The sequence below is a fragment of the Novosphingobium fluoreni genome (genome assembly GCF_014196615.1).
In the GTDB taxonomy this organism is placed as follows: Bacteria; Pseudomonadota; Alphaproteobacteria; order Sphingomonadales; family Sphingomonadaceae; genus Novosphingobium; species Novosphingobium fluoreni.
In genome coordinates, this window is the sequence record NZ_JACIDY010000002.1 from 344,781 (window position 1) to 400,756 (window position 55,976).

At 63.3% G+C, this 55,976-nt stretch carries 56 protein-coding genes (1 of these 56 only partly in view); 32 read left to right on the plus strand and 24 right to left on the minus strand.

What is annotated here, in order from left to right:
• Positions 1–23 precede the first annotated feature (23 nt).
• The 6 genes from GGR39_RS05285 to GGR39_RS05310 all read left to right on the plus strand — a co-directional run bounded on the left by GGR39_RS05285 (position 24) and on the right by GGR39_RS05310 (position 6,698).
• Positions 24–443 (plus strand): VOC family protein, encoded by a 420-nt coding sequence (locus GGR39_RS05285; RefSeq protein WP_183616188.1) that lies wholly within the window; start codon positions 24–26, stop codon positions 441–443.
• Between the two features lie 108 nt (positions 444–551).
• Positions 552–1,952 (plus strand): glycosyl transferase family protein, encoded by a 1,401-nt coding sequence (locus GGR39_RS05290; protein WP_183616189.1) that lies wholly within the window; start codon positions 552–554, stop codon positions 1,950–1,952.
• Entirely contained in the window at positions 1,949–3,193 is a 1,245-nt protein-coding gene (locus GGR39_RS05295; protein WP_183616190.1) for a hypothetical protein, read from the plus strand. The genes GGR39_RS05290 and GGR39_RS05295 overlap by 4 nt, the downstream gene beginning before the upstream one ends.
• Positions 3,194–3,275: 82 nt before the next feature.
• Positions 3,276–4,190, plus strand: coding sequence for a sulfite exporter TauE/SafE family protein (locus tag GGR39_RS05300; RefSeq protein WP_058735093.1), 915 nt, complete (start codon positions 3,276–3,278; stop codon positions 4,188–4,190).
• Positions 4,187–4,939, plus strand: a complete 753-nt coding sequence (locus tag GGR39_RS05305) for a TIGR02186 family protein (RefSeq protein WP_058735092.1) — start codon at positions 4,187–4,189, stop codon at positions 4,937–4,939. Before GGR39_RS05300 ends, GGR39_RS05305 begins: the two co-directional genes overlap by 4 nt.
• A gap of 82 nt (positions 4,940–5,021) precedes the next feature.
• A complete protein-coding gene (locus GGR39_RS05310) occupies positions 5,022–6,698 on the plus strand; it encodes an ATP-binding protein (RefSeq protein ID WP_246388346.1) in 1,677 nt (558 codons plus the stop codon).
• Between the two features lie 4 nt (positions 6,699–6,702).
• Here GGR39_RS05310 and GGR39_RS05315 read toward each other — a convergent pair whose 3' ends face one another.
• The 3 genes from GGR39_RS05315 to GGR39_RS05325 form a co-directional block, all read right to left on the minus strand.
• Complete coding sequence (locus GGR39_RS05315; protein WP_183616192.1) at positions 6,703–8,184, minus strand: MATE family efflux transporter; 1,482 nt, start codon at positions 8,182–8,184, stop codon at positions 6,703–6,705.
• Positions 8,181–8,912: a 7-carboxy-7-deazaguanine synthase QueE gene (locus GGR39_RS05320; protein WP_183616193.1), complete on the minus strand. Its 732-nt coding sequence runs from the start codon at positions 8,910–8,912 to the stop codon at positions 8,181–8,183. The genes GGR39_RS05315 and GGR39_RS05320 overlap by 4 nt, the downstream gene beginning before the upstream one ends.
• 234 nt (positions 8,913–9,146) lie before the next feature.
• A complete protein-coding gene (locus GGR39_RS05325) occupies positions 9,147–11,810 on the minus strand; it encodes a valine--tRNA ligase (protein ID WP_183616194.1) in 2,664 nt (887 codons plus the stop codon).
• A gap of 162 nt (positions 11,811–11,972) precedes the next feature.
• Between GGR39_RS05325 and GGR39_RS05330 the strand changes: the two genes are divergently transcribed.
• The 4 genes from GGR39_RS05330 (at position 11,973) to GGR39_RS05345 (ending at position 15,609) form a co-directional block, all read left to right on the plus strand.
• Complete coding sequence (locus GGR39_RS05330; RefSeq protein ID WP_183616195.1) at positions 11,973–13,088, plus strand: ABC transporter permease; 1,116 nt, start codon at positions 11,973–11,975, stop codon at positions 13,086–13,088.
• Positions 13,085–13,993 (plus strand): ABC transporter ATP-binding protein, encoded by a 909-nt coding sequence (locus tag GGR39_RS05335; RefSeq protein ID WP_183616196.1) that lies wholly within the window; start codon positions 13,085–13,087, stop codon positions 13,991–13,993. The genes GGR39_RS05330 and GGR39_RS05335 overlap by 4 nt, the downstream gene beginning before the upstream one ends.
• A 9-nt stretch (positions 13,994–14,002) precedes the next feature.
• Positions 14,003–14,941 carry an MlaD family protein gene (locus GGR39_RS05340; RefSeq protein ID WP_058737937.1) on the plus strand — a complete coding sequence of 313 codons (939 nt, stop codon included), beginning with the start codon at positions 14,003–14,005 and terminating at the stop codon, positions 14,939–14,941.
• Between the two features lie 62 nt (positions 14,942–15,003).
• A complete protein-coding gene (locus tag GGR39_RS05345) occupies positions 15,004–15,609 on the plus strand; it encodes an ABC-type transport auxiliary lipoprotein family protein (RefSeq protein WP_183616197.1) in 606 nt (201 codons plus the stop codon).
• A gap of 31 nt (positions 15,610–15,640) precedes the next feature.
• Here the strand turns inward: GGR39_RS05345 and GGR39_RS05350 are convergent, their stop codons facing one another.
• From GGR39_RS05350 to crcB, 5 genes are read right to left on the minus strand one after another with little or no spacing between them, the layout of a single operon-like run.
• Entirely contained in the window at positions 15,641–16,339 is a 699-nt protein-coding gene (locus tag GGR39_RS05350) for an ATP12 family protein (protein ID WP_183616198.1), read from the minus strand.
• Positions 16,336–16,551, minus strand: a complete 216-nt coding sequence (locus GGR39_RS05355) for a hypothetical protein (protein WP_058737940.1) — start codon at positions 16,549–16,551, stop codon at positions 16,336–16,338. Before GGR39_RS05355 ends, GGR39_RS05350 begins: the two co-directional genes overlap by 4 nt.
• Positions 16,548–17,198 carry an HAD-IA family hydrolase gene (locus tag GGR39_RS05360; RefSeq protein WP_183616199.1) on the minus strand — a complete coding sequence of 217 codons (651 nt, stop codon included), beginning with the start codon at positions 17,196–17,198 and terminating at the stop codon, positions 16,548–16,550. Before GGR39_RS05360 ends, GGR39_RS05355 begins: the two co-directional genes overlap by 4 nt.
• Before the next feature lie 16 nt (positions 17,199–17,214).
• Positions 17,215–18,615 (minus strand): RluA family pseudouridine synthase, encoded by a 1,401-nt coding sequence (locus tag GGR39_RS05365; protein ID WP_183616200.1) that lies wholly within the window; start codon positions 18,613–18,615, stop codon positions 17,215–17,217.
• Complete coding sequence (gene crcB / locus GGR39_RS05370) at positions 18,612–19,028, minus strand: fluoride efflux transporter CrcB (RefSeq protein WP_183616201.1); 417 nt, start codon at positions 19,026–19,028, stop codon at positions 18,612–18,614. The genes GGR39_RS05365 and crcB overlap by 4 nt, the downstream gene beginning before the upstream one ends.
• Before the next feature lie 261 nt (positions 19,029–19,289).
• Between crcB and rpsU the strand changes: the two genes are divergently transcribed.
• The 5 genes from rpsU (at position 19,290) to gatB (ending at position 23,602) form a co-directional block, all read left to right on the plus strand.
• Positions 19,290–19,496 carry a 30S ribosomal protein S21 gene (gene rpsU / locus GGR39_RS05375; RefSeq protein ID WP_058737943.1) on the plus strand — a complete coding sequence of 69 codons (207 nt, stop codon included), beginning with the start codon at positions 19,290–19,292 and terminating at the stop codon, positions 19,494–19,496.
• Between the two features lie 128 nt (positions 19,497–19,624).
• Entirely contained in the window at positions 19,625–20,170 is a 546-nt protein-coding gene (locus tag GGR39_RS05380; RefSeq protein ID WP_183616202.1) for an FKBP-type peptidyl-prolyl cis-trans isomerase, read from the plus strand.
• Between the two features lie 116 nt (positions 20,171–20,286).
• The gene (gene gatC / locus GGR39_RS05385) at positions 20,287–20,589 is read left to right on the plus strand and encodes an Asp-tRNA(Asn)/Glu-tRNA(Gln) amidotransferase subunit GatC (RefSeq protein ID WP_183616203.1); all 303 of its coding nucleotides are present in this window, start codon (positions 20,287–20,289) and stop codon (positions 20,587–20,589) included.
• A gap of 2 nt (positions 20,590–20,591) precedes the next feature.
• On the plus strand, positions 20,592–22,094 hold the full coding sequence (gatA, locus tag GGR39_RS05390) for an Asp-tRNA(Asn)/Glu-tRNA(Gln) amidotransferase subunit GatA (RefSeq protein ID WP_183616204.1): 1,503 nt from the start codon (positions 20,592–20,594) through the stop codon (positions 22,092–22,094).
• A 5-nt stretch (positions 22,095–22,099) separates the two neighbouring features.
• Positions 22,100–23,602 carry an Asp-tRNA(Asn)/Glu-tRNA(Gln) amidotransferase subunit GatB gene (gene gatB / locus GGR39_RS05395; protein WP_183616205.1) on the plus strand — a complete coding sequence of 501 codons (1,503 nt, stop codon included), beginning with the start codon at positions 22,100–22,102 and terminating at the stop codon, positions 23,600–23,602.
• Between the two features lie 30 nt (positions 23,603–23,632).
• Here the strand turns inward: gatB and GGR39_RS05400 are convergent, their stop codons facing one another.
• The gene (locus tag GGR39_RS05400) at positions 23,633–24,568 is read right to left on the minus strand and encodes an isopenicillin N synthase family dioxygenase (protein WP_183616206.1); all 936 of its coding nucleotides are present in this window, start codon (positions 24,566–24,568) and stop codon (positions 23,633–23,635) included.
• Positions 24,569–24,631: 63 nt separating this feature from the next.
• Between GGR39_RS05400 and GGR39_RS05405 the strand changes: the two genes are divergently transcribed.
• From GGR39_RS05405 to GGR39_RS05415, 3 genes are all read left to right on the plus strand, one after another.
• The gene (locus GGR39_RS05405; RefSeq protein WP_183616207.1) at positions 24,632–25,072 is read left to right on the plus strand and encodes an EVE domain-containing protein; all 441 of its coding nucleotides are present in this window, start codon (positions 24,632–24,634) and stop codon (positions 25,070–25,072) included.
• Positions 25,073–25,171: 99 nt separating this feature from the next.
• Positions 25,172–25,351 carry a CsbD family protein gene (locus GGR39_RS05410; protein ID WP_183616208.1) on the plus strand — a complete coding sequence of 60 codons (180 nt, stop codon included), beginning with the start codon at positions 25,172–25,174 and terminating at the stop codon, positions 25,349–25,351.
• 203 nt (positions 25,352–25,554) lie between these two features.
• Entirely contained in the window at positions 25,555–25,770 is a 216-nt protein-coding gene (locus tag GGR39_RS05415; protein ID WP_183616209.1) for a hypothetical protein, read from the plus strand.
• 13 nt (positions 25,771–25,783) lie between these two features.
• Here GGR39_RS05415 and GGR39_RS05420 read toward each other — a convergent pair whose 3' ends face one another.
• Positions 25,784–27,088 carry an MFS transporter gene (locus GGR39_RS05420; RefSeq protein ID WP_183616210.1) on the minus strand — a complete coding sequence of 435 codons (1,305 nt, stop codon included), beginning with the start codon at positions 27,086–27,088 and terminating at the stop codon, positions 25,784–25,786.
• A 152-nt stretch (positions 27,089–27,240) separates the two neighbouring features.
• On the opposite strand from GGR39_RS05420, the gene pgsA reads away from it, so the two are divergent.
• The gene (pgsA, locus tag GGR39_RS05425) at positions 27,241–27,834 is read left to right on the plus strand and encodes a CDP-diacylglycerol--glycerol-3-phosphate 3-phosphatidyltransferase (protein WP_183616211.1); all 594 of its coding nucleotides are present in this window, start codon (positions 27,241–27,243) and stop codon (positions 27,832–27,834) included.
• Positions 27,835–27,860: 26 nt separating this feature from the next.
• On the opposite strand, the gene GGR39_RS05430 is transcribed toward pgsA, so the two are convergent.
• The 3 genes from GGR39_RS05430 to GGR39_RS05440 form a co-directional block, all read right to left on the minus strand.
• A complete protein-coding gene (locus GGR39_RS05430) occupies positions 27,861–28,757 on the minus strand; it encodes a hydrogen peroxide-inducible genes activator (protein ID WP_183616212.1) in 897 nt (298 codons plus the stop codon).
• Positions 28,758–28,829: 72 nt separating this feature from the next.
• On the minus strand, positions 28,830–30,041 hold the full coding sequence (gene rnd, locus GGR39_RS05435) for a ribonuclease D (protein WP_183616213.1): 1,212 nt from the start codon (positions 30,039–30,041) through the stop codon (positions 28,830–28,832).
• A gap of 60 nt (positions 30,042–30,101) precedes the next feature.
• On the minus strand, positions 30,102–30,377 hold the full coding sequence (locus tag GGR39_RS05440; RefSeq protein ID WP_183616214.1) for a hypothetical protein: 276 nt from the start codon (positions 30,375–30,377) through the stop codon (positions 30,102–30,104).
• Between the two features lie 181 nt (positions 30,378–30,558).
• On the opposite strand from GGR39_RS05440, the gene aspS reads away from it, so the two are divergent.
• On the plus strand, positions 30,559–32,385 hold the full coding sequence (aspS, locus tag GGR39_RS05445; RefSeq protein ID WP_183616501.1) for an aspartate--tRNA ligase: 1,827 nt from the start codon (positions 30,559–30,561) through the stop codon (positions 32,383–32,385).
• A 134-nt stretch (positions 32,386–32,519) separates the two neighbouring features.
• On the opposite strand, the gene GGR39_RS05450 is transcribed toward aspS, so the two are convergent.
• Positions 32,520–33,338, minus strand: a complete 819-nt coding sequence (locus tag GGR39_RS05450; RefSeq protein WP_246388355.1) for an MBL fold metallo-hydrolase — start codon at positions 33,336–33,338, stop codon at positions 32,520–32,522.
• A gap of 301 nt (positions 33,339–33,639) precedes the next feature.
• On the opposite strand from GGR39_RS05450, the gene GGR39_RS05455 reads away from it, so the two are divergent.
• The 3 genes from GGR39_RS05455 (at position 33,640) to mltG (ending at position 36,327) form a co-directional block, all read left to right on the plus strand.
• Entirely contained in the window at positions 33,640–33,876 is a 237-nt protein-coding gene (locus GGR39_RS05455) for an acyl carrier protein (RefSeq protein ID WP_039282540.1), read from the plus strand.
• Positions 33,877–34,046: 170 nt separating this feature from the next.
• Complete coding sequence (gene fabF, locus GGR39_RS05460; RefSeq protein WP_058738111.1) at positions 34,047–35,309, plus strand: beta-ketoacyl-ACP synthase II; 1,263 nt, start codon at positions 34,047–34,049, stop codon at positions 35,307–35,309.
• Positions 35,310–35,352: 43 nt separating this feature from the next.
• Entirely contained in the window at positions 35,353–36,327 is a 975-nt protein-coding gene (mltG, locus tag GGR39_RS05465) for an endolytic transglycosylase MltG (protein WP_183616216.1), read from the plus strand.
• 22 nt (positions 36,328–36,349) lie between these two features.
• Here mltG and GGR39_RS05470 read toward each other — a convergent pair whose 3' ends face one another.
• Positions 36,350–37,165 carry an energy transducer TonB gene (locus tag GGR39_RS05470; protein WP_221225973.1) on the minus strand — a complete coding sequence of 272 codons (816 nt, stop codon included), beginning with the start codon at positions 37,163–37,165 and terminating at the stop codon, positions 36,350–36,352.
• Positions 37,166–37,570: 405 nt separating this feature from the next.
• Between GGR39_RS05470 and GGR39_RS05475 the strand changes: the two genes are divergently transcribed.
• The 3 genes from GGR39_RS05475 (at position 37,571) to GGR39_RS05485 (ending at position 39,068) form a co-directional block, all read left to right on the plus strand.
• A complete protein-coding gene (locus tag GGR39_RS05475) occupies positions 37,571–37,840 on the plus strand; it encodes a GlsB/YeaQ/YmgE family stress response membrane protein (protein WP_058738108.1) in 270 nt (89 codons plus the stop codon).
• Between the two features lie 51 nt (positions 37,841–37,891).
• Positions 37,892–38,176 (plus strand): hypothetical protein, encoded by a 285-nt coding sequence (locus tag GGR39_RS05480; protein WP_183616217.1) that lies wholly within the window; start codon positions 37,892–37,894, stop codon positions 38,174–38,176.
• A gap of 289 nt (positions 38,177–38,465) precedes the next feature.
• A complete protein-coding gene (locus GGR39_RS05485; RefSeq protein ID WP_183616218.1) occupies positions 38,466–39,068 on the plus strand; it encodes a superoxide dismutase in 603 nt (200 codons plus the stop codon).
• A 95-nt stretch (positions 39,069–39,163) separates the two neighbouring features.
• On the opposite strand, the gene GGR39_RS05490 is transcribed toward GGR39_RS05485, so the two are convergent.
• Positions 39,164–39,778: a sigma-70 family RNA polymerase sigma factor gene (locus GGR39_RS05490; RefSeq protein WP_183616219.1), complete on the minus strand. Its 615-nt coding sequence runs from the start codon at positions 39,776–39,778 to the stop codon at positions 39,164–39,166.
• A complete protein-coding gene (locus GGR39_RS05495) occupies positions 39,768–39,956 on the minus strand; it encodes a NepR family anti-sigma factor (protein WP_082668143.1) in 189 nt (62 codons plus the stop codon). Before GGR39_RS05495 ends, GGR39_RS05490 begins: the two co-directional genes overlap by 11 nt.
• A 206-nt stretch (positions 39,957–40,162) precedes the next feature.
• On the opposite strand from GGR39_RS05495, the gene GGR39_RS05500 reads away from it, so the two are divergent.
• The gene (locus tag GGR39_RS05500; RefSeq protein ID WP_183616220.1) at positions 40,163–41,842 is read left to right on the plus strand and encodes a CHASE domain-containing protein; all 1,680 of its coding nucleotides are present in this window, start codon (positions 40,163–40,165) and stop codon (positions 41,840–41,842) included.
• 89 nt (positions 41,843–41,931) lie between these two features.
• On the opposite strand, the gene GGR39_RS05505 is transcribed toward GGR39_RS05500, so the two are convergent.
• On the minus strand, positions 41,932–42,726 hold the full coding sequence (locus GGR39_RS05505) for a response regulator (RefSeq protein ID WP_183616221.1): 795 nt from the start codon (positions 42,724–42,726) through the stop codon (positions 41,932–41,934).
• Positions 42,727–43,238: 512 nt separating this feature from the next.
• On the opposite strand from GGR39_RS05505, the gene GGR39_RS05510 reads away from it, so the two are divergent.
• Both GGR39_RS05510 and GGR39_RS05515 read left to right on the plus strand, forming a co-directional pair.
• A complete protein-coding gene (locus GGR39_RS05510; protein WP_183616222.1) occupies positions 43,239–43,877 on the plus strand; it encodes a sigma-70 family RNA polymerase sigma factor in 639 nt (212 codons plus the stop codon).
• A gap of 31 nt (positions 43,878–43,908) precedes the next feature.
• Positions 43,909–44,328, plus strand: a complete 420-nt coding sequence (locus GGR39_RS05515; RefSeq protein WP_183616223.1) for a response regulator — start codon at positions 43,909–43,911, stop codon at positions 44,326–44,328.
• Between the two features lie 88 nt (positions 44,329–44,416).
• On the opposite strand, the gene GGR39_RS05520 is transcribed toward GGR39_RS05515, so the two are convergent.
• The 4 genes from GGR39_RS05520 to GGR39_RS05535 form a co-directional block, all read right to left on the minus strand.
• Positions 44,417–44,881, minus strand: coding sequence for a pyridoxamine 5'-phosphate oxidase family protein (locus tag GGR39_RS05520; protein WP_183616224.1), 465 nt, complete (start codon positions 44,879–44,881; stop codon positions 44,417–44,419).
• A gap of 99 nt (positions 44,882–44,980) precedes the next feature.
• Entirely contained in the window at positions 44,981–46,396 is a 1,416-nt protein-coding gene (locus tag GGR39_RS05525; protein ID WP_183616225.1) for a UdgX family uracil-DNA binding protein, read from the minus strand.
• A gap of 19 nt (positions 46,397–46,415) precedes the next feature.
• A complete protein-coding gene (locus tag GGR39_RS05530; protein WP_058737567.1) occupies positions 46,416–46,892 on the minus strand; it encodes a hemerythrin domain-containing protein in 477 nt (158 codons plus the stop codon).
• A gap of 63 nt (positions 46,893–46,955) precedes the next feature.
• A complete protein-coding gene (locus tag GGR39_RS05535; protein ID WP_183616226.1) occupies positions 46,956–48,194 on the minus strand; it encodes a putative DNA modification/repair radical SAM protein in 1,239 nt (412 codons plus the stop codon).
• A 115-nt stretch (positions 48,195–48,309) separates the two neighbouring features.
• Here GGR39_RS05535 and GGR39_RS05540 point away from each other — a divergent pair, with 115 nt between their 5' ends.
• Positions 48,310–49,323 (plus strand): DNA topoisomerase IB, encoded by a 1,014-nt coding sequence (locus tag GGR39_RS05540; protein ID WP_425490583.1) that lies wholly within the window; start codon positions 48,310–48,312, stop codon positions 49,321–49,323.
• A 36-nt stretch (positions 49,324–49,359) separates the two neighbouring features.
• On the opposite strand, the gene GGR39_RS05545 is transcribed toward GGR39_RS05540, so the two are convergent.
• Both GGR39_RS05545 and GGR39_RS05550 read right to left on the minus strand, forming a co-directional pair.
• Positions 49,360–51,921, minus strand: coding sequence for an HWE histidine kinase domain-containing protein (locus tag GGR39_RS05545; protein WP_183616227.1), 2,562 nt, complete (start codon positions 51,919–51,921; stop codon positions 49,360–49,362).
• Between the two features lie 2 nt (positions 51,922–51,923).
• Entirely contained in the window at positions 51,924–52,496 is a 573-nt protein-coding gene (locus GGR39_RS05550; protein WP_343055786.1) for a biliverdin-producing heme oxygenase, read from the minus strand.
• Positions 52,497–52,523: 27 nt separating this feature from the next.
• Between GGR39_RS05550 and GGR39_RS05555 the strand changes: the two genes are divergently transcribed.
• Positions 52,524–53,423: a Crp/Fnr family transcriptional regulator gene (locus GGR39_RS05555; RefSeq protein ID WP_246388360.1), complete on the plus strand. Its 900-nt coding sequence runs from the start codon at positions 52,524–52,526 to the stop codon at positions 53,421–53,423.
• A gap of 108 nt (positions 53,424–53,531) precedes the next feature.
• On the plus strand, positions 53,532–55,976 hold the 5' portion of the coding sequence (locus tag GGR39_RS05560; protein ID WP_183616229.1) for a PhoX family protein. 24 nt of this gene lie beyond the right edge of the window; 2,445 of the gene's 2,469 nt are visible here — the first part of the coding sequence; it begins with the start codon at positions 53,532–53,534; its stop codon lies beyond the right edge, outside the window.

The window sequence follows — 55,976 nt, forward strand, 5'->3', positions numbered from 1 at the left end:
AGTCCTGTGAAGGCACCCTGACCATGACCAAATATCTGCATACCATGATCCGCGTCACCGATCCGGACGCGACCGTTCGCTTCTTCAGCCTGATCGGATTGGAAGAAGTGCGCCGTTTCGACAACGAGCAGGGGCGCTTCACGCTGATCTTCCTCGCGGCGCCCGGGCAGGACGGGGTCGCGGAGGTGGAACTGACGTACAACTGGGACCCGCAGGAGTACTCAGGCGGTCGCAACTTCGGTCACTTGGCGTATCGGGTCGATAACATCTACGAGACGTGCCAGCGCCTGATGGACGCAGGCGTGCCGATCAACCGCCCTCCGCGCGACGGACACATGGCGTTCGTGCGCTCGCCTGACGGAATTTCCGTGGAACTGCTGCAGGATGGCAAGCTTCCGGTGCAGGAGCCTTGGGCGAGCATGTCCAACATCGGCAGTTGGTGAGGCAGAGGCCTGTGCCGGCCTGACACCCGGACGAGCAGGGTTACAGAATTGTAAATAGCGGGCCCGCCCCCGGCAGCTTACCGATCGCCGCCGGGGGCTTGAAATCTCATGTCGGACGATCCGCTGCTGGGGGGCATCGCGCTGTTGCGGATGCTCGAACAGGAACTGCTGTACTTTGCCGCATTCTGGTTCGTTCTGGGCGCGCTGGACGAATTTGCGGTAGACTGCCTGTGGATCGGGCAGCGGCTATGGCGCTGGTGGCAGCCTCCCATCGATGAATCGGCCCATGCGACCCAAGCAGCGGGGCCGCTCGCGATCTTCGTGCCGGCCTGGAAGGAAGCGCGGGTGATCGGCCCGATGGTCAGCTACGCCCTTCGCGTCTGGCCGCAGCGTGATATCCGGCTCTACGTGGGCTGCTACGGCAATGATCCGGCGACGGTAGCCGCGGCCATGGCGGCAGCCGCTGGCGATGCGCGCCTGCGGATCGTGATCCATGACCGGCCGGGACCGACGACCAAGGCCGATTGCCTGAACCGGGTCTATCGCGCGATGTGCGCCGACGAGCGGGCGAGCGGTCGCCGTTTTGCGGGCGTGGTGATGCATGATGCAGAGGATATGGTGCATCCCCAGGCCCTGGCTGCCATCGGCAGAGGCCTGGCGACGGCGGACTTCGTTCAGCTTCCGGTCCTGCCGGAGCCGCAGCGGCATTCGCCCTGGATCGCCGGCCACTATTCGGACGAATTCGCCGAAGCACATACCAAGACGCTGACCGTTCGCGATGCCTTGCGTGCGCCGATCCCGGCCGCAGGAGTGGGTTGTGGGTTTGCAAGGTCCGGGCTTGAGGTGCTCGCCCACGCTCGCCGTGTTGAGGGCGGAGACGGTCCGTTCGCGTCCGAATGCCTCACCGAGGATTACGAACTGGGGTTCCTCTTCTCCGACACGGGGCGCCGCTCACGCTTCGTGCGAGAGCGCGCCGCCGATGGCAGCCTGATCGCCACCCGCGCGTATTTTCCGTCCACGCTGGAAACGGCGGTGCGGCAGAAGACCCGCTGGATCCACGGCATCGCCTTGCAGGGATGGGACCGTCTGGGTTGGTCGCGCCGCCCGCTCGATGCGTGGATGCGCCTGAGAGATCGCAAGGGGCCGCTGATGGCGCTGGTGCTGGCCGTCGCGTACGTCTGGCTGTGCATTAGCGGTATCTTGTTCCTAGCCGAACTGGCGGGGCTGAGCGGTGCGATCGTCACCGGATCGGGCTTGAGGGGGATGTTGCTCGTCTGCCTCGCCAGCATGATCTGGCGCGCGGGGATGCGTTTCGCCTTCACCGCGCACGCTTACGGCATGGCTGAAGGGTTGCGATCGATCCCGCGTATGTTTGTGGCGAATGTGATCGCGATCATGGCGGGTCGCCGCGCGATCGTCGCCTATGCCCGCACACTGCGCGGCGCGCCGGTGGTGTGGGACAAGACCGAGCATGATCATCACCCCGCCTTTGCCGGAGCCGTGGCATGAGCGGCCCGCGCAAGCGGGGGCAGCCGCTGGTGGTGCTGGCCGCTCTTCTACTGGGGTGGGTTGGAGCCAGGGTATCCACCATCGGCGGCGCCGAGGCGAGCAGCCTGCCCACCGTGTCCCGCATGGTTGCCACGTCGCCTTCCGCAAATATCGCTGCGGCGCGGGTCGATCACGGCAACGCCCGCGAGCATATCGGCCTGCAATCGTATCCCATGGCTGTGGATAGCGCACTCTATCCCGAGCCAGCCTACGGCGCGGGCTATCCGACGGTCGTCTACTACCTGCCGGCACCCGGTGGTTACTCGTCCGCCAGGCCTTCCCCTGCGATGCGATACACCACGCAGACCGATCGATTGGCCGGTCTCCCGCAGGAGCAGCGCGACCGGGACGCGGACACCTCCAGGATGTACGTGACGGCAGACTATCCCGGCCAACCGATCGGCCGGATGGCGCTGGAGGATGGCGGTACGCTCCCGCTTGGCTTCACCGGAGCCCCGCAGGCCAGGCCCGGCTTGCAAGTGCCGCAATATGGTAAGCCCAATGCTTTGCTTGGTTCAAAGATCGGCCGCTTGATCGGTGACAAGCGGCGCTGGTCGATGGACGCGTGGACCCTCCTGCGCAAAAGCGGGGGCAGGGTTCCGCGCGCAGGCACGCTGCCAGCGACATATGGTGCCAGCCAGGCCGGAGCCGTGTTGCGATACCGTATTGCGATGGACGATCCGCGCCGGCCGACGGCATACTTGCGCACCACGTCCAGCGTCGGCGCGATCAACGAGACGACGGCGGCGCTGGGGCTTTCTGCGCGCCCGATTCCCCGCCTGCCCGTGGTCGCGGCGCTGGAGGGGCGGGTCACCGCCCAAGGCGGATCGCGCAGGGTCCAGCCGGTGGCGATGGCGGTGACGGAACTGCCGCCGATCCCGTTACCGGGGGCCTTGCGCGCCGAAGCCTATGGCCAGGCCGGCTACGTCGCAGGCCGATACGCCACGCCCTTCGCCGACGGGCAGCTGCGCGTTGATCGCTCGCTGCTGACGGTAGGCCGGGTGGAGGCGCGCGCCGGCGGCGGTGTCTGGGGCGGCATCCAGAAAGGCGCATCGCGAGTCGACGCAGGGCCGGGGGCGACCGTCTCGATGCCGCTGACCTCCAAGGTCTTCGGCAGGCTGGCGGTGGATTGGCGGTTCCGCGTGGCCGGGAACGCGGAGCCCGGCTCAGGCCCAGCCGTGACGGTCGCCGCTGGGTTCTGACCGAACGGCGACAGCGGAAAAGACGGGCTTTTTCGCGGCCTGCCTTTCTTCCGCCATCCGGGTAGGCTAGCGAAGACGGACCGTGGACGTCTACCTGCCCATCGCCAATCTGTCGGTCAACGGCCTGATCATCGTCGCACTCGGCGCGTTGACCGGGCTACTGTCGGGCATGTTCGGTGTCGGCGGCGGGTTCCTGACGACGCCGCTGATGATCTTCTACGGCATTCCGCCCACGGTGGCCGCCGCCTCCGCCGCCAGCCAGGTCACCGGCGCCAGTGTTTCGGGCGCATTCGCGCATTCGCGGCGCGGCGGGGTCGACTATCAGATGGGCGGCGTGCTGGTGGCGGGCGGCATCCTGGGGACCGGGATCGGCGCGGTGTTGTTCAACGTGCTCCAGCGCCTGGGTCAGATTGATACCGTCATCAACATCCTCTACGTGCTGCTGCTCGGCTCAATCGGCGGACTGATGGCCCGGGAGAGCATCCGCACCTTGCGGGCGGAACGCAGCGGCGTGCCGCTGCCCGCAGCCAAACGACGCCATCACCCGCTGGTCGCCAACCTGCCGATGCGCTGGCGGTTCTATCGCTCGGGCCTCTATATTTCTCCTCTGGCGCCGCTCCTGCTGGGCGTGGCGACGGGTATCCTGACGATGTTGATGGGCATCGGCGGCGGTTTCGTGCTGGTTCCGGCCATGCTCTATATCCTGGGCATGAGCGCGAATGTCGTGGTCGGCACCTCGCTGTTCCAGATCCTGTTCGTTACGATGGCGACCACGATGATGCACGCGCTGACTACGAAGGCGGTGGACATCGTGCTGGCCACGTTGCTGCTGGTGGGCTCGGTCACGGGTGCGCAGGTCGGCGCGAAATTTGCGCAAAAGGCCAGTCCGGTGAAACTGCGGCTGCTGTTGGCGGTGATCGTGCTGCTGGTGGCGCTGCGCATGGCGCTGGGCCTGGGTTATCGCCCGGACGACATTTACACGGTGGCCCCGCTTTGAGGGGGATTGTCGCTCTTTTCCTCCTGCTGCTGCTGGGCGCCGCGCGCGATCCGATCCTGGTGCCCGAAGTGTCGCAGCACGAAGTGCAACTGCGCCAGGGTTTCACCGGCACCGAACTGCTGCTGTTCGGCGCGGTGCTGAGCCCGGAAGGCACCCGCGCCGCGCAGGACTATGACATCATCGTGGTGCTGAAAGGCCCCACCCAGTCGATCGTGGTGCGCGAAAAACAAAAGGTCGCAGGCATCTGGATCAATGTCGACAGCACCGAACTGCGCTCGGCACCGTCATACTACGCGATCGCCTCGACCCGCCCGATCGCGCAGATCGTCGACGACAAGACCGCCGCGATCTACGAACTGGGGCTGAAGTGGCTGCAGCTTTCGCCGATCGGCTCGATCGATCCCGACGAACAAGCCCGCTTCGCCGCCGGCCTGGTCCAGCTCAATGTCGAGAAAGGACTCTATCGGCAGGAGGAAGGCGCGGTGAAGGTGAACGAGCAAGTGCTGTATCAGGCGCGGATCGGGTTGCCGTCTCGCGTGCCGATCGGGACGTACACGGCAGAGACTTTCGCGATTTCCAAAGGGCGTGTCGTCGCGTCGGCCAGCAGCACGGTCGATGTGCGAAAGATCGGTGTGGAGCGCGCGATCGCGGACTTTTCGGCGAATTACGGCCTGTTTTATGGCTTGCTGGCGGTGATCGTGTCGGTGGCGATGGGCTGGATCGCGGGGCGGCTGTTCGCCCTCACCTGATAGGTTAGCCTGATATTAACCGTGCCGCCCTAGCTGTAGGCCGCGTAACAATCGGGACGGCCAAGAGAAAATGACCATGCACATGGCGGCAGTCGAAGCATCAGGCCGCGTACAACTTGATGACCTGACGCATCTTGCCGGTGCCGTGCAGACCAATGCGCATGAACCGATCGGCATGGTCATCGAGATCGCCGGCTCCGGATCGCGCATCGTTCTGGACGTACCCCGGCTGACAGAGTGTTCCGGTGATCCGGATCCAGCCATCGCCTTGTCCGGCCAGGTCGGATGCCAGATCAAGCTGCGCGCCGGCAATCATTGGCTGCTCGCCAGCGTGCGCAGCCAGAAGCAGGACCCAGGCTCCGCTGAAGCTATCGTCGCCCAAATCGATTTCCTGGGCGAGGGCGAGATTTGCCCAGATACCGGGGTTATGCGCGCATTCCGCCGGGGCGTGACGGTCTATCCCATCCCCGGATCGCTGGTGTACCCCGTCACGACGGACGACCTTCGCCAGATCTACGCCAGTTCCGGCCACGCCGCCGTGATCGAGGCGGGCAACGTCTATCCCACGTCGGACATTCGCGCCGGGCTCTATGTCGATGCGCTGCTGGGCAAGCACTTCGCGCTGCTGGGATCGACCGGCACCGGCAAGTCCACCTCCGCCGCGCTGATCCTGCACCGTATCTGCGACGCGGCGCCGCAGGGCCATATCGTGATGATCGACCCCCATGGCGAATATGGCGCGGCGTTCCGCACCAACGGCGTGGTTCTGGACGTGGGCAATCTGCAGATGCCCTACTGGCTGATGAACTTTGAGGAACACTGCGAAGTGTTCATCACCGCGCGCGGGCATGAGCGGCTGGAGGATGCCGAAATCCTCAGCAAGTGCCTGCTGGAAGCGCGGATGCGCAACCGCCTGGCGCAAGAGCTGGGCCGGATCACCGTGGACGCGCCGATCCCCTACTTGCTGTCAGACCTCAGCAACATCCTCAACAACGAGATGGGCAAACTGGACAAGGGCCGCACCACCGCCGGCTACTTGCGGATCAAGAACAAGATCGACGAGATCAAGGCGGACCCACGCTATCAATTCATGTTCGCAGGCATGCTGGTGGGCGACGTGATGGCAGATTTCATCGGCAAGCTGTTCCGCCTGCCCTCCGACGGGCGGCCGATCTCGATCATCGATGTCTCGGGCGTGCCGTCCGAAATCACCTCCACCGTCGTCGCGGTGTTGAGCCGCCTGGTGTTCGATTTCGCGGTTTGGGCGCGGGAAGAACGGACCCAGCCGATCCTCCTGGTTTGCGAGGAGGCCCACCGCTACGTGCCCAGCGAGCGCAATGCCGATGGTTCCTCGGTAGGGCGCATCCTGTCGCGCATCGCCAAGGAGGGGCGCAAGTACGGCGTCTCCCTCGGCCTGATTACTCAGCGTCCGTCCGACCTGGCGGAGGGCGTGCTTTCGCAATGCGGCACGATCATCGCCATGCGGCTCAACAACGAGCGCGACCAGGCTTTCGTGCGCGCAGCCATGCCGGAGGGCGCGCGCGGGTTCCTCGATGCCATCCCCGCCTTGCGCAACCGCGAGTGCATCATCTGCGGAGAGGGCGTTTCCATCCCGATCCGCGTTGCTTTCGACAATCTGGAGGAGGATCGCAGGCCCGCCTCTGGGGACCCGTCCTTCAGCACCTTGTGGCGTCAGGTCGGGGGCGAAGAGCAGATGGTCGTTCGCACCGTCCAGCGCTGGCGCGCGGGCGGGCGCTGATCGCTCAGGAGGCGGGTGGGCCCACCTCCGGCAGCACGTTGATGCGCCGCCAATTGCCCTTGAGGTAGTACAACACGCTCAACCCCGCTGCCGCGAACGAGCCCACCGGATAAGCCCACAAGACCGCGTCGCTGCCGATCATGGGATAGACCAGGTAATAGAAGCCCATCCGGGAAGGGTAGAGTGAAATTCCCAGGATCACCAAGGGCGCCAGCACCGCGCCGTAAGCCCGCATGGTGCCGAAAAGGATCATCGTCACGCACATGATCACGTAGGAGGCGGTGCACAGCAGTTGCATATGTTGCGCCACGGGCAGGGCCGGACTGGTCGAGCCCAGGAACAGCGCCAGCAGCGGCCGATCCGCCAGCACGATGATCGCGGCCATCACCGTGGACATCGTCAGCGTGGCGGTTAGTCCCACGCGGGTTACTTTGCCCACGCGCGCATGCTTTCCGGCGCCGATCGCTTGCGCGACCATGGCGCTGACCGCAGAGCTTACGGCGAAGGCCGGCATCTGCAGATAATTCCACAATTGCAAAGACGCGCCGTAGGCGGCGGAAAATTCCAGCCCTTCGCGATTGACGAAGCCGATCATCACCACCCCGGCCGAGGATGAGAGCAGCATCGAGGCCCCCATCGGGATGCCCTTCACCACGATATAGCGTAGCGCCGCGCCCCGGGGGATAAGGTACGCCAGTTCCGGGCCGCGCAGGCGCAGCGGCAGATCCCGGCCGTAGATGCGCCACAGCATGAAGCACAGGCCGGCAAGGTTGGCGAACGCCGTCGCCATGGCGGACCCGGCGATCCCCAGCGCGGGCAGCGGGCCGGGGCCGATGATCAGTACCGGGTTCGCCACGATGTCGATCGCGGCGGTCAGGATCATGGCGTAGAGCGGCGTCTTGGAATCCCCCGCGCCGCGCAGGCCCATTGATACCATCATCAGCACCACGCCGAACGGCAGGGTGATGAAAACCACCTGAAGGTACTGGAAGGCCAGATCTGCACTGGCCGCGGGCGTGTTCAGCGCCGCCAGGATGTCGCGGGTGAAGAACCACCCCAACAGCCCGGTCACGATCGACACTACCACGCAAAATCCTATTCCGGTGCCGAAGTTGCGCCGCGCGCCGGCGATATCCCGCGCGCCGAAGAACTGCCCGACCCGCACCGTGGTGGCGGTGCCAAAGCCGATGATCAGGGCGATCATCATGAACATCACGAGATTGGCGTTCGCCGTTGCCGCCAGCGCCGTTTCGCCCAGCAGCCGCCCCACCCAGATCGCGTTGATCGAGCCGTTCAGCGTCTGCAGCACCGAACTGATCAGCATCGGCATCGAGAATGCCAGCAGCGTCTTCAGGATCGGCCCCTGCGTCAGGTCGCCCTTGGGGTTGCCCGATCGGTCCACCGGCGCGCTGGGTGGCGGACTTTGCGGCGCGAGTTGCACCTCCGCCACGTTTTCGCCGATGGGTATGGGGCTCGCCTCGTTCATGTGCCCCTCGTGTCGCCGTAGAGATGTATGTGCAAGCGGTCGGTGAAGCGCAGGCCGTGATCCAGGCAAAGCTGCGCCAGCCAGCGATTGTGCGCCGCCAGTTCGGCCGGGGTGCGCCCTTCCGCCATCAGGAACACGCGATCGGCAGGAATCGCATAATCGTGCTGGAGGCCCAGCACCTGGGCCATATCTGTAGCTTGCGCGATCACGAACTTGAACACGGCGCGCGGGTCGGTGGCCCAGGCCTGCAGCCGCTCTGGCACCAGGGCAAGGTCTGCCGGATTGCCGCTATGCGCCAGCTTGGGGCTGACGTTGTACTGATGCACCAGTCCGTCCAGCGCCGGGTGCGGGGCGACCGTGCCATTGGTCTCGATCTCGACGTGCATCCCGGGCAGTAGCGCCAGCAGCCGGGCCAGCGCCGGGCCTTGCAGCAGGGGCTCCCCCCCCGTGACCACCAGGCGATCAGGGGAAAGCGCGGTGATGCGCGCGGCGACATCCTCTTCGCTCAGCGCCACCTGGTTCTGCGTGCGATCAAAGGCCAGCGCATCGCGGTGGGGGCGGTTATCTCCCTCGAACCGCCAGGTGTAGGCGGTGTCGCACCACTGGCACGCCAGATTGCAGCGAGAGAGCCGCACGAAAGTGCTGGGCCGCCCGAGCGAGAGGCCTTCGCCTTGCAGGGAGGCAAAGATTTCCGGTTCGCCGGGCGTCGTGGTGGCCAGGGTCAGCATGCGCGGTTGCCGCAGTTGCCGGTGTTCAGGCGTGTAAGTCGCCGGGGCTCTTGAAGGCCGAATTTCGGGCTTTGGGGGGAAGGGAGGCGGAACGCGGACATCGCGGCGGCCCATGCCAGATCATGCCGGAGTAGGAAAATGGATTCGGCCGGGGAGGAGGGGCAGGGCGGCGGGGCGGGGCTGGGAAAGGGGCTTGCCGCGCCGACGGCTCGGCCCCACACCCCAGCCTCGCCTTTATCCCAATCGCGCCAGCGCGGCCTGCAACCGCTCGGCTTCCGCCGAATGAGCGGCGTGATCGGCCTTGGCCTTGTCCACCGCTTCGGGCTTCGCCTTTTCCACGAAGGCCGGGTTCTCCAGACGCTTGCCCAGCGAGTCCCGTTCCTTAATCGAAGTGGCCAGCGCCTTTTCCAGCCGCGCTTTTTCGGATGCGAGATCGATCACGCCCTCCAGCGGGATCGCCAGCATTGCATCGCCCGCGCTGATCTGCATCGCCGCGCCGGCAGGGGCCGGTTCGAAGCGGATCGCGTCGAGCCGGGCCAGACGGTCGATCACGGTGCCGCTGTGCGAGATGATCGAGCGCGTCTGCTCGGAAGGATCGGCCAGGTAGGCGGTCAGCCGCGCTCCCGGTGCGATGCCCAGTTCAGCCTTGGCGGCGCGCAAGTTGCCGACGAGCGCGATCAGCCATTCGACCTCGGCCTTCGCCTGCGCATCGATCGGCGCTTGCGGCTCCGGCCACTTCGCCACGATCAACTCGTAGGGCCGCGCGCCCATCTTGGACCACAGTTCCTCGGTCACGAAAGGCATGAACGGGTGCAGCATCACCAGGATTTGGTCCAGCACCCAGCCTGCCACGGCCTTCGTCTCGTCGTCGAACTGGCCTTTGATCAGCTCGATGTACCAGTCGCAGAACTGGCTCCAGGCGAACTGGTAGATGGTGTTGGCCGCCGCATCGAAGCGCAAGTCGGCCATCGCCTTGTCCAACGCCGCGACCGTCTCGACCACTTCGCCGATGATCCAGCGGTTGACCGCCGACGTCGCCGCCGGAGCCGCGACCGACTGGCTCGCGCCGATGCCATTGCTCTGGCAGAACCGCGCCGCGTTCCACAGCTTGGTGGCGAAGTTGCGGTAACCCTCGACCCGCTTCTCATCCATCTTCACGTCGCGGCCCTGGCTTTCCATGGCCGCCATGAAGAAGCGCAAGGCATCCGCGCCGTACTGGTCGATCAGGCCCAGCGGATCGACCACGTTGCCCTTGGACTTGGACATCTTCTGCCCGTCCGCCGCGCGCACCAGCCCATGCAGGTAGAGCCGCTTCCACGGCACTCTTTCCGCCAAAGGCGACTCTGGCTTCATGAAATGAATGCCCTGCATCGCCATCCTGGCATCCCAGAAGAACAGGATGTCGAAACCGGAGATCAGCAGGTCGTTGGGATAGTGGCGGGAGAGGAGGGCGTTATCTTCCGGCCAGCCCAGCGTGGCGAAAGGCCAGAGTGCGCTGGAGAACCAGGTGTCTAGCACGTCCTCGTCACGCTTGACGGCTTTGTTGCCGGCCTGGGATTGCGCTTCTTCTTCCGTCTCGGCGACGTAGATCGAACCGTCATCCGCATACCAAGCCGGAATCCGATGCCCCCACCACAGCTGGCGGCTGACGCACCAGGGCTGGATGTTCTCCATCCAGTTGAAGAAGGTCTTCTCCCAGGTCTTGGGCACGATCTCGATCGCGCCGGAGCGCACGGCGTCCAGCGGTGCCTTGGCGAGGGTTTCGGCGTCCACATACCATTGGTCTGTCAACCAGGGTTCGATCACCACGCCGCCGCGGTCGCCGTAGGGCGTCTGGATCACGCGGTCCTCGATCTTGTCGAGCAGGCCGTCCGCATCCATCAGCTCGACCACGCGCTTTCGGGCGTCGAAGCGGTCGGTGCCGATGAACTCGGCGGGGATCAGCCCGTCAGAAGTCTGGCAGACCTTCGCCTCGGCATCGAGCATGTTGAGCATGTCGGCAGCCTTGATGCCTGCGCGCTTGCCCACTTCGAAGTCGTTGAAATCGTGCCCCGGCGTGATCTTCACCGCGCCCGAGCCCAGTTCCGGATCGGCGTGTTCGTCAAACACGATCGGGATTTCGCGCCCGGTGATCGGCAGGGTCACGGTGGCGCCGCGCGCGACCAAGGCCTGGTAGCGCTCATCCGACGGGTTCACCGCGACCGCCATGTCCGCCAGCATCGTTTCGGGCCGGGTGGTGGCGACCGAGATGTGGCCCGAGCCGTCCGACAGCGGATAGCGGAAGTGCCAGAACTTGCCGTCGATCTCGCGCGTCTCGACCTCAAGGTCGGAGATCGCGGTCTTCAGGCGCGGGTCCCAGTTCACCAGCCGCTTGTCACGGTAGATCAGGCCCTGCTTGTGCAGGTCGACGAAGACCTTCACCACCGCCTTGGTGAAGTGCGGGTCCATGGTGAATTGCTCACGGCTCCAGTCCATGGAGCAACCCAGGCGGCGCAGCTGGCCGGTGATGGTGCCGCCGCTTTCGGCCTTCCACTCCCAGACCTTTTCGATGAATTGCTCGCGCGTGTAGTTGGTGCGCTTGTCCTGACGCTGCTCCATCTGCCGCTCGACCACCATCTGCGTGGCGATGCCGGCGTGATCGGTACCGACGACCCACAGCGCATCCTTGCCGCGCAGCCGCTCGTAGCGGATCACCACGTCCTGCAACGTGTTGTCCAGCGCGTGGCCGACATGAAGGCTGCCGGTGACGTTGGGCGGCGGGTTGACGATGGTGAAGGGCGTGGCGTCCGGCCGCTCGGGACGGAACAGGCCGGCCGTCTCCCAATGGGCATACCACTTTGCCTCGATCGCGGCGGGATCGAAGGTCTTGTCGAGCATCTCTGCGCTGTCTTGCGTCATGCTCCGGGCCTTTGCCATCGTGCGCGGGCGGCGGCAAGGATGTGCTGGACAATCCTCGGCTGAAGGCATACCTGACAAAGAGAGTGAACGATCACTCACATATTTCGTCGCGCAGGTGGAACCTCTTGCCGCGCCAGTGATTATCCCTCATTACGAGGTACTATGCGGGAATGGGCTGACTTCAATCTTGCCGAGACGCAGGAGGGCGGCGTTCCCACGTTGGCGCTGAAGGGTGCCCTGCGCGTCCACTCGCTAGGCAATCTCGATACCAAGCTCGATACGATCTCCCACGATTTCAAGCAGATCGACATGGGCGGCGTCACCGATATCGACACCACCGGCGCCTGGCTGGTCAGCCGCTTCGCACGCAAGCACGACGCCCGGATCGTGGGTGAGAGTGAGCAGGCCCGACGTCTTTTCGCCGCCATCGGCGACTTGGACGACACGCCGCCCGCACCGCCGCCGCACGAAGGCCTGTTGCGCCGTACGCTGGCGGATGTGGGTGATATGATCATCCAGTGGGGCCACGGGCTGGTCCGTATCCTGGATTTCCTGGGGGCGATGCTGAAGACATCGGCCACGGTCATGCGCCATCCCTCGCGGCTGCGCGGCAAGGCCACCATCCACCACATGCAGTACATCGGCGTGAACTCGCTGTGGATCGTCGGGTTGATGAGCTTCCTGATCGGCATCGTCATCGCCCAGCAGGGCGCGGTGCAGCTGCAGCAGTTCGGTGCGGAGATCTACACGATCAATCTCACCGGCCGGCTCACCTTGCGCGAACTGGGCATCCTGATGACCGCGATCATGGTGGCGGGACGCTCCGGCTCTGCGTTCGCGGCGCAGATCGGGACGATGAAGCTGACCGAGGAGGTCGACGCCATGCGCACGATCGGCGTCTCGCCGATGGAGGCGCTGGTGATCCCGCGCGTGCTGGCCGCCGTGCTGATGATGCCTCTGCTGGGCTTTTATTCCTCGGTCGTGGCGATCATCGGCGGCGCGTTCATTTCGAACTTCGCGCTCGATATCCCGTTTCTCACCTTCCTGAAGCGCATCCAGGAAGTGGTGCCGATCACCGATGTTTGGATCGGCCTGATCAAGGCGCCGATCTTCGCCCTCATCGTAGCGCTGGCGGGGTGCTATCAGGGCATGCAGGTGAAATCGAACGCGGAAGAAGTGGGCCTTCGCACGACCCAGGCGGTGGTGACCGCGATTTTCACCGTGATCGTCCTGGATGCCTTCTTCGCGATCTTCTTTACCGAGATCGGCTGGAAATGAGCGACGACGTGCAAGAGGTGGCCCGGCCGCCGGTCGACAGTTCCGAAGCACCGATCGTGGTGCGCGGCCTGCGCAATGCGTTCGGCGAACACCTCATCCATGACGATCTCTCGTTGGAGGTCCGCAAGGGAGAAATCATCGGCGTCGTCGGCGGCTCTGGCACGGGCAAGTCGGTGCTGATGCGCTCCATCATCGGGCTGCAGCAGCCGGAAGCTGGCGAGGTCCACGTGCTGGGCCACGACATGACCCGGCCCAGCGAGGCGGACGAGATCGACGTTCGCTCACGCTGGGGCGTGTTGTTCCAGGGCGGTGCCCTGTTCTCCACGCTGACGGTGGGTGAGAACGTGGAAGTGCCGCTGAAGCAATTCTATCCGGACATGACCGATACGCTGCGTCAGGAGATCGCCCGGTTCAAGGTGCGGCTCTCCGGCTTGGCGGACGAGGCGGCGTTCAAGTACCCGTCGGAGCTGTCGGGCGGCATGCGCAAGCGCGCCGGTCTGGCACGGGCGCTGGCGCTCGATCCGGAGCTGCTGTTCCTGGACGAGCCGACCGCGGGCCTCGACCCGATCGGCGCGGCTGCTTTCGACCAGTTGACGCGCGAACTGAAGGAAACGCTGGGCCTTACCGTCTTCCTCATCACCCACGACCTCGATACGCTCTATGCGATTTGTGACCGGGTGGCGGTGCTGGCGGACAAGAAGGTGATCGCGGTGGGGACCATCCCCGAGCTGCTGGCGCTGGATCATCCATGGATCCAGGAATACTTCAACGGCCCGCGTGGCCGCTCCGCCCAAGCTGCAGAGCAAAAGGGGGCAGCGGAACAAAGCGAAGCGGCCAAATCGAACGGCGGCCGCAAGCCGCTGGCGAACGCGTCGGCCCCTGGGCCTGACGATAGAGAGATATAGGGCAAGGCGATGGAAACACGGGCAAATAACGTCTGGGTCGGCGCAGTCACCCTTGTCCTGCTGGCGTTGCTGGCGGCTTTCGTGATCTGGATCGCGCGGCTGAACCAGGGCGCGCAGAATGAATACGACATTTTCTTCAAGCAGTCGGTCGATGGCCTCGCAAAGGGCTCTGAGGTCGCTTACGCGGGCGTGCCGGCGGGTCAGGTCAGCCAGATCGAGCTGTGGCCTCAGGACCCCAGCTTCATTCGCGTTCGTATCCGCGTGGATGAGAAGGTGCCGATCACCGTGGGCACCACCGCCACGATCCAGGGCAGTTTCACCGGCGTGTCGGACATTCAGCTGGAGGGCGCGCAAAAGGGTGCGCCGCCGATCGTGGAGCCGGGGCCGGATGGGGTGCCCGTGATCCCCACGCGCCGGGGCGGCTTCGGCGAAATTCTCTCCAACGCGCCGCTGCTGCTGGAACGGCTGGCGACGCTGACCGAGAACCTCAACCTCATGCTGAACGAAGACAACCGCAAGTCGCTGTCCGGCATCCTGGAAAACACCAACAAGATGACGCGCGATATCTCGGCGGCGACGCCCGAATTTCGCGGGGCGATGGTGGAGCTGCAAAAGTCGCTGGCACAGGCGCGCCTGACGCTGCAATCCTTCCAGAACGTGGCCGACAAGGCGGATGGCGTGCTGGGCAGCGAGGGTAATTCGCTGGCGGTGCAGCTTCGCCGCACGCTGGGTTCGGCCGAGAGCGCGATGAACCAGCTGAACAAGACGCTGGAAACCGCGCAGCCCGCGTTCAACCAGGTTTCCACCTCGACGATCCCGGCGGCCGAGGCGGCGATCCGCGATCTCCGGGCGACCACCAAGGCGCTGCGCAACGTGACCGAGAAGATCGACGAACGCGGTGCCGGCGCGCTGCTGAGGGGGCAGTCGGTGCCGGACTACAAGCCATGACGAAGCAGCAGGCCATCACCGGTCCATCCGCTCCGTCCGCAAACAGGAAAAAGGCTACAGGCATGTCCGCATTCCGCCCGAAGATCGTCGCCGGTTCGGCTATTGCGCTGGCCGCCAGCCTCCTGCTGTCGAGCTGCCTTGGCCTGGGCGGCAAGGCGCCCAAGCAATTGATCAGCCTAGTGCCCACCTCCAGCGCACAAGCGGGGCCAGCCGTCACGGCGGATAGCAAAAACGCGATCGTCATCATGGACCCGGAGTCCGATCGCAGCCTGGAAATGCTGCGCGTTCCCGTCCGCGTGAACGCGGCGACCATCGCCTATCTCACCGACGTAGCGTGGATCGAAAAGCCCTCGCGCCAGTTCCGCGGCGTCCTGGCCGAAACGTTGCGCACGCGTACGCAGCGGCTGGTTGTTGAAGATGGCGATTTCGACGCGGTGGGCAGCACGATGCTGACCGGCCGCCTGCTCGCCATGGGCTACGACGCGCCGACGCAATCTGTCGTCGTCCGCATCGACATGCAGCGGCACGAAAAAGGCGGTGCGATCATCTCACGCCGGTTCGAGGCCGTGGTCCCCGGTATTCAGGCGAAAGCCGCCCCTGTGGCCGCGGCGCTCGGCACCGCCGTGAACGACGTCGCCGGGCAAGTCGCCGCGTGGGTGGTGGGCTGAGGATTTCAGGCTGACAGGTTGGGTAAAGCCTTTAGCCGCGTCGCGCCAGTTCGGCAAAGCGGGCGGCTAGCAGGAATGCCTCGCGCCGCTGGGCGCGGCGTTCTTCGGCCTCCCATTCACGCCCCCACAGATCGGCCTGCCACTCCTCTTCCAGATTGGCGGCCAGCCATAGCGAGTCCAGATCGGCATCTGGCGCGATTGCCAGCAGGCCGACCACGAACGAAGCCGACAAGCTGATCAGCATCCGCAGGGCGGCCAGCGTGAAGGCATCCTGCGCTGCCAGTTCGTGCCGCAGCCGGGCCAGCGTTTCGGCGGGTTGCGGCTTGTGGACGATGCCCGAGATGCGCGTGAAGTGAATGCCCAGCCGGGCTTCCGCCTCGCCCAGGATCGGCTCCCAGGTTTCCAGCTGGCGGCGGTGGAGGGGCTCGTCCGGATGGGCGCGATAGCACAGCGTATCGGTTTCCGCGTAAGGCAGTAGCCCGGTAACGGCATCCTCCGCGCCGCCGGCGATCGCATCGATGGCATAGTCCGCCAAATCGCGCAGCGGGAAGCGGGTGGGATCGATCGTCTCGCCTTGTGCCGACCACTCGGTCGCCAGCGCTTCGGCCAGAGCGCGCGTCGGCACGATTTGCGGCGCACCGGCCGCTGTTTTGATGCCGCGACCATCCAGCAGAACGCGCCAGCCACCGTCCGCCGCCATGGTGGTGACGGCTTGATAGAAGCGCTTCACCGGGGTGTCCTCCACTTGCGCGCGAGAGCCGTAGGAATGACGAAGACGCCGACGAGGCCGATGATCAGCAGCAGATAGCCCGCCCAGGTCGGCACCGCGCCATTCGCCAGCCGGCCGTTGCTCGCCAGCAGGCCCATCAGCACGCAGCCGACGCCGGCCAGCCGCACCAGCTGGATCAGGAAAAAGCGCCCGCGCGCCGGATCGTGGCTCACGCGAGCAGGACCTTCCCCAATTGCTCGGGTGTCTCCACCACGACTTCGGCTCCGGCGGCCAGCAGTTCACGCGGGAGATGATAGCCCCAATCGACGCCGATCGCCCGCACTCCGGCATCGCGCGCCATCTGCATGTCGAACGAGGTATCGCCGATCATCACTGCGTCCTGCTCACCCGCGCCGGCGTCTGCCAAGGCGGCCTGCAGCATCGCGGGATGGGGCTTGGAGGGGTGGCGGTCTGCCGTCTGCAGCGTCACGAACAGGTCGGCGATGCCGTTGTCCGCCAGGCAGTGCGCCAATCCGCGATCGGACATGCCGGTGGCGACGCCCAGCGTCCATCCGCTGTCCGCAAGGCGGCGCAGCAGCTCCGGGATGCCGGGGAATAGCGGTTGCGATACGCGCCCGTCGCTGCGGGCGGTGCGGAACGCCAGCTTGTAGCTCTCCGCCAGCGCTAGGTGCAACTCGTCCGCCTCATCCGGCAGCAGGCGGCGCATCGCCTGGGGGAGTGAAAGGCCCACGGCGCGGCGGATCGCCACGCGTGGAGGAGCAGGCAGGTTCTGGCGCGCGAACGCGGCCTCCATCGCCTCGCAGATGCTGGCCTGACCATCGACCAGCGTGCCATCGCAATCGAACACGGCAAGCTTCATTCAGCGCAGTCCGGCGTCAACGCTTGCCGCGCGGCGCAGGAGGCTTGCCGCCCGGTTTGCCCGATCCACCGGCAGGCTTGCCCGTGGACGGACGCGAGGGGCCGCTCCGGGCCCTATCGGCGCTCGGCTTTCCGGCGCCGAACTTGGCTCCGCCCGGTTTACCAGTGGTAGGTTTGCCAGCGTTGGGCTTGCCAGCGCCTGGCTTACCGGCGCCGGGCTTTGTGGTGTTCGGCCTGCCCGTGCCGGCCTTTGACGGTGCGGACCTGGCGGTCGTCGCGCTACCCGTGCTGCTGCGGGTGCGCCCGCCGGCGGGTGCGGGCCTGCCCGGAGCATCGCCACCGCGAGAGCGACGCTCTCCCCGGCGTTCCTTGCGAAACTGCTTGGCATGGGCCTTGGCGAGCCGCTTCTTGTCTTCGCGGGTATCTTCTGCGCGCGGTTCGGGAATGTCCGCGCCGTCCGCTTCCTCGAAGCCCAGCTGCTCCATGCCCATCGCGAAATGTTCGGGCAGGGGGGCGGTCACGTCGAGCGGGGCACCATCCGGATGGTCGATGATCAGCCGCCGCGCGTGGAGGTGCATCTTGCGGCTGATCGAGCCGGAAAGGAACGCGTCCTGCCCGCCATACTTGCCGTCACCCACGATCGGGTGGCCGATCGCCGCCATGTGCACGCGCAGCTGGTGGGTGCGCCCAGTCAGGGGGTGCAGTTCCACCCAGCAGGCGCGGTTGCCCGCCCGGTCGATCACGCGATAGCGGGTGCGCGCCGGTTGGCCGCCTTCCATGTCGACGTGCATCTTCTCGCCGCCGGTGCCCGGCTGCTTGGAGATCGGCAGTTCGATCATACCGTCCTCGATCGAGGGGACGCCGGTCACCAGCGCCCAGTAGATCTTGCGCGCGGTGCGGCCGGAAAAGCGCTTTGAAAAGAACGCCGCGCTGCCGGGCGTGCGCGCGATCAGCAGCACGCCGGACGTGTCCTTGTCCAGCCGATGGACCAGGCGGGGGCGGGGCCCTTCCGCGGCATAGGCGTCCAGCAGGCCATCGACATGGCTGGTCATGCCCTTGCCGCCTTGCGTGGCAAGGCCCGGCGGCTTGTTGAGCACGATGGCGGCGCGGTCCTGCGTCAGCACCATGCTGTCCGCCAATTCCAGCTCCTCCTCGGTCAGCGGGCGGCGCGGGGCCGGGCCGGCGGCCTTGGGATCACCCCCGGGCGGCACGCGCAGCAGCTGGCCCGCCGCCAGTCGGAAGTCCACGTCAGCGCGCTTGCCGTCGACCCGGATCTGCCCGGTCCGCGCCCAGCGCGAGACGGTGGCGAAGCCGACTTGCGGCAAGTGGCGCTTGAACCAGCGGTCCAGGCGCACGCCATCATCGTCCGCGCCCACCGTGAACTGGCGCACATTGTCGCTCGCGCCGGTCTTGCTCATACAGAAACTCGCATCATCATAAGGCCCAGCCACAGGCCGCCGAACCCGGCGAGCAGCGACACGGCAAGATAGGCCAGCGCCACTCCCGCCTGTCCGCGCTGCAGCAGCGATACGACCTCAAGGCTGAACGAAGAAAAAGTGGTGAAGCCGCCCAGCACGCCCACCGCCAGCAAGAGCCGCGTGGCCTCGCCCTGGGTGCCGAACCGCGCCAGCCAGCCGACGAGCAGGCCCATGGCGAGGCTGCCGACGATGTTGACGGTCAACGTGCCCCACGGAAACGCGCCCGCTCGCACCGGGCCGATCGCCATCACCCACAGGCGGCCAACGGTGAAGCGCAGCCACGACCCTACAGCGCCACCGCTGGCGACGAGCAGCGAAGCCGTCAGAAAGGAAGGTTGCACGGATTGCGGCATGGCGCGCGCCATAGACCGCGGCGGGCGGCAAGCCAAATCTTTCGTGGATACGGGGCTGGCAGTCAGCGCGCGCGGCCTTCCGACTATCGCGCGAAACCGGCTTTGGAGTTGCCATTCGCGCGCGACTCTGGTAGCGGCGCGCCGTTGACGCAGGTCTCGTACGGGATCGGCGGCGTTCGTCATTATTATTTTTATGGGCTGTCCTGCCTTGTAGGCGGAGCGGGACGGTCTGCTATCGTATTTGGTGAGGTTCTTCGTTTTATGCAAATCATGGTACGGGACAACAACGTCGATCAGGCCCTTCGCGCGCTCAAGAAGAAGCTGCAGCGCGAAGGCGTGTATCGTGAGATGAAGTTGCGCCGTCACTTCGAGAAGCCGTCGGAAAAGCGCGCCCGTGAAAAGGCCGCCGCTGTTCGCCGCGCCCGCAAGCTGGAGCGCAAGCGCCTGGAGCGTGACGGCGCGAAGTAGGTTTCACGCGCCATCGGCCGCGCATTGCGGTGCGGGTTGGCGCTTGAACCCTTCGCTTGCTTGAGCCATGAGGGCGCGGACGCAATCCGCGCCCTTTTGCATATCCTGTCCCAAGAGGCTTTGACTTCATGACCGAGATCACCCGCGTCCCGCTTCAGCCCATCGCCAAGGGCAGCCTGACCAAGCTGTGGGTCGGCATTGCGGCGGTCGCTCTGCTGGGTTGCGGCGTGGCCTGGGCGGCGATGCCCGCCTCGGTCGATGTCGATACGCTGGTGGCCGGCCAGGGTCCGTCGCCCACGCGCGATGACGTGGCGCTTGTGAACTACAAGGGCACTCTGCCTGACGGTAAGGTGTTCGACGAAGGCAAGCAGGCCGTGCTGCCGCTCGCCGAAGTCGTCCCCGGCTTCACCAAGGCTCTGGAGCAGATGCAGAAGGGCGGCAAGTACAAGGTCCATATCCCCAGCGCGCTGGCCTATGGTGACAAGGGCGCGGGCCCGATCCCGGCCAATACCGACCTCGACTTTGAGATCGAGCTGCTGGACTTCAAGAGCCGCGCCGAGATCGAGCAGCAACAACGCATCATGCAACAGCTGCAGCAGATGCAGATGGGCGGCGGCGCTCCGGCGGCGGGCATGCCGGGCGCTGGCCCGGCGGTACCCCCGCCCGCGCAATAAGGCCGGCGGCGCGCCGCCGCGCCCTGCTTGAAGCGCAACGGGGCGGGTGTTAGCTCTGCTGCCTCCCGCCAATTTTCCCGCCCGCCATCGCGGGCAGTCGGACATGAGGACGAACCATGTCGGTCGATACCGCAACCGTGGCGAAGATCGCCTCCCTCGCTCGCATCAAGCTGGGCGAGGGTGAGGCAGCGGCGATGGTGCCGGAACTGAACGGCATCCTCGCCTGGGTGGACCAGCTGGGCGAAGTCGACGTCACCGGCGTCGAGCCGATGACCGCCGTCATCCCCAACACCCTACGCCTGCGCGATGATGTGATCGATGCCGATCCGCTTACCGGCGGCGGCATCCGCGACAAGGTCCTCGCCAACGCGCCCGCGGCCGAACACGGCTTCTTCGGCGTGCCCAAGGTGATCGAATAAGCATGACAGATCTCAATTCCTCCGGCCTCACCGATCTCGGCGTCGCCGCCATCCGCTCGGGCGTCGCCTCGGGGGACTTCACCGCCGTCGAAGTGGCGGAGGCGTTCAACGCCAATGTCGCGGCGGCGCAGGACGCGCTGAACGCCTTCATCGTCGCCACGCCGGACAGGGCGATCGAGGCCGCGCAGGCCGTCGATGCCAAGCGCGCCAAGGGCGAAGCGCTGGGCAAGATGGCCGGCGTGCCGATCGGCATGAAGGACCTGTTCGCCACCGTGGGCGTGCAGACCACCGCGGCCAGCCACATTCTGGAAGGCTTCACGCCGCAGTACGAAAGCACCGTCAGCGCCAAGCTGTGGGATGCGGGCGCGGGCATGCTGGGCAAGCTGAACCTTGATCAGTTCGCGATGGGCTCGTCGAACGAGACCAGCTATTTCGGCAATGTGGTCTCGCCCTGGCGGCGCAACGACGGCGGCAACGCGCCGCTCGCGCCGGGCGGTTCCTCGGGCGGTTCCTCCGCCGCGATCGCCGCACGGCTGTGCCCGGCGGCCACCGGCACCGATACCGGCGGCTCGATCCGCCAGCCCGCCGCGTTCACCGGCATCACCGGCATCAAGCCGACGTATGGCCGTTGCTCGCGCTGGGGCGTGGTCGCGTTCGCCAGCTCGCTCGACCAGGCGGGCCCGATGGCGCGGGACGTCACCGATTGCGCGATCATGCTGGAGGCGATGGCCGGGTTCGATCCCAAGGATTCGACCAGCCTGAACCTGCCGGTGCCGGAGTGGGAGAAGGGCCTCAACGCCGATCTCAGCGGCAAGGGTGTGGGCATCCCGCGCGAATACCGGATGGACGGGATGGACGCCGACGTTGCGAAATCCTGGGACGACGGCATTGCCTGGCTGAAGGATGCCGGCGCCACCATCGTCGACGTGTCGCTGCCGCACACCAAATACGCGCTGCCCGCGTATTACATCATCGCTCCGGCCGAAGCCTCGTCCAACCTCGCGCGCTATGATGGCGTGCGCTATGGCCTGCGCGATCTTCCCGATGGCTCGAACCTGCAGGACATGTACGCCGCCACCCGCGCGGCTGGCTTCGGTGCGGAAGTGCGCCGCCGCATCCTGATCGGCACTTACGTGCTTTCGGCAGGCTTCTACGATGCGTACTACACGCAGGCGCAGAAAGTGCGGACCCTGATCGCGCGCGACTTCGCGCAGGCGTTCGAACAGTGTGACGTGATCCTGGCGCCCACCGCGCCCTCCGCTGCGTTTGCGCTGGGTGAGAACACCGAAGACCCGCTCAAGATGTACTTGAACGACGTTTTCGCGGTGCCCGCCAGCCTGGCCGGCCTTCCGGCGATGTCAGTCCCTGCGGGCCTCAACCGTGAGGGCCTGCCGCTCGGCCTGCAGATCATCGGCAAGGCTTTCGACGAGCAGGGCGTGCTCAACGCCGGCCTGGCGATCGAACAGCGCGCGAACTTTACCGCGCGGCCCGGCAAGTGGTGGTGACTGACATGACTGAAAGCACATACCGTATCCAGGGCGCTACCGGCGAGTGGGAGGTCGTGATCGGCCTGGAAGTCCACGCGCAGGTCACGTCGAATTCCAAGCTGTTCTCCGGTGCCGCCACCGAGTTCGGAGCCGAGCCCAATGCGCAGGTCAGCCTGGTCGACGCGGCGATGCCGGGAATGCTGCCGGTGCCCAATCGGGAGTGCATCCGCCAGGCGGTACGCACCGGCATGGCGATCGACGCGCAGATCAACAAATGGTCTCGGTTCGATCGCAAGAACTACTTCTACGCCGATCTGCCGCAGGGCTATCAGATCAGCCAGCTGTACCATCCGCTGGTCGGCGAAGGCTCGCTGACGATCGACGCGGACGAGAAGGCCGGGCTTCCCGAAGCCAAGGTGATCGGCATCGAGCGTATTCACGTCGAGCAGGACGCTGGCAAGCTGATGCATGATCAGCATCCGACGATGTCCTACGTCGATCTCAACCGCTCGGGCGTGGCGCTGATGGAAATCGTCAGCCGCCCGGACATGCGTTCTCCCGCCGAAGCAGGCGCTTACGTCGCCAAGCTGCGTCAGATCCTGCGTTATGTCGGTTCGTGCGATGGCAATATGGACCAGGGCTCCATGCGGTGCGACGTGAACGTCTCGGTCCGCAAGCCCGGTGATGAATTCGGCACGCGCACGGAAACCAAGAACGTCAACTCGGTCCGATTCGTGATGGCCACGATCGAGCATGAGGCCGCGCGCCAGGTCGACGTGCTGGAGAGCGGCGGCAAGATCGTGCAGGAAACCCGGCTGTTCGATCCCGGCACCGGCACCACGCGCTCCATGCGCTCGAAGGAAGATGCGCACGACTACCGCTACTTCCCCGATCCGGACCTGCTGCCGCTGGTGCTGGACGATGCCTTCCTGGAAGATTGCCGCAACTCGCTGCCCGAACTGCCGGACGCCAAGCGCGCGCGCTATGAAGGCGATCTGGGGCTCAGCACATACAATGCCAGCGTGCTGACCGCCGATGTGGAGACCGCGCGCTGGTTCGAGCGTCTGCTGGGCGAGACCGCCACGGCGCAGGGCAAGCAGCCCGCCGATGTCGCCAAGCAGGCGGCCAACTGGCTGATCTCCGAACTGTTCGGCGCGCTGAACAAGCTGGGCAAGTCGCTTGAAGAATCGCCGGTAAGCCCTGCTAGCGGCGCGGAATTGCTGGCACTGGTGGGCAAGGGCACGATCTCCGGCTCGATCGCCAAGCAGGTCCTGGAAAAGATGCTAGAAACCGGCGACGGCGCCAATGCGATCGTCGAGCGCGAGGGGCTGAAGCAGGAGAGCGACACCGGCGCGATCGAGGCCAAGGTTGAGGAGATCCTCGCCGCCAATGCCGACAAGGTCGAGCAGTATCGCGGTGGCAAGCAGGCGCTGTTCGGGTTCTTCGTCGGTCAGACGATGAAGGCCATGCAGGGCAAGGGCAACCCGCAGGTGGTGAACGAGATCCTGAAGACGAAGCTGGGATAAGCACCACGGCCCCGCCTGGGGCCGTTAGGACTACCCCTTCAAGCCGATTTCCCGAAGGCGCTCCTGCAGGTATTCGTCCGCAGTGATGGTGGCGGGGTAGCGGTCGGGACGATCGCTGCCGATGCACTCTGGCAGGGTTTCCAGGCGGAAGTCGCTGCGCGGGTGCAGGAAGAAGGGCATCGAATAGCGGCTGTACCCCGCGCGCTCCCCGGCGGGATTGCGCACCCGATGGGTGGTGGAGGGCAGGACGTGATTGGTCAGCCGCTGCAGCATGTCGCCGATGTTGACCACCAGCGCGCCCTCCGGCGGCGCGATCGAAAGCCAGCGTCCATCCTTGCCCAGTAGCTCCAGGCCCGCTTCCTCTGCACCCAGCAGCAGGGTGATGAGGTTGATATCCTCATGCGCGCCGGCCCGGATCGCGCCGCTGGCCTCGGCTTTGACCGGGGGATAATGCAGCAGACGCAGAACGGAATTGCCATCCTCGATCGCCGGATCGAACCAGTGCTCATCCAGACCCAGGTCGAGCGCAATGGCGGAGAGCAGGCGCGATCCGGCGCGATCGAATTCGGCGAACAGCGTCTCGAATACGGTCCGAAAGCCGGCGGGGCTTTCCGGCCAGATGTTGGGGAGCATCGTCGAGCGCAGCGGGTGATCGTCCGGCAGATCGCGGCCGACGTGCCAGAATTCCTTGAGGTCCTTCTCCGTTGCGCCCTTGGCGACTTCGGTGCGAAACGGCGTATATCCGCGCGCTCCGCCGGTGCCCGCCATGAAATATCGCATTTTTTCCTCGGTCGGCAGGGCGAAGAGTTCCGCTGTGAGCCGCCATGCCTCGGCGATCAGCGCGGGATCGATGCCGTGGTCGCGCACCAGGGCGAAGCCGAAGGTGCGAAAGCTGCGTCCGATATCGGACGCGATGCCGCGCGGCTCGTCGGCCAAGCTGAGTATGGGGATTTCGGCGATGTCCATGAGTGCGATCCGCGCTGAATTGGGCTAGTGGCGTCCGCTCTAGTCGATAACGCGAGGCGATGCATGTCCAAGAGCCACGGGGCAAAAAGCTATTGGCTGATGAAGTCCGAGCCCGATGCCTATAGCTGGGACGATCTTCTGGCCGAGGGAGAGGGCACCTGGGACGGCGTGCGCAACCACCGCGCGGCCAACAATCTGCGCGCGATGCAGGTGGGAGACGAGGCGTTCTTCTACCACTCCAACATCGGCAAGGAGATCGTCGGCGTGGTGCAGATCAGCGAGTCCGGCATCCCTGACCCGAGCGATCCCGAGGGCAAGTGGGCTGCGGTGAAGGTCAAGCCGGTCCGGAAGCTGGCTCGTCCGGTTACGCTCAAGGAGGTCAAGGCCGATCCGAAACTGGCCGAGATGGAGCTAGTGAAGCTCTCGCGCCTGTCCGTCGCCGTGGTTACCCCTGAGGAGTGGGCCTACATTCTGAAGCTGGCGGGTGAGGGCGGTAAAGATTGATCCGTGTCAAATTGTCGCAACTGCAACCGTTGGTTTTCCGCGACGTTTAAAGGATCAAAGACGGACACACGTCGCCGTCTTCATTCAAGGAGATAAGCCATGGGTGAACTGACCGACAAGGCCAAGGGCCTCGCCAACGAAGCGATCGGCAACGTCAAGCAGGCCGTCGCCGGCAAGAACAACCCCGATCTGGCAGCCGAGGGCAAGGCCCAGGAAACCAAGGGCGAAGCCCAGCAGGTCAAGGGTTCCGTGAAGGGCGCATTGGGCGACAAGGTCTGATCCCTTCTAATCCTGATTAAACGGAAAGGCCGCCTTCGGGCGGTCTTTTTTTGCGCTCGCCGCTCGTCTGCGAAGCGGTGGGCGATGCTCGCCTAGATAGAAATCGGTTCCAGCCGGGCCAAGGCGGATCTTCCACCGTGCCGTTTTAGGCCAGCGAAAAGCCTCTACTGGCGAACATGGTAACCATTTCTTAAGCATGTTCCATGTCATCGCTCAGCCATCGCCGCGCCTTGGTCCTCTCGGACGAGGGCGCTCGCCATCCCTTCCGCCGATCGCTGCCGCCGCATGTGTGCGCCACGCTGATCGCGCACGAGCCACCGGCCCCGCGTTCGATTCGCCGGATCATCAATGAGGATTGGCGTGGCTTTCTGGCCGCCTATTGCGCCACGTTCGTCGTGATCATCGTCTTCCTGGCCTGAAAGCCGGAAGCAATCAGGCGGTCAGCGCCGCGCGTTCGGCGCGCAGCAGAGCATACCCGAACCATGCAGGCAGCAAGCAGCAACCTGCCACCACCAGCAATTGCTTCACCACGGCCAGGCCCAGCATGCTGAGCAGCCCCGCAAACAGCGCGCCGACCACCATCGCGCCGGAATTGACGATGTTGTTCGCCGCGATCGTCCGCGCCGTCTGCGATTTTTCCACGAAGGTGGTGAGAAACGCATAGAGCGGCACCACGAACATGCCGCCCGACACCGCGATCCCCAGCAAGGTGAGCAGCAGCGTCGGGGCGAGGGGGTGGGCGATGAACGTGGGGACGTCCATCATCGCTCCGCCCGCCTGCCAATCGCTGCAGATCGATTCGAAAGCGATCAGGAAACCGCCCATCGCGATCACCGACATCGGCGAATATTTGGCGGAAACCGTGCCTTTCAATAGAGCATTGATCGACACCGACCCGATCGCCACGCCTACGGAGAAGATCACCAGGAACAGGCTGGCCACTTCCTTGCTGGCGCTCAGCACGTTCTTGGCCAGCGGCGTGAATTGCACGAACAGGATCGTGCAAATGGCCCAAAAGATACTGATCGCCACGATCGCCAGGAACACCCGGCGATCGTGAACGGTGTCCATGATCAGCTTGCGAGAGGCGCGAAAGACATTGAAATCCAGCGGCTCGATCGCGCCCAGCGGCGGGGCGGGCGGCACGAACTGGGATGAGGCAAAGCCCAGGCATGCCACCAGAACCACGGCGATCGCGGCCCAGTGCACCCCGATCCAGCCCGCCACGATCGTACCCGCCAGCACCGCCATGTATGTGCCGGCTTCGACCAGGCCGGTGCCGGCCAGCACTTCGCCTTGCTTCAGGTGCTGCGGCAGGATTGCGTACTTGATCGGGCCGAAAAACGTCGAATGGACGCCCATCGCGAACAGCGCCAGCAGCATCAGCGGGATGGACAAGGTGCCGATCCCCACGCCGCGCCACGCCAGCAGCAAGCCGGCGCCGCCCACCATCATGATCCCGATCTCACACGCCTTGACCACGCGGATGATCTGCGCCTTGTCCCGCATGTCCGCCAGCTGTCCGGCGAGCGCGGAGAGCAGGAAGAACGGTACCACGAACACCCCGGACGCGACCGCGCTGAACCACATCTCCGCCGTCTCGGAATTGTAGACCGAGTAGACGACGAAAAAGACCATCGCGTTTTTGAACAGGTTGTCGTTGAAGGCGCCCAGCAACTGGGTGACGAAGAGCGGCAGGAAGCGGCGCGCCCGGATCAGCTGGGTCGAAGTCGTCATGCGTCCTGTAATGCCAGCGCCACGAGTGGCGGCCAAATGCCTGCGGAACACTTAGTGGCAATGGGGCGGCGGGCAAGCCCCGTTGAGAAGCAGCCACTTCATTTTATTCGGCGGGTTCCACGCAGGCCCCACAGCGCCTAAGAGCCGAAAGGATGCTGACCCTGCCGAATCTGCTCACGCTCTCGCGCATCTTCGCGGTGCCGCTGCTGGCCTTTCTGTTGTGGTGGCCCCGATGGGAGGCCGGCTACGGCCTGGCCTTCGCGCTTTACAGCCTGATGGGTATCACCGACTACTTCGATGGCTACATCGCGCGCTCCAGCGGCGCGGTCTCTCGCCTCGGTGTGTTCCTCGATCCCATCGCGGACAAGATCATGGTCGCCGCCGTGATTCTGGTGCTGACCGCGCAAGGCGTTCTGACAGGCCCCTACGTGGGCGACGCGCACGTTATCGCCGGGCTCATTATCCTGGTCCGGGAAATCGCGGTTTCCGGCCTGCGCGAGTTTCTGGGCGGCATCCAGGTCTCGGTTCCCGTCAGTCGCCTGGCGAAATGGAAGACGACGTTCCAGCTGGTTTCCTTGGGCGCCTTGATCCTGGGCCATGCGATGCCGTGGTGGAACCTCGATCTGGGGGCAATCACCTTCAACGTGCCCCATACGGTCGGCCTGACGACCCTGTGGGCCGCAGCGGTTCTGACGCTAATTACGGGCTGGGATTACTTGCGAGTCGGCCTCAAGCACATGGATTGACGAGGCCCGCGATCAGGCCGTCCGCGTCACCCCGCCCGTAGTTCGTCGGCGAGCATGCGGAATTCGTCGGAGCGGGGCGAGTTACGGCGCCATACCAGGGCGATTTCGCGATTGGCGTTGGGTGAGTGGAGCGGTTTGGCCACCACGTTGGTGCCGTTCAGGATGCCGGCGTCCAGCGCCATTTCGGGCAGCATCGTCAGGCCCAGGCCATTGTCCACCATTTGCACCAGCGTGTGGAGCGAGGTGCCGATCATGGTGGCCGAGGCGCGAAGTTCGGGGCGGTTGCAGGCAGCCAGCGCGTGGTCCTTCAGGCAGTGCCCGTCTTCCAGCATCAGCAGGCGATGCTCGTCGATCAGTTCCGGATCGATTTCCGCCGGGATGTTGCGCGGATCGTCCTTGGGAAACGCCACGAAGAACGCGTCCAGCTCGATCGTCTCCTTCTCCACTTCGCCGGTGGCGTAGGGCAGGGCGAGGAGGACGCAATCGGCGCGGCCATGGTGCAGCGATTCGATAGCGGCGGCGCTGGGCTCCTCGCGCAGGAACAGCTTCAGGTTCGGGCGTTCGCGCCGCAGGCGCGGCAGCATGCGGGGCAGCAAGAACGGTGCGATCGTGGGGATCACGCTCATGCGCAGTTCACCGGCCAGAGGCTTGCCGCTGGATTGAATGAGATCGGAAAGTTCTTCCGTCTCACGCAGGATGCGATGGGCCTTTTCGACCACGGCATTGCCCAGCGGCGTGAACCGGACCGCGCGCTTGGTGCGCTCGACCAAGGTGACGCCCAGCAGCGCCTCCAGATCGCGCAGCCCGGCCGACAGCGTGGATTGCGAGACGAAGCTGGCGTCCGCGGCGCGGCCGAAATGGCCATGCTCGTGCAAGGCGACGAGGTATTGGAGCTGCTTGAGCGTGGGCTGATGAATGGTCACGGCGGCAGGCTATGCACTCAGCGCTGCATCGCGCCAAGTGGACATTCGGTCCTAAGGCGATGGGGCTTGGGTTCAGTCAGCCGGATCGGCGTTCTGCTCGGCCTCTGCCACAACGGCGTCGTCGACGTGAGTCATCTTGAGCCGGCCGTCGACAACCGCGAAAGCCAGCTTGCCCTCCACCAGATCGAGCGCGTCCTTGCCAAAGGTTTTGAAACGCCAGCCTTCCAGCATCGCCAGATCCTTGCGCACGCCGGCTGCCAGCAGTTCCAGCTCTTCGCTGCGGGCGAGCAAGCGAGAAGCCACGTCGATTTCACGCGCGCGGATTTTCAGCAGCAGCTTGAGAAGATCCGCCACCAGCGAGCCTTCCTTGCCCAGCGGCGCACCACGCGGTGTGCGCGAGGGGAGTTCTTCGTCCGGCAACGGCTGGGAATCGGCGATCGCCTGCATCAGTCGCTTGCCGATTTCGTTATCCTTCCAGCCTGCCGAGAGGCCGCGCACTTTGGCCAGATCGGCCTGGCTCTTGGGCGGGTGGCTGGCGATATCCGCCAGCGTCTCGTCACGGGCGATGCGGCCGCGCGGGATGTTCTTGCCGCGCGCTTCCTGTTCACGCCAGGCGGCCAGCGCCTTGAGCCGTCCCAGCACGCCGGCATTGCGCCCGGCGGCCTTGATCCGCTTCCACGCGACAGTCGGGTCGTTCCGGTAATTCTCCGGATCGGCGAGCTTTTCCATCTCCTGGTCCAGCCACTGGCCGCGATCGGTCTTGATCAGGCGCTTGAGCATCCGCGGGAAGATCTTCGCCAGGTGCGTGACATCGCCGATGGCATATTCGATCTGCCGCTCCGTCAGCGGGCGGCGCGACCAGTCGGTGAAGCGGGCGCCCTTGTCGATCGTCAGGCCCAGCCACGATTCGACGAGGTTGGAGTAGCCGATCTGCTCGGACTGGCTGATCGCCATCGCCGCGATCTGCGTATCGAAGATCGGATGCGGGGTGCGCCCGGTGAAGTTGAAGATGATCTCCACGTCCTGGCCGCCGGCGTGGAAGACCTTGAGGACATCCTCGTTGTCGGTCAGCAGGTCCCAAAGCGGTTGCAGATCCAGCCCCGGAGCCAGCGGATCGATCGCGGCGGCTTCCTTGGTATCGGCGATCTGGACGAGGCAAAGTTCCGGCCAATACGTATTCTCACGCATGAACTCGGTATCAACCGCGACGAATTCGGCATGGGACAAGCGGTCGCAAAGCGCGGCCAGATCTTCGCTTTTCGTGATCAACGGGTGAATTTGCATGGCCGTCGGCGTTACGCGTAACGTAGCGGGCAATCAACGGCGCTTATCACACCATCGTTTTTAGCGTCGCTTGCGACCTAGCAGGCGGTCCAGCAACTTGGGTTGGGGCGCGTCGTCCTCGCTCATCGCGGCGAGCACTTCGGGCGTGATCAGCAGTCGTCGCAGGGCAGAGCCGGTCATCGCGTCGGCCGTGGCAGGCGGATCAGGCGTCCAGGAGGTTTCGTCCATCGCGAATGTGCCGGGCACTATCCAGTTCTCAATCCTCTCGGCTGATGGCGGAACGGAGGGCGGCGATTCGAGGTCTAACGGCGCGCTGTCTTTATCGAACGGTCTCATGATCTACCTTGCCAAACCTGTCCGACCCAGTGGGGGATCATGCGATGTACCCGATGAGGGTTACTTTCGCGTTACCGCCTCGTTCCCGGATGAGCGATTGCGGGGATGGCTGGCAATCAGTGCCGTGCTCGACTAGGGGCGCATGATTGTCCAATCCGACCCAATCAAGAAGCGCCAAGCCATGACTCATCCCTATCGTTCACACACCTGCGGTGCGCTGACCGCCGCCGCGACCGGAGAGACGGTCCGCCTCTCGGGTTGGGTCCATCGCAAGCGCGACCATGGCGGTGTGCTGTTCGTCGATCTGCGCGATCACTACGGCATCACGCAGGTGGTGGCCGATAGCGACAGCCCGGCACTGCCGCTGCTAGAGGCGCTGCGGGTGGAAAGCGTCGTCACCATCGACGGCGAGGTGAAAGCGCGCAACGCCGCTACCGTGAACCCGAATCTGGCGACCGGCGAGATCGAGGTGTTCGCACGCGGCGTCACCGTGCTCAGCCGCGCCGAGGAACTGCCGATGCCGGTGGCGGGAGAGCAGGAATATCCCGAGGACATCCGCCTCAAGTACCGCTTCCTCGACCTGCGGCGCGAGACGCTGCACGCCAACATCGTTACCCGCACCAAGATCATTCGCGACATGCGCAACCGCATGGAGGATGCCGGCTTCACCGAGTATTCGACGCCGATCCTCACCGCTTCCAGCCCCGAAGGCGCGCGCGACTTCCTGGTGCCCAGCCGCATTCATCCGGGCAAGTTCTACGCGCTGCCTCAGGCGCCCCAGCAGTACAAGCAGCTGCTGATGGTCGCGGGTTTCGATCGCTATTTCCAGATCGCGCCGTGCTTCCGTGACGAGGACCCGCGCGCCGATCGCCTGCCGGGTGAGTTCTATCAGCTCGACCTGGAGATGAGCTTCGTCACCCAGGAAGAAGTCTGGGAGACGATGGAGCCGGTGATCGGCCAGGTGTTCGAGGCGTTCGCCGAGGGCAAGAGCGTGACGCCGGTGGGGCAGTTCCCGCGGATCCCGCACGCCAAGGCGATGCTGGACTACGGCAGCGACAAGCCCGACTTGCGCAACCCGCTGATCATCCGTGACGTGTCGTCCGAGTTCACTCAGTCCGGCTTCGGCCTGTTCGAGAAGATCGTCGGCTCAGGTGGTATCGTGCGCGCGATCCCCGCGCCGAACACCGCCGAGAAGAGCCGCAAGTTCTTCGACGAGATGAACGATTGGGCGCGGGCCGAGGGTCATGCCGGACTTGGCTACGTCACCCGCAAGGGCGGCGAGTTCGGCGGTCCGATCGCCAAGAACCACGGTCCAGAGAGGATGGCCGCGCTGTACGACACGCTTGGCCTTGGCCCCGACGACGGACTGTTTTTCGCCGCCGGCAAGGAAGAGCAGGCCGCCAAGCTTGCGGGCCTCGCCCGCACGCGCGTGGCCGAGACGTTGGGCCTGATCGACAAGGATCGCTTCGAACTCGCCTGGATCGTCGACTTCCCGTTCTACGAATGGGACGAGGACAACAAGAAGGTCGATTTCGCGCACAACCCGTTCTCGATGCCGCAAGGTGGGATGGACGCGCTGGAAAACGGTGATCCGCTCAAGATCAACGCCTTCCAGTACGATCTGGTCTGCAATGGCTATGAGATCGCATCGGGTTCGATCCGCAACCAGAGCCCGGAACTGATGGTGAAGGCGTTCGAGCTGGTCGGCCTGTCGAAGGCGGACGTGGAGGAGCGCTTCGGCGGCCTCTACCGCGCATTCCAGTACGGCGCACCGCCCCACGGCGGCATGGCGGCTGGCGTCGATCGCATCGTGATGCTGCTGTGCGGCGTGCAGAACCTGCGTGAGATCAGCCTGTTCCCGATGAACCAGCGCGCCGAAGACCTGCTGATGGGTGCCCCCACCGTGGCCGAGCCCAAGCAGCTGCGCGAACTGCACATGCGTGTGATGGAGCCGGTCAAGGCGGCGGCGGTCGCTACCAACAAACCGGTCACGCCAGAGGCTGGCTGATCTGTCAGCAGCGGCGCACGGCCTAGGGTTGTCCGCCGCTGCCAGGACCGTGACGGGCTGTTTAGCGTCGCTCTGAACTCAATCGATAGGTGGCGACCTGTCTTGTCCGAGATTCGGCAACGCCAGGCGCAAACCTACGAGGCGGGACGCGGATAGACGATGAAGTCCGCATGGCGGTCTATCTTCGGATGGTCGCCTGCCGCCCTGATCGCTTGCTGCAGCTTCGCGATGCTGGACGGCGGCAAAGGCAGCGCCCGCTCCGCGGGATGCGTGGGCGCTTCCATCGCGTAATCCTGACCCGGCGTTTGCGTCATCTCGATATGCGCGCCCAGCAGCGCGCGGATCGGATGTGTCCGGGCAAAAGCGGCCAGCCGGTCGGCGCTCGCCCGAAAATCGCCAAAGCGATCGACCGGCACGTAGAGGCGGCCCGGGTAAAGCATGTCGCCGGAGAACAGCAGCCGCGTGTGCGGATCATAGACCATGATATGCGCTGGCTCATGGCCGGGCGTGGGAATGATATCGAGGATACGGCCTCCCAGGTCATAGTGGCCGATATCCTGCGGCCAGTGCGCGATCCAGAATGCGCTGGCCACGTCCGCCGGTTTTAGGCCGACGACTTTCGTATCGGGGCGCTTGAGAAATTCGTCGTCGCCGGCGTGATGGTCACCATGGCCGTGCGAATGCGCCACCAGCAGTGGAATCGGCTGGCCGCTGCCGCGCTTGGCCTGCCGGGCCGCCATCAGCTTGTCGATCGTGGGCCGCACTTTCAGGCCGCCCGCCCCGGTATCGATCAGCAGTGCCCGATCTTTGCCGAACAGCAAATAAAGGAAAGGCGCTTCGAAATTCGTGCGGACGGACTGGCGGATGACATAAGTATCAGCGTCGATCGCCTGCACCTGCATTTCCGGCTCGTTCGCGGAGGTCCCATCGATCCACGGCGCGAAGTGAGGCATGGCCGGGGGCGCTTTTGCGCCGGTCAGGGCTGTCACCAGCAACAACGGGGCGATACAAAGCCGAACTTGGCTGAGGATATGTTTTTCGCGCATGCAGCAAAGACTATGCTTCGGGTGGACGCTTGCAACAGAATTCCGTGCATGAAGCCCGGGTTTGGCCGCATTGCAGCAAGACGGCTCTTGCGTGTCTCGGGCCGACCCGCCACATGAACCGAACATTGCTGCAAGGCTTGCCAGCGGGCCGCACCGCCATTAGGGCGACTGGCGAGTTTCCATTCTCCCACTCAGAAGGGGTCACCAAATGAGCGATACCGCAGATCGGGTTAAGAAGATCGTCGTCGAGCATCTCGGCGTCGAGGCCGACAAGGTTACCGAGGACGCCAGCTTCATCGACGATCTGGGCGCGGACAGCCTCGACATCGTCGAGCTGGTCATGGCCTTCGAAGAGGAATTCGGCGTCGAGATTCCCGACGATGCCGCTGAAAAGATCAGCACCGTCTCGGATGCGATCAAGTACATCGAAGAGAACAAGGGCTGATTCAGGGCTGATCGCCCGAATCTGCCTTCCGGCCATCCTGACGCGACGAACGTGAAGGACGGCGGGATATCAAGATAACGGCAGGCTCGGCTCCCTCGGGGGTTGAGCCTGTTGTCTTTTGGCCCGCATGACTATGTTCGCCGGGTCAGAGCGTTCACGCGGAGAGTTGCATGCGTCGTGTTGTCGTCACCGGCCTTGGTCTGGTCACCCCGCTCGGGGCGGACGTGGAGACTGTTTGGGCCAATATCCTGGCCAGCAAATCCGGCGCCGGGCCGATCACCAAGTTCGACGCGTCCGACCAGAAGTGCCGCATCGCCTGTGAGGTGAAGCCGGCCGATCACGAATATGGCTTCGATCCGAACAAGCGCGTGGATCACAAGGTCCAACGCCAGGTGGATCCTTTCATCATTTACGGCATCGATGCCGCCGGACAGGCGATCGAAGATGCCGGCCTCACCGACATGGACGAAGAGACGCGGCTGATGGCCGGCTGCTCGATCGGCTCGGGCATCGGCGGCTTGCCGGGCATCGAGAGCGAATCGCTGGTCCTGGCCAACAAGGGCCCGGCGCGAGTCAGCCCGCACTTCGTGCACGGTCGCCTGATCAACCTGATCTCGGGCCAGGTCTCGATCAAGTACGGCCTGATGGGCCCGAACCATGCGGTCGTCACCGCTTGCTCCACCGGCGCACACTCGATCGGTGACGCGGCACGCATGATCAAGGACGGCGATGCCAACATCATGCTGGCAGGCGGCGCGGAAGGCACGGTCTGCCCGATCGGCATCGCCGGCTTCGCCCAGGCGCGCGCGCTGTCGACCGCGTTCAACGACGATCCCACCCGGGCCAGCCGCCCTTACGACAAGGACCGCGACGGCTTCGTCATGGGTGAGGGCGCGGGCGTGGTCGTGCTGGAAGAGTACGAACACGCCAAGGCGCGCGGCGCGAAGATCTATGCCGAGGTCATCGGCTATGGCCTCTCGGGCGACGCCTATCACGTCACCGCGCCGCATCCGGAAGGCTCCGGCGCCTACCGCTCGATGGCGATGGCGCTGAAAAAGGCGGGCCTGACGCCGGACGATATCGATTACATCAACGCCCACGGCACCTCCACCCCGCTGGGTGATGAGCTGGAACTGGGCGCGGTGCGCCGCTTGTTCGGCGATGCGATCAGCAAGGTTTCGATGAGCTCCACCAAGTCGGCGATCGGCCACTTGCTGGGCGGCGCCGGGGCGGTCGAATCGATCTTCTGCATTCTCGCCCTGCGAGACCAGATCGTTCCCCCCACGCTCAATCTCGACAACCCGAGCGACAGCTGCATGGGCGTGGACCTGGTGCCGCACACGGCCAAAAAACGAGAAGTTCGCGCCGTCCTGAACAACAGCTTCGGCTTCGGCGGCACCAACGCCAGCCTCATCATGCGCAAGGTGGACTGATTCCGATGCCGTTCTCCCGCCATGCCGACGGGGCGCAAGGCTGATGCTTTCGCGCCGTGGCTGCGGGGGCATCGCCGCTCTGATCCTGCTCGTGCTGATCGCCGCCGGCGTGGTCTTGTATGGCTGGTACGGTTCCGGCCCGCTGGCGAAGGACGGCACCTTCATCGTTCCCAACGGCGCGAGCTTGAGCGCGGTGGCTGACCGGCTCGAGGAAAAAGGCGTGATCAGCTCCGCCACCGGCTTCAAGCTGCGGGCACGCGTTTTTGGCGGCGGTCGTGATATCAAGGCGGGCGAATTTGCCATTCCCGCTCACGCCAGCCCCTCCCGCGTCCTGGGCATCATCACCAGCGACGACGTGATCCGCCGCTTTGTCACCGTGCCGGAGGGGATGCCTTCGATCATGGTCTACGAACGGCTGAAAGCGCAGGACGAGCTGACCGGAGACATCGCATCGCCTGCAGAGGGCTCGATCCTGCCGGACAGCTACGCCTTTGAACGGGGGGAGACGCGCCAAGCGGTATTGCGCCGGATGCAGGCGGCCATGAGCCGGACGATCGCCGAACTCTGGCCGAAGCGAGAGCAGGGCCTGATCGTCAAGACGCCCGAGCAAGCGATCACGCTGGCCTCCATCGTCGAAAAGGAAACCGGCAAGCCCTCGGAGCGAACGATGGTGGCGGGGCTCTACTCGAATCGGCTCAAGCAGGGGATGATGCTGCAAGCCGACCCGACGATCATCTATCCGATCACCAAGGGCAAGTCCCTGGGCCGCCGCATCCTGCAGTCCGAGATTCAGGCGGTGAACGACTATAATACCTACACGATGGTCGGCTTGCCCAAGCACCCGATCACCAATCCAGGCCGCGCATCGATAGAGGCCGTGCTGCATCCGGCCAAGACCGACGCGCTCTACATGGTGGCGGACGGCACCGGCGGCCACGCGTTTGCGGCTAACCTGGTCGATCACAACCGCAATGTGGCCCGGTGGTTTGCGATCCGCCGCGCTCGCGGAGAGCTTTAGGCGGCTCTATCAGGCGCGGGTGTCAGCGGTCCCGGTCATCGTCGTCGCTAATCGTGTCTTCCGGACTGGGATCCCAGCCGTGGTTTTCAATGATGCCGCCCACCACAGGCCGCCCCCGCGCATCAAGCGATGGCTTGAATCGAAAGCGTTCGGTGATCAGCTGGCACGTCCGCGCATCCAGGCTGGGCACGCCGCTGGACTTGATAACCCGGCAGTTGCGCACGCGCCCGTCGATACCGACCAGATAGTGCAACTCCAGCTCGCCACCGCGATGGCTATCCCGCAGTTCGCGAGGAAGATCGGACCAATAGAGTTTGCCGCGAATTTGGATCGGTCGGGTTATGGCATCGCTGTCGCCATTCCCGCCGTCACCGTTGCCGCCGCCGCCAAAGCCATCACCAAATCCTCCTGCGCCTTGGCCAGGGCCCACGCGATCTGAGGCGCCGGTATTGCCTGCGTCCCCGGTCATCGGTCGCGGCGCGGCAATAATAGGAGGGGGGATGCGCAGCGGCGTCACGACCGGGGCGAACACCGCCGTTGCCTTGTTTCGTAGATTTTCCGGCGACGCCTCATCCCGCAGCCTCGCGCTTTCGGGCTTGTCTGCCTGCGTCGGCTCCGGCTGCGGCGTAATCTCAGGCCTTGGCGGGGGGGCGGGCAGAGGCTCAGGAGCGACGTTCAAGGCGATCAGCGTTTCCTGAACTGCCTTTGAAATCGGGGCGGCCGTCGATAGTCCAAAGACCAACGCTAGGCCGCCGGAACCGACCACGACCAGCGAAGCGAGGGCGGATGTCGCGCGTTGGCGGGGTGAGGGGGCGTACACAAGGCTGATCCCATTCAAAGATGATCCCTCAAAGATGGGACCTGCAGCCTCATTAGCCAGCCTCGGTCCTCGAAAACTGCATTATTCGACTGCAATTTTTAGGACCCTCTATCCTTGATGCCGTTGTCCGACATCTTCAGGCGTCGATTGCAACGGCCCTACACGTGCGCTTGATGCCAGATATCGGTATTGGCGAGTGCCAGAAAATATTTTGTGTTATCAACGGTTTGTATGAGAAACCTTCCTGATCTCTTCCATCGATACGCCCCGTCATCAATTTTCAACTTGCCACGACCGGCGAATTGGCACGATCAGTGGGAGGCACGAGAGCGAGTCGGATGCGACAAGCTGAGTTTCAGATGGCGGAACCAACCATAGGTCAACCCGTTTAGTCGGTCAGGTACGCATCTGGAGTTTGGACCCATGACACTTATTCTCATTCTTCTTGTTGGTGGCATTATCGGCTGGCTCGCGAGCATTCTGATGCGCACCGATGCGCAGCAGGGTATCTTTCTCAATATCGTGGTTGGCGTCATTGGCGCGCTGATTGCAGGCGTTGTCATTACCCCTCTCATCGGCGGTGCGCCGATCACCAGCGGTGCGTTTGACATTATGTCGCTGTTCGCCTCTTTCCTGGGCGCAGTAATTCTGCTTGCGATCGTCAACCTTTTCCGTCGCGGATCGATCCGCTAAGGTAATCGTGACGGACGTTCGTCTTCGTAACAGGGCAAAGGAGCTTTCCCGATGAAGTTGATCACCATGCCGCGTATGGCAATCCTGGCAATTGCCGGCGCCTCGCTCAGCCTCGCCGCCTGCAACAACAAGGCAGACGACGCGACCGAAGCGCAGGCCGACGCGGTTGAGGCTTCGGCCGACGCAACGGCTGACGCTATCGACGCTGCTGCCGACAAGATGGGCGGAGCTTCGGAAGAAGCCATGCAGAACCGGGCTGACGCGGTTCGCGCCAGCGGCGAAGCCAAGGCTGACGCTCTGGAAGAGAAGGCTGACGCAGAAGCCGGTCATCCGTGATAGCCGGTTTCCACTGGTGTTAGCGCCAGTGGGTCACGCAGAGGGGACGGCGAGCGATCGCCGTCCCCTTTCGCGTTTTTGGCTTCCCGCCGGGGCCGAACGAAATAGTGCACTTTCCCTTCTGCGATTGCGCAAGTCGCGCTTGCAAAGTGACTGCCGAGTCCAGACATAGACGCGGAGCCGACCGGCCGACCTGATCACGCCGCCAACGCGGCCGTGCGATTTGCCGGGATAGATTTTACAGGACAGGCCGCATGACCGTGGCCGATAACATGACAGGAAGCTTGCCATGACCATTCCGTTGATGCCGTTGCCGTACAGCCACGACGCGCTAGAGCCGCACATCTCCCGCACCACGCTGGAAACGCACCACGGCGCGCACCACAAGACGTACGTCGACAAGCTGAATGCGGCACTCGAAGGTACCGACGAGGCGGGCAAGCCGCTCGAGGACATCATTCGCTCGGCAAGCGGCCCGAAGTTCAATAACTCTGCCCAGACTTGGAATCACGGCTTCTACTGGCACTCGCTCTCACCTGAGAAAAGCGAACCCAGCGAAGCGCTCGCCGCCGCGATCCAGCGCGATTTCGGTTCGATGGATGCCCTTCTCGAGGCTCTGAGCAATGAGGCTGTCAACCACTTCTCGAACGGATGGGCCTGGCTGGTCGTGAAGGATGGCAAGCTCGCTGTCATTTCCACGCACGACGCCGCGACCGCTCTGATCGACAGCGACAACCCGCTGCTGACCGTCGATGTGTGGGAGCATGCCTACTATATCGATCAGAAGAACAAGCGTCCGGCTTATGTCCAGGCGGTGCTGGGCAACATCATCAACTGGAAGTTCGCTTCGGAGAACTTCGAGCGCGGCACGGCATGGGTCTATCCCGCCTGAGACGCATAAATCGTTGATGGAAAAGCCCGCCTTTGCGAAAAAGCCGGGCTTTTCTTTGTGTGCGAAGTCTCTGGGCGGTTGGCTGACCCCAGGTGTCAGCCGATCTTGCGCTTGGTAGGCGCGGCTCTGGCGGATGTGACTTTGCGTGGTCGCCCACTGGGGCCAGCCTTGAGCAAAGTTGGCGTCTTGGGATCGGGCTCCGTGTTCAGCAGGCGGTTCAATTCCGCGCGTGCGCGTGCCACGCGGCTCTTCATCGTGCCCACGGCGCAATCCGCGATTTCCGCCGCCTCCTCATAAGTGAAGCCACCTGCGCCAACCAGCATGACCGCCTCGCGACGCTCAGGAGCGAGTTGCTGCAACGCGTCGTCCATGTCCGACAGATGAATCCCGCCTTCCTGGTCGGCATCCATCACCAGCATCCGCTCTGCGACGCCTTCGTCCAGATCCGTCTGGCGACGGTTACGACGCAGTTCGCTGAGGTAATGGTTGCGCAGAATCGCAAAAGTCCACGCACGCATGTTGGTGCCGGGGGTATAACGTTCTCTGGCACCCCATGCCTTGATGGCGGCCTCCTGCGCCAGATCGTCGGCGTAATCCGGGCGACCGCACAAGCCGCGGGCAAATGCGCGAAGGTGGGGCAGGGCACCCAGAAGCTCTTTGCGGAAGGCCTCGTCCGCTTGATTGCCGGATGACTTGCGCTCAGCCGTCATCGCTCTCGTCCAGCTTCTTCAGGATATCATCGAAGCTGTCCGGTATAGGCTCATCGACAACGGTATTATACAGCGCGCGAAGTCCCGCGGCCCAGCCAGGCTCAACCTCTTTGCGGGTAAGCGGCGGTATGCCAGACGGTGACCCGGACCCCCCTTGTCCTTTTGGGTGAGGCAACACGAACTCCCTTTCAAGCGAAAGCTGCTGCCAGCACGGCGGAGCAACCAAGCTTCGTCGCCGGACGGCGCGTACATCTGGAACATTTGATCCTTGTCATGGTTCCCCCCACACAAAGACTTGTCCGCGCGATATGCCGCGTCCATGTCGTGCGACCAAAATAACACTGCCGGGCAGGGTGCCGGGATAGATAAAGGACGGTTCCGGTCGTGGCTGACGACACCTTGCTGGATAGAATGGAGAAGCAGGCGTGGTTCCACCGCTATCCGCGTGGTTGGCCGCTGCTGCTCTTCGTGATTGCCAGCATCGGCACCGCCGTCAGCGTCATGGCCATCGAGCGCTCGGACCAGCAGCGTCGCGAGGTTGAGCTGGATCGCAATCTTACCGAAATCTCCTCGGCGATGCAGCGGCGGGTGACGGAGAATATCGCGCTGCTACGCGCGGCGTCGGCGCTGTTCGCCACCCAGCAGGATGTAACCCAGGCCCAGATAGCCGAGTTCTCCAGCGATCTGCAGTCCAGCGGCAATCTCTACGGGTCGCTGGGCGTCGGTTGGGCGCCCCTGCTGCGCCGTGAGAACGCGATCACTTTCCAGAATGCCAAACGGGCCAGCGGAACACCGGACTTTCGCATTTGGCCAGACCCGTCCTCAGTCAAGGCGGGTAACGGTCCAGTCCCGAAGTTCGCGACACCGATCATCTATCTTGAACCGTCGTCTTTGAGTAACGGCAAGGCCATCGGCTTCGACATGTATTCCGAGCCGGTGCGTCGCCGTGCGATGGAACTGGCGATGCGAACCGGCAAGCCTGTCACTTCCGGTCGCATCTTTTTAGCCCAGGAGCAAAACAGGCAAGTACCGGGGTTCCTGATATACATGCCGGTCATCGACGCGCGCCGTCGCGATACGGTGAAGGGCTTCGTCTACAGCCCTTTTCGCGCTGACGACTTCGTGGAAAGCGCAGCCGAGCTGTTCCGCAATGAAGAGATCGAAGTCAGCATTTTCGATGGTGCGGTAACCCCGCAAAATCTTCTGGCGCAACGCAAGGCTTCCGGCAGTAGCGGGGCGGCGATGGAGCGCAAGATTGACGTCGGCAGCCACGAATGGATCATCCGTGTCAGCGACAAGAAGACGGGCGCGCTCTCGGCGATGGCACGCATCACGTTATTCTTCGGCGTCATCACCTCGCTCATGGTCATGGCGATCGGCAGGCTGATCACTCGCCGCGCGGTGGAGGACCGCCGGGTGTTGGAGTGGCTGAGCCGGCAGGCGGCAATCCGCAACTCCCTGACTCGCGAATTGAACCATCGCGTGAAGAACACCTTGGCAAATGTGCTGTCGATCGCCGCTCTCACGCGCCGTCGGTCCACGGACATCGACGATTTTACCGATAGCCTGACGGCCCGCATCCGCGCTCTGTCCGCGACACATGACCTCCTGTCGCAAACTGACTGGAGCAACGCGCCGCTGGGTGACATCGTGCGTTCGGAACTGGCGCCCTACATGGAGGGTAATGAGCCACACGTCGTAATGAGCGGCCCGGAGATCAAGCTCGCGCCTAACGACGCCATGTCCCTCGGACTCGCGATCCATGAGCTAGCCACTAATGCCGCCAAGTACGGCGCGCTGAGCACGAACGCCGGGCGGATCCACGTTCACTGGTCGATGATCGATCCCGACCATGCCGAGCTGCACTGGCGCGAGGAGGGTGGCCCACCGGTTGCAGTGCCCAACAAGCGCGGGTTCGGAAGGGATTTGATTGAAAAGATCGTGGCGCACGAGCTGCGGTCTGACGTCAACTTGCAGTTCCTGCCGCGAGGCGTAGAATGCCGTCTGAAGGTGCCCGTGCGCGTTACGAAGGAATTCAGTCTGCGCCGCGGTGAGCAGGACTGATAGATTCTCAGGGGACACCATCCTCAGAGCATACAAAAAGGGCGGCTAGCGCATCGCGCGGCCGCCCTTTCTGCTGAGATTTGCGAAGATTACATCAAAGGCCGGCTCGACCCGAAGAACAGGGCTTGGCTGATCGCGGCCCGGACGGTCGCTTCCTGGAACGGCTTGGTCACCAGATAGGTAGGTTCGGGGCGTTCGCCGGTAAGCAGCCTTTCGGGATAAGCAGTGATGAAGATCACGGGCACGTCACCGAACTTCAAAAGATCTTCCACCGCATCGATACCGGAACTGCCGTCTGCCAGCTGAATGTCCGCAAGGACCAGACCAGCCGGGTTGTTGCGAAACAGTTCAAGCGCCTGCGAGCGAGTGGCCGCAGTACCGACCACGTTATGGCCGAGCTCTGAAACCAAGCCCTCCAACTGCATGGAGATCAAAGGCTCGTCCTCGATGATGAGAACGTCCGTGGTGGACTCGCTTTCGATCTCCTCGATCGCCTGGCGTACCAGCGTGTCCACCTCACCGGTTTCGACGTCAAGGATGTCCGCGCAATCTTCTCGGGAGAATTCCTCCACGGTGGTCAGCAGAAGCGCCTGCCGATGAGTGGGCGCAATAGTGGCGAGGCGGGTCTGTGCGGCTTGTTCGTGCAGATCGCCATGATCCGCACCTACGGGTTCATCGACATGCGACGTCGCCCAGATCCGCGTGAAGGCGCCATAGAGCGCGGCCCGGCTGCGGGCGATATCGGCACGCAACGATTGATCTGCCAGGGCTGCTTCTAGCGTAGCCCTTACATAGGCGTCTCCAGACTGCTGCGAGCCGGTGAGCGCGCGTGCGTAGCGGCGCAGGTAAGGTAGCTGTACGCTGATCTGGTCGGAGACAGACATGCTTGATCCTTGAAAGGGTGGCGCGATATAATGTTCAAATGTGAACGGTTTAAGCCGCCAGGCTGAAAGCCTAGCACGGTTGATTGAAGTGGCAAGCCAAGTTTGGGGCTACTCACTTTCGTGCAGCGCGACATCTTCCATGGCCTCAAGAAAAATTGAAAGAGTGCCCTGTGGCTGCTGGAATGTCGCATCTTTTCGGGGAACTCTTTTCTGGCCAGGATGTTTCACCAATATCACCACTGGCCCTCCCACCCCCCCGCAACCGGTGGTGATCCGATCCCGAGGCCCTCGTCCCACCCAGGACGGGGGCCTCAACTTTTTCTGCCCTGCCAAAGGCGGGAATGTCGGTGTTCGGTCAGCTACCCGATGTTCCCATCGAAAATTCATTTCAGCAAAGTTTCTCGTCATCTCATCGGCTTACCCTGGCTTTCGCGGCACCTGCTGTGTGACTCAGGAACCATTCTCCGCGGAGATACGTTCACATTTCGACAGAGGCAGACGGAGGGAAGCGTATGACAGCATCGATGATCTTGGAGGTTGAGCCTGCCAAGTCTCTCAGCGACCGCGATTTCAAGCGCGCTCTCACCGATGTAGCCCCGCATCTCCGGGCTTTCGCGCGTGGCCTTTGCGGCTGTCGTGATCGCGCAGACGATCTGGCGCAGGAAGCCATGCTGCGGGCATGGGCGGCGCGCGAGCGCTATGCAGCGGGCACCAATTTCAAGGCATGGACTTTCACGATCCTGCGCAATCATTTCTACAGCGAAGCCCGTCGTGCCCGCTTCCATGGCGAATACGATGAACTTGCCGCTGAACGTATCCTGCGCGCCCCCGCCAGCCAGGAGAGCGCGATCGAATTGGGCGACGTTCTCCGTGCGCTTACCGCTATACCAGAAACGTACCGCGAAGCCCTCGTGCTTGTTGCGGCGGGTAATCTCTCATACGAAGAAATCGCCGATATCTGCGGCATTGCGCTAGGCACTGTGAAAAGCCGAATTTGCCGCGCTCGCTCAATGCTCAGCAAGATCATCGAGTCGGGACAGCTTCCGGACTTCCGCCACAACTTTGTATTGAGCGGCGAAGCGATCGATGCCTTCTTCGACGAGTTGGTGAAGATAGCCAACACTGAAGATGCGAACATTCTGGCCGCTTGAGACCATGCTAGGTCAGTGTGGACTTAATGGCATGAACGACGCGAAGGTCGTCATCGTCGAGGATGAGTTTTTAGTCGCCCTCCAACTTGAAGACATCCTCGTTGACCGTGGCTACGATGTAGTGGCCACGGTTCCTGATTTTGCCTCTGCTGAAGCAGTGTCAAAAGCGCCGAATGTCGCATTGGTAGATCTCAATCTTCGAGATGGTCCGACCGGCCCCCTGATCGCGAGATTGCTCTGCGAACGCTATAATACTCTTATTATATATGTGACGGCAAATTCAGGTCAGATCGGTACCCCCGTCAGAACTGCGGTAGGTGTGATCCATAAGCCCTTTTCGCGGGAAACGATTGAGGGCGCCGTCGCTTATGCGTTGGATAAGACGCTTTCCATGCCTCGCCCGGCAGAGCTGCAGCCCCTGTCTAGTGACGAGCTTCTTAAAGCCTCATAGAGCCTCATCCGCGATGAGTATCTAATGCAGGTTTAAGTTTTTTTTATAATGGGAACCGCCGATGCGTCGCACCGGCGGTTCTTTTGTATCACACAGGGCCGGTTGCGTGTTCGCCAGCTTCGCCTGGCTTGATCGGCATGCCGGTGAGCATCTTGAACTTGCCCTTGATCGACATATCAGAGATCCACACTTCGGAGTCGTTGATGTCGAAGCGCAGCATCAATACGTTCGGATCATTCTTGCCGTTTGGAAACCAGCTTTCAACAACCTGATTCCACTGGTTCTCGCGGATAGACGTGTCGGTTTCCTCGACGAGATTACCCGAAATGCAGGCAAAGACGTCATGACCCTTGGTGGCAACCTGCCCCATCGCCGCGCCGCCGGCAGCAATGCGATTATCGCGAGCCAAGAAAAACCAGATGGCATGATGCGCATCACGATCCAGCTGTGCCGTCATCGGTTCGGCATGCTCGTTTGAATTCTCAAGCCGCATCATGATGAAAGGGCTATCCTGAAACGCCTTCCAGAATGTTTCGCGCGTATCCTTATCCATTATGTCACTCCTCGACTGAGCTTCTCGCAGCGTCGACGAAATTAACGCAAGGCTATCTGTGACGTTCCAAGCAGCGCTTAATACTGTCCCAAAGGCTGCTCAGTGTTCGCGTGACTTTTCGAGAGCAAGACTGAGATCTTCCACCAAATTGCCATAGGCGCGATCGGCCGCGTCCTTGTCCGGCAATCTAAGGATGTAGGAAGGATGCCACGTCACTAGTCCATCCCCTTGCGGCAGATGTAGCGGACTTCCACGCATCTTGCCAATCGTAGCGGCCTTACCGGTGACGCCTCTGACAGCGGTGGCACCCAGCATCAGGACTGTGCGCGGTCGCACCAACCTAATTTCCTGGTCCAGCCACCACCGGCACGCTTCGATTTCCGAAGTATCGGGTTTCTGATGGATGCGTCGCTTGCCGCGCATCTCGAATTTGAAGTGCTTCACGGCATTGGTGAGATAGACAGCGCTGCGTTCCACCCCAGCCTGCGTCAAAGCGCGATCCAGGACACCGCCGGCAGGGCCTACGAAGGGCCGATGCGCCTTATCCTCCTCATCGCCGGGTTGCTCGCCCACGATCATCAGCTTGGCGTCACCGGGGCCCTCACCGAAAACGCATCCGTTCGTGCCCTTCCATAACGGACAGCGACGGCATTCCTGTGCCTCTTCGGCAAGGCCTTGGAGAGAGATCCCGCGCTCATCCGGCGCGACATGCTGTGCGACCATGGTGGCCTCCCTTGCTTGTGCGCCTGCGATCAGCGGCGCGATCAGCTGCGCTTCGGGCAAGTTCTTCCAATACTTGCGCGGCATTTCCTTGGTCATCGCGCCAATTTTCAGCCGAGCCGGGTTGAAGATCGCGGCGTAATACGCCTTCCACATGTCCTCAAGCGGATCGCCGGACGGTGCCTGCGAGCGATCAGCGCCGATGCTTTCGCTCAAAACTTCGCCATCCCAGTGAACAGATAGTTCCGGCGTCAGGATCGACCATGCCATCTGCGCAAATCGCCGGACAAAGAAGCCGGCGGTCGCCCGGATAATATGATGTTCCGGCTCGAACCAAGCGACAAAGCGGGTATGCCCTTCCGCCCCCTCTTCAACGAGCACCTCAACCTCGCGAAAGCGGACGAATGCATGCATTTTGTGAATGTCGCGTCGGACCGCCTTCGCCATCAGTTCCACTCGTCGAACAAGGGGGTCGGCGTGATCGTTGAGAAGGCCCGGATGCTCTGTCACCTGCCAAAGCAGGCGATAAAGAAGCGCGAAACGCTCTGAATCTTTATGCAGAAGTGCCGATTTTGCCAGCGCGGGGAAGGCACGCGGAACCCGAAGTTCTAGCTGAGGCTCGGGGGGAAGGTCGTTTCCGCCAGCCGCGAAAAGATCGTCTGCAGACTCACGGGCCTGCCAGACGATTGCGTCTGGAGCTACGCGAGCGGCCAAGAGGCGGCGCGCGGCATCGCGCCAGCCATCCCAGTCATCTTCTGCCGCCAGACGAACAACACGCGCCGGGGCGGCGCGCATTGGTTCGGCGGGAAGAGGATTACTCGCGTTCGTCACCCGGCTTTTCTTCGGCAGCGATTTCCAGTTCCTTCGGCTTACGCTTTTCGAAAACCTTGGCGATCCGCGCTTCGTCGGCTTCGCTCAAGGTCTTGGCGGCCTCTGGAAACATTTCCTCTTCCTCCTCATCAATGTGGTGGAAGTAGCGATGCTGCAATTTGCCAAACTTCTCCGACCAATCGTCGGAAGCGATATCGAGTTCGATCAATTCGCCCAGGAAGTCGTCTATTTCCTTATGCTCGGATACTGAATGACGCGCCTCGTCGCGCAGTTCGGGGATGGCCAGCATCGTCGAGTAGAGTGACTCTTCTTCTGCGGCGGCATGGGCCTGCAACTCTTGGCGCAACTCCTCGAACAGCTTTTCGCGCTTGTCACTTTTCGCATCGCTCAGTTTCGCGAACATCTTGCGGTGACGATCGTGATCGGCTTTCAAATCTTTAAAGATACGTGCATCAGCCATGGGGGATCTCCTTTCCACTATCAACGGATCGGAGACCAAGTAAGTTTCTAGCGCGAGTCATTCTCAGCCGGCGAACAATTCCAGCTGCTTTTCAACCGGAGCCACAAGGCGACGCAAATCCGCGCGATCGATCAGCAAGGTGGGGCGCCAATCCAAGGTGACGATAAACGGACGCACCTTGGCGATCGATTGCGTCAGCCGCGCCACGTCATCAAGGCGCAATTGACGGTATCTGCGAGTGGCGAGAATGGTCTTGACCGCTTTCACCCCCAAACCGGGCACCCGCAATAAGCGCTCACGCTCTGCGCGATTTACGTCGACAGGGAAGGCGCTACGGAATTTGAGCGCCCATGCCAACTTCGGATCGATGTCCAAAGGCAACATGCCGTTTTCTGCGGCATCCTGAATATCGAAAGGCTCGTAACCGTAAAATCGCAGAAGCCAGTCTGATTGATAAAGGCGATGCTCGCGCATCAATGGCGGCCTTTGTAGAGGAAGGACTGCGCTGGCATCAGGAATGGGAGAGAATGCCGAATAATAGACGCGGCGCATCTTGTACCCCTGATAGAGCGATGACGCGCGATCGATGATCTGCACATCCGTTGCCGCATCGGCGCCGACGATCATCTGCGTTGATTGCCCGGCCGGAGCAAACCGGGGCGCGTACTTGAATTTGCGGGACGCTTCCTTGGCTTCCAGTATCGATGTCTTCATCTCAGCCATTGCGCCGGTTATGCGCTTTTCCGACTTGTCAGGAGCCAGGCGAGTCAACGCGCTGGTCGTCGGCAGTTCGATATTGATCGAAACGCGGTCGGCCCACAATCCTGCTTGCGCGACGATTTCCGGATCAGCGTCGGGAATGGTTTTCAGGTGGATGTAACCCTTGAAGCCATGATCTTCTCGCAGTTTGCGCGCGACGAGCACCAATTGCTCCATCGTATGATCCGAGTTGCGAATTATACCGGAGGAAAGAAATAGCCCCTCGATATAGTTACGGCGGTAAAAACCGATCGTTAGATCGACCACCTCATCCACGGTGAAGGCCGCGCGCCGAACGGAGGAGCTTTTACGGTTGATGCAATAGTGGCAATCAAACTGGCAATAGTTGGTGAGGAGTATTTTCAGCAACGAGATGCACCGACCATCCGGTGCATAGGCGTGACATATTCCCATGCCTTCCGTGGAACCGATCCCGCCTTTAAGGCTGTCCCGCTTGGCCGTTCCGGACGATGCGCATGAAGCATCGTACTTGGCCGCGTCCGCCAAGACCTCGAGCTTTTCTTTGAGGGACATTTTTGCCATTATGTTCGATATATGTTCTGACGGGGAGACGGGCGAGTGACCTTTAGGGCAATGCCGCGCCGGGCCGCAAAAAACCTCCTTGCCCTTGATGCGTTAAAGCATTGCTCGCCTTGTCGTGAGTGAACACGGAAAGGTTTACCGCGCCATGCCCAGCCTGCGCTTTGTCGATGACAGTATGCCCGGCATCACGCGGCGAAAGGTTCGTGGCGACAAATGGGCGTATTTTTCTGCGGCCGGAGAGCGGATCAAAGATCGTGACGAGATCGACAGGCTAAACCGGATTGCCTTGCCGCCAGCTTACGAGAATTGCTGGTTCTGCCCACGCCCGGATGGCCACATGCTGGCGTTCGGTTATGACGCACGGGGCCGCAAGCAATATCGCTACCACCCCGATTGGCGGGAGGAGCGGGAGGCGGCGAAGTTCGATCTGTGTGCCCAGTTCGGTCGCAAATTGCCGGCGGTCCGTAAGCGGGTGGCGCAAGACCTCAGCTCGCGCAAGCTGACGCGGGATCGAGCGATCGCCTCGGTGATTTCGCTGCTGGATACCGGGGCGATCCGCATCGGGAACGAGCAATACGCCAAGCAGAACAAAAGCTTTGGCGCGACAACCCTGCGCAACCGTCATGCTCGCATTGATCGCGGCATGTTGCGCCTTCGCTTTCGCGGCAAGTCTGGCAAAGTCCATGAGATCGATTGCGATGACAAGAAGCTGGTTCGCTGCGTCCGTTTGATGCAGGATCTGCCCGGGCAACACTTGTTTCAGTATCTGGATGAGGCAGGTGAGGCAGTTCCGGTCGATAGCCATGACGTTAACGAATATATCCACGCGATCATGGGCGATGCCTTCACCGCTAAGCATTTCCGCACATGGGCAGCCAGCGCGTTCGCATTCTGCCGGCTACATGAAGAACCGGGACTATCGCTCAAGGCGCTGATGACGGATGTTTCCGAGCGATTGGGCAATACGCCGACGATCGCGCGCAAATCCTATGTGCATCCCGCCATCGTGGCAGCGGCGAAGGGCGGCACGGAGGCTCCGGTCATGCCGGAAAAGCTGCCGCGCGCCACGCAATGGCTATCGCGCGAAGAACGGGGCTTGGTCGATTTCCTGGAAGCGGTCTGCCCGTAGCGGCCCTGAACCGCGGCGAGTAGGGGCGGTATTGCCTCAGGCCTGCTTCAAGCGAGCGATGGCCAGACTAATGTCCCGCTCCGAATAAGGCTTGGTGATCACCGGGACGCCCTCAAACCGCGACGTGGTGAACGAACGATCTCCGTAACCACTGGCGAAGATGAAGGGCACGCCCTTATCTCGCAGCAACTCGGCGATCTCTTCGCTCGTTTCCTTGCCCAAGTTCACGTCGAGCATCGCGAAACTGATCGTCTCTTCCTCGATGACCTGGCGCGCTGTCCGCACTGATCCGACGATATGGCAACTGGAAAAGCCCAGGTCGCGCAAGACGTCCTCCGCCTCCATCGCAATGATGACATTGTCTTCCACGATGAGCGCCGATGCCGAGAACAGTTCGGGCGCATTTTCCCGGACATCCGCAGGGGACAAAGGTACCTCGTAGGAAGAAGGCATGGGGGTATTGTAAGCGGCGATGTGCTCGCCGGGGATGACGAAAGTGGCGCGAACGCCGCTCTTCGGGTAGTCGATCGTGGCGATGCCGCTCAGTTCGTGCGGAATGGTCCGTTCGATGATGGTAGATCCGAACCCGCGACGGGTCGGGGTTTTCACTTCGGGGCCGTCGACTTCCGACCAGTCGATCTCCAGCGAACCGTCATCGCCATTGCTGATGCTGATGGCGACATGGCCGCGCGAGGCCGACAACGAGCCGTACTTGCACGAATTGGTCATCATCTCATGGATGACGAGAGCCAACGTGGTGAAGGCATTGGGCGCGACCAGCGCGTCCGGCCCCTCGATGCGAACGCGATCGGCGCTGTCGCTGGCGTAGGCGTCTGTCTCGGTGCGAATGAGATTGTAGAGCGACGAAGGCGACCAGTCCGTCTGCGTCACCTGATCGTGCGCACGGGCGAGGGCGTGGATGCGGCTGCCGATAATCTCGGCGAACTGATCGATGGTGGTCGCGCCTTCCTTCGACTGCGTGACCAAACCGCGAATGAGGTTCAAGATGTTGCGAACGCGGTGGTTCAGCTCGGCGATGAGCATGTCCTGCTGCTTGCCGGCTTGCTCCCGTTCGGCATTGGCGGCGTCGGCCAGCCTCAGCACGACTTCCAGCAAGGTGACGCGGAGCGACTCGGCGGCGGAAATCTGTTCCGGTGTCCAAGGTAACGAATACCCCCGGCGCTCTTCCTTCCAGAGGTCAAAGCTCTTTCGCGGTGTCAGGCGCGGGCCGTTCGGGCCGAACTCGATCGACTTCTCCGGATTGCCCGCCCAATAGACTTGGGTCAGATGTTCCTTGCGAAACAGCACGATATAGTCGCGCGGGCTGCGTGACACGGGTAGCGCCAGCAGGCCCGACGCCTGCTCGGCAAAATCGTGCGCGGGCGGATATACCAACGTGATATTGTCGGTCGACCATACGGTGCTGGCACCGGCAGTGTTGAGGAATCGCGCCAGGGCCTCGAACTGCGGCTGCGTGGGGGTGGAGCCGCGGGCCATGAACTGGCCGTCTACCCATCCGACGATACCGTCGAACGGGATAACCTTGCCGATCGAATCGGCGAAATCCTCAAAAGCGCTGAGCAGCGAGTCGCCACCTGCGACACGCGCCATGATTTCGTCATGCAGGCGCATGGAATCGCCACGCTTTTCAAAGGCGTAGTCGCTCTCGCGCTGATCCAGCATGTACGAGAAGAATTCACCGAACAGTTCGGCCGCGGTGCGGATCGCGTAGGACAGGCGGAGGGGTGAATAGTGATGGCACGCCATCAGGCCCCACAGCTTGCCTCGCTGCATGATCGATACCGACATGGAGGCCTTCACGCCCATGTTGCGCAGGTATTCGATGTGAATCGGGGAGACGGCGCGCAGCCCGCTCATCGACAGATCCAGCGGCTCGCCGTTGGGGTTCGTCGCCGGAACCACTGGCACCGTCGGATCGTCGATGTCGGTGATGATGCGCAGAATATTCCGCGCATAGAGCCGCCGCGCCTGGGCAGGAATGTCCGAGGCGGGGAAATGCAGGCCGTGGAAGCTGTCGACAGTGCCGTTCAGGCTCTCGGCGATCACCTCGCCCGCGCCGCTCGGCTCGAAGCGGTAGATCATCACCCGGTCGAAACCGGTCAGCCCACGCAGATGACGCGCCGCCGCCGCACAGAGTTGCTCCGTGGTGCCCGCCTTGCGCATGCGGTCAATCATCGGGCGGACGTAGCTGACGTAATCGCGGCGGTTACCCGCCTCGCTCTCCTCGATTTCGAGGATGAAAGACCGCCCCGAGGCATGCAGCGCGACATCGAACGCGCGCCCGTCCTCCATCAGATCGAGGCCAAACATCCGCTCCACAGAGTCGGCAGAGCCCAGGATCTGCAGCCGGGTACGGATATCGTGCAGCGCGCTGGCGGCGATAAATTGCGTCGCGGGCCGACCGATCATGTCCATCGCCAGCGCGCCGAAGATCTGGTCGCAATTCTGCGAGGCGTGGTTGATGATCCAGTCGCTGGAGAACGACATCAACCAGCCGAAGCTCTGGATACGACCGATGATGTGAATCGGTTCGAGATCGCAGGTCGAAAGGTCGACCTGATGCATGCCGTCCGCCATGACTATTGCGCGGTCGCCGGGGCGCTGGCGGCGAAGGCTTCGCTGAACGTATCGAATGCGGCGATCGCGCCTGCCCGTTCGGGCGCAGCGTCGCCCTCGGTAAGTTGCGACTGCTTCAACCGGGCGACCACGTCCTTCCAGATCGCCTGCCCCCGCTCATCCTCCATATAGGCGGAGGGATGGCCTTGCGCCTTGCCCCAATAGCCGTTGCGGCGGATCATCGCGAGGCCCAGCCGTGAGCCGGCCAAAACGTATGCAGTGGCCAGGGGAGTGAGCCCATCAGACACGGCAACATTTGGCAGGTCGCCGGCATCGATTCCTAGCGTCGCTAGATCACTGCTCAGCATGGCGGGATAATCAGGGCAGGGGGTGCCAAGGTCTCGCTCGACGAATGTGCGGAAGGCCGGAAACAGCGCCGACATGCCGATCGCGTGGCCAGCAAGGAAGCGTGCGTAATCCGCGCGTTCGCTGAGGTCCAGCGATCCGAATGCGGTGTCCAGGCGATCATGCGAAGCGGCGGTCGCCTCACGCAAATGATTGAGCAACGGTTGCATGTTAAGTGAATAAGTCTCCACGCTTCTCTTTGCTGCAATCACCTGAGGTTGTCCACCGATTTGCTGCAACTGCAGTGCGTTAAAGGTCGTCTCCATGCCCTTAATGGGGTCTTCCTTAACGAAAACAGATACGACCATAGGTGCTGTGGCCAGCCCCAAAATGCATGCCGTGGAACTACTGCGCTTACCCCCCGTTTTGCGCCCAATGCGCGTAATCCGACGCTGTTGGAGAGGTCGATGCTCGATCAAAGCGAACTGTTGAACGTGCTAAGTCAGAATGATCGACAAGTTCTTTTTGACCAATTGACCGAAGTGCATTTCACCACGGGCGATCTTCTCTATGAGCCAGATCAGAACGTCGATTTTTGTTACTTCCCGCTCGGTGCCTCGATCGCCTCGTACTTTGTGCTTACCGACGATGGCTCAATCGTCGAGACGTTGATGGTTGGACGGGAAGGCGCGCTTGGCGGCATCGTCAGCGCCGGGATCGCGCCGTCGTTCGCTCGCGCCAATGTGATGAACGGAGGCGCGTTTTATCGAATCCCGCTCGATCGGTTGGAGCGGGTGAAGCGCTCTTCTCCAGCAGTGGATGCGCTGTTCACCCGCTACGCCGATTGCATGATGGCGCAGGTTTTCCAGTCGATCGCCTGCAACGCGATTCATACGATAGAGCAGCGCGCCGCCAAGTGGCTGATCGCGGCGACCGAGCGCATCGGCCGCAATGATATCGCGATGACCCAAGAGCAACTGGCGGCGATGATGGGCATCGGCCGCAGTTACGCGAGCCGGGTGGTGCAGCGCTTCAAGCTCGATGACATCGTCCGCACGCGCCGGGGCGGCATCGAGGTTACGGACGCGCACGCCCTTTCGCGGCGGGCGTGCACGTGTAACGCGCGGGTGAAGCGGCATTTCGAGCGCGTGCTGGAGGGCGTGTACCCGGCGGTGTGAGGGCTCCTGTGTTCGGGGGCCGTTGCCTCGGAACTGTCACGCAATGTGCGCAATCCTGTCATGGTCTGGCCATAGGAGAGCCCCGGCAATAGAGCCCCGGGGGACACCATGACCAATTCCGTTTCCATCACCGGCTATACCGATGGTGATGTCGATACCAACCGCAGCCTGGAACCGTCGCTGGAGAGCCTGGCGGCCGAGCGCTTCTCGCGTCGCAAGGCGCTGATGGGCGGCTTGGGCGCGACCAGCATGGCGGTGTTCGGCACCACCATGCTGTCGGCGTGCGGCGGTGATGACAACCTATCGAACGGCCCGGTGCTGACGCCTGGCAACGTCGCCGCGACCAGCGCCGGCCGCGTGGTCACGCTGACCGTCACCGTATCGAGCCAGACCGTCACCGGCACCTGGACCCAGATCAGCGGCCCCGCCGTAACCCTCACGCGGGTGGACGATACCACCGCCACCTTCATCGCCCCAGCGGTCAGCACCGGCACGGACCTGGTCTTCGCCTATGGCGCCAACATCGGAAGTGGCGGCTTGAACGCCAGCGCTCGCAGCACGGTTCGCGTCAACCCGGCGGTCCTGGGCTTCGCGGCCGTGGCCAAGAACCTCAATGATATCGTCACCGTTCCCGCCGGATACTCGGTCACGGTGATGACGCGTCTGGGCGATCCGCTCGCGGCAGGCCTTTCGGCTTACGCCAACAACGGCACCGATGCAGACTTCGACAAGCGCATCGGCGATCATGGCGATGCGCTGCACTTCTTCGGCCTCGGCAGCTCGGGCGCGCGCGACGACAGCAGCAGCACGCGTGGCCTGATGGTGCAGAACCACGAAAATCTGAACGTCCAGTATCTCCACCCCGCCGGTCCGACCACGGATGCAAGCGGCCGCCGTCCGCAGGGCGAGGCGCTCAAGGAGATGATGGCCCACGGCGTCAGCGTCAGCGAATATGCCGATGCCGGCAATCGCAAGTGGAGCTATGTGCCCACCAGTGCTTTCAATCGCCGTATCACGCCGGCGACGCCTATGCAGTTCACGGGGCCGGCGGCAGGCTCGGCCTTGCTCTCCACCGCATTCTCGCCCGATGGCAGCAAGGGCCGCGGCACGATCAACAATTGCGCCAATGGCATTACGCCTTGGGCGACCAACCTGACGTGCGAAGAGAACTGGGCCGGCTACTTCCGCCGCGACGGTTCGGGCGCGGGCACGGATACCGCGAAGCGTTCCGCCAAGGAACGCGTGGCCTTGTCGCGCTACGGCGTGACCAGCACCACCGGCAACTACGGTTGGTCGTCGGTCGCCACCAGCGACACATTGTTTACCCGTTGGGACGCGCGCGCCAAGGCGGATGATGCCAAGCAGGACTTCCGCAACGAGCCCAACCAGTTCGGCTGGGTGGTAGAGATCGACCCCTACGATCCCTCGTCGACGCCGCGCAAGCGCACCGCGTTGGGACGCTGTGGTCATGAGGGTGCCTTCGTCCAGGCCGTTCCCGGCAAGAAGCTGGCGGTCTACATGGGCGACGATTCACGCCGCGAATATCTCTATAAGTTCGTGTCGAACACCACCTTCGCGCAGGCTGACGCCAACTCGGGCAACCGCATCGCCATGGGTGACAAGTACCTTGATGCCGGCACGCTCTATGTCGCCAAGTTCAACGCGGATGGTAATGGCCAGTGGCTGCCGCTGGTGTTCGGTCAGGTTCCCGATCTGGCAACGTACGCCTTTGCCGATCAGGCCGACATCCTCGTCAATTGCCGCCTTGCCGCCGACGCGGTGAAGGCGACGCCGATGGATCGTCCGGAGTGGACCGCCGGCAATCCGGCGACGGGCGAAATCTATCTGACGCTGACCAACAACAACGCTGCTGGTCGCCCGCTGGCGGGCACCGATGCCGCCAATCCGCGTCACTACAACGATCCGAAGGGATCGGCGAACACGGCGCAGTACGGCAACCCCAACGGCCACATCATTCGCCTGCGCGAAGCGGGCGACGATCAGGCGGCAACCAGCTTCCGCTGGGACATCTACCTGTTCGGCGCGGATTCAGCAGACGCAAACGCGGATGTGAACATCTCGGGCCTGACTGCCGAAAACGACTTCTCCAGCCCGGACGGCCTGTACTTCTCACGCCCGACAAATGCGCTGGGCCAGGTCAAGCCGGTCTTGTGGATCGAGACGGACGACGGCGCGCTGACCGATCGCACGAACTGCATGCTGCTCGCCGCGATTCCCGGCATGGTTGGCGATGGCGCTGCTAAGACCATTACCAACAAGGACTCCACCGGCGCGACTGCCACGCAGGCGACCTTCGCTGGTGCATCAGCCACTGCGGCCACGCTGCGCCGCTTCCTGGTGGGCCCGGTGCAGTGCGAGATCACCGGGATCGACATGACGCCGGACGGCCGCACGCTGTTCGTCGGCATTCAGCATCCGGGCGAAGATGGTACCCCCGCGGCTCCTTCCAGCCACTGGCCGGACTCGCAGGGCAACGCCAGCGTCGCCGCGACCGTGCGCCCGCGCTCGGCGATCGTTGCCATTACTAAGGAT

Excerpts from the sequence above, each read along its gene's own strand:
- GGR39_RS05285 (WP_183616188.1), top strand. The coding sequence starts at position 24 with ATGACCAAATATCTGCATACCATGATCCGCGTCACCGATCCGGACGCG.
- GGR39_RS05290 (WP_183616189.1), top strand. The coding sequence starts at position 552 with ATGTCGGACGATCCGCTGCTGGGGGGCATCGCGCTGTTGCGGATGCTC.
- GGR39_RS05295 (WP_183616190.1), top strand. The coding sequence starts at position 1,949 with ATGAGCGGCCCGCGCAAGCGGGGGCAGCCGCTGGTGGTGCTGGCCGCT.
- GGR39_RS05310 (WP_246388346.1), top strand. The coding sequence starts at position 5,022 with ATGGCGGCAGTCGAAGCATCAGGCCGCGTACAACTTGATGACCTGACG.
- GGR39_RS05315 (WP_183616192.1), bottom strand. The coding sequence starts at position 8,184 with ATGAACGAGGCGAGCCCCATACCCATCGGCGAAAACGTGGCGGAGGTG.
- GGR39_RS05320 (WP_183616193.1), bottom strand. The coding sequence starts at position 8,912 with ATGCTGACCCTGGCCACCACGACGCCCGGCGAACCGGAAATCTTTGCC.
- GGR39_RS05325 (WP_183616194.1), bottom strand. The coding sequence starts at position 11,810 with ATGACGCAAGACAGCGCAGAGATGCTCGACAAGACCTTCGATCCCGCC.
- GGR39_RS05330 (WP_183616195.1), top strand. The coding sequence starts at position 11,973 with ATGCGGGAATGGGCTGACTTCAATCTTGCCGAGACGCAGGAGGGCGGC.
- GGR39_RS05335 (WP_183616196.1), top strand. The coding sequence starts at position 13,085 with ATGAGCGACGACGTGCAAGAGGTGGCCCGGCCGCCGGTCGACAGTTCC.
- GGR39_RS05340 (WP_058737937.1), top strand. The coding sequence starts at position 14,003 with ATGGAAACACGGGCAAATAACGTCTGGGTCGGCGCAGTCACCCTTGTC.
- GGR39_RS05345 (WP_183616197.1), top strand. The coding sequence starts at position 15,004 with ATGTCCGCATTCCGCCCGAAGATCGTCGCCGGTTCGGCTATTGCGCTG.
- GGR39_RS05360 (WP_183616199.1), bottom strand. The coding sequence starts at position 17,198 with ATGAAGCTTGCCGTGTTCGATTGCGATGGCACGCTGGTCGATGGTCAG.
- GGR39_RS05365 (WP_183616200.1), bottom strand. The coding sequence starts at position 18,615 with ATGAGCAAGACCGGCGCGAGCGACAATGTGCGCCAGTTCACGGTGGGC.
- crcB (WP_183616201.1), bottom strand. The coding sequence starts at position 19,028 with ATGCCGCAATCCGTGCAACCTTCCTTTCTGACGGCTTCGCTGCTCGTC.
- rpsU (WP_058737943.1), top strand. The coding sequence starts at position 19,290 with ATGCAAATCATGGTACGGGACAACAACGTCGATCAGGCCCTTCGCGCG.
- GGR39_RS05380 (WP_183616202.1), top strand. The coding sequence starts at position 19,625 with ATGACCGAGATCACCCGCGTCCCGCTTCAGCCCATCGCCAAGGGCAGC.
- gatC (WP_183616203.1), top strand. The coding sequence starts at position 20,287 with ATGTCGGTCGATACCGCAACCGTGGCGAAGATCGCCTCCCTCGCTCGC.
- gatA (WP_183616204.1), top strand. The coding sequence starts at position 20,592 with ATGACAGATCTCAATTCCTCCGGCCTCACCGATCTCGGCGTCGCCGCC.
- gatB (WP_183616205.1), top strand. The coding sequence starts at position 22,100 with ATGACTGAAAGCACATACCGTATCCAGGGCGCTACCGGCGAGTGGGAG.
- GGR39_RS05400 (WP_183616206.1), bottom strand. The coding sequence starts at position 24,568 with ATGGACATCGCCGAAATCCCCATACTCAGCTTGGCCGACGAGCCGCGC.
- GGR39_RS05405 (WP_183616207.1), top strand. The coding sequence starts at position 24,632 with ATGTCCAAGAGCCACGGGGCAAAAAGCTATTGGCTGATGAAGTCCGAG.
- GGR39_RS05410 (WP_183616208.1), top strand. The coding sequence starts at position 25,172 with ATGGGTGAACTGACCGACAAGGCCAAGGGCCTCGCCAACGAAGCGATC.
- GGR39_RS05415 (WP_183616209.1), top strand. The coding sequence starts at position 25,555 with ATGTCATCGCTCAGCCATCGCCGCGCCTTGGTCCTCTCGGACGAGGGC.
- GGR39_RS05420 (WP_183616210.1), bottom strand. The coding sequence starts at position 27,088 with ATGACGACTTCGACCCAGCTGATCCGGGCGCGCCGCTTCCTGCCGCTC.
- pgsA (WP_183616211.1), top strand. The coding sequence starts at position 27,241 with ATGCTGACCCTGCCGAATCTGCTCACGCTCTCGCGCATCTTCGCGGTG.
- rnd (WP_183616213.1), bottom strand. The coding sequence starts at position 30,041 with ATGCAAATTCACCCGTTGATCACGAAAAGCGAAGATCTGGCCGCGCTT.
- GGR39_RS05440 (WP_183616214.1), bottom strand. The coding sequence starts at position 30,377 with ATGAGACCGTTCGATAAAGACAGCGCGCCGTTAGACCTCGAATCGCCG.
- aspS (WP_183616501.1), top strand. The coding sequence starts at position 30,559 with ATGACTCATCCCTATCGTTCACACACCTGCGGTGCGCTGACCGCCGCC.
- GGR39_RS05450 (WP_246388355.1), bottom strand. The coding sequence starts at position 33,338 with ATGCCTCACTTCGCGCCGTGGATCGATGGGACCTCCGCGAACGAGCCG.
- GGR39_RS05455 (WP_039282540.1), top strand. The coding sequence starts at position 33,640 with ATGAGCGATACCGCAGATCGGGTTAAGAAGATCGTCGTCGAGCATCTC.
- fabF (WP_058738111.1), top strand. The coding sequence starts at position 34,047 with ATGCGTCGTGTTGTCGTCACCGGCCTTGGTCTGGTCACCCCGCTCGGG.
- mltG (WP_183616216.1), top strand. The coding sequence starts at position 35,353 with ATGCTTTCGCGCCGTGGCTGCGGGGGCATCGCCGCTCTGATCCTGCTC.
- GGR39_RS05475 (WP_058738108.1), top strand. The coding sequence starts at position 37,571 with ATGACACTTATTCTCATTCTTCTTGTTGGTGGCATTATCGGCTGGCTC.
- GGR39_RS05480 (WP_183616217.1), top strand. The coding sequence starts at position 37,892 with ATGAAGTTGATCACCATGCCGCGTATGGCAATCCTGGCAATTGCCGGC.
- GGR39_RS05485 (WP_183616218.1), top strand. The coding sequence starts at position 38,466 with ATGACCATTCCGTTGATGCCGTTGCCGTACAGCCACGACGCGCTAGAG.
- GGR39_RS05490 (WP_183616219.1), bottom strand. The coding sequence starts at position 39,778 with ATGACGGCTGAGCGCAAGTCATCCGGCAATCAAGCGGACGAGGCCTTC.
- GGR39_RS05505 (WP_183616221.1), bottom strand. The coding sequence starts at position 42,726 with ATGTCTGTCTCCGACCAGATCAGCGTACAGCTACCTTACCTGCGCCGC.
- GGR39_RS05510 (WP_183616222.1), top strand. The coding sequence starts at position 43,239 with ATGACAGCATCGATGATCTTGGAGGTTGAGCCTGCCAAGTCTCTCAGC.
- GGR39_RS05515 (WP_183616223.1), top strand. The coding sequence starts at position 43,909 with ATGAACGACGCGAAGGTCGTCATCGTCGAGGATGAGTTTTTAGTCGCC.
- GGR39_RS05520 (WP_183616224.1), bottom strand. The coding sequence starts at position 44,881 with ATGGATAAGGATACGCGCGAAACATTCTGGAAGGCGTTTCAGGATAGC.
- GGR39_RS05525 (WP_183616225.1), bottom strand. The coding sequence starts at position 46,396 with ATGCGCGCCGCCCCGGCGCGTGTTGTTCGTCTGGCGGCAGAAGATGAC.
- GGR39_RS05530 (WP_058737567.1), bottom strand. The coding sequence starts at position 46,892 with ATGGCTGATGCACGTATCTTTAAAGATTTGAAAGCCGATCACGATCGT.
- GGR39_RS05535 (WP_183616226.1), bottom strand. The coding sequence starts at position 48,194 with ATGGCAAAAATGTCCCTCAAAGAAAAGCTCGAGGTCTTGGCGGACGCG.
- GGR39_RS05545 (WP_183616227.1), bottom strand. The coding sequence starts at position 51,921 with ATGGCGGACGGCATGCATCAGGTCGACCTTTCGACCTGCGATCTCGAA.